The following is a 57276-nucleotide window of genomic DNA, read 5'->3' on the forward strand; positions in this document are numbered from 1 at the left end:
GGCCGCCTACAAGGATGGCCAGCCAACGAAGGCCGCCGAAGGCTTTGCTCGCTCCTGCGGCGTTGCGGTCTCCGACCTGATACATATTGAAACCGAAAAGGGCACCTGGCTCGGCTACCGCGAACTGCAGCGCGGAGAGGCGACCACCCGCCTGCTTCCCGCCATCGTCGAGAAGGCGGTCGCCGGCCTGCCCGTCCCCAAGAACATGCGCTGGGGTTCATCCCGTATCGAATTCTCTCGGCCGGTACATTGGCTGGTCATGCTGTATGGCGCGGACGTGGTCGAGGCATCAGTCCTTGGCCTGACGGCCGGCCGTACGACTCGTGGCCACCGTTTCCACGCGCCAGAGCCCATCGAGCTGGCTCGTGCCGACGATTACCTTTCGGCTCTGGAAGGCGCCTGGGTATTGGCCGACCGCCATCGCCGCCGTGAAAGCATCCGCGAACAGGTACTGGCCGAAGCCGAGGTCCAGGGAGCGACAGCCGTCATCGACGAAGAGCTGTTGACCGAGGTCAGCGGCCTGGTCGAGTGGCCGGTCGCCTTGACCGGCAGCTTCGATGAACGGTTCCTGGAAGTGCCCGCCGAATGCCTGATCTCCTCGATGAAGGCCAACCAGAAATATTTCCACCTGCTGGACGATGCCGGCACGCTCAAGCCTCTCTTCATCACCATCGCCAATATCGACAGCCAGGACCCCCAGCAGGTCATCGAAGGCAACGAGAAGGTCATCCGGCCGCGCCTGGCCGATGCGTCCTTCTTCTACGACACCGACCGCAAGCTGCCCCTGGCCAGCCGCATCGATGGACTGGCCAGCGTTCTGTTCCAGAAGCAGTTGGGAACCCTGGCCGACAAGGCCCACCGCACGGCCGCCGTGGCGGCCTTCATCGCTGGGCGTATCGGAGGCGATGTCGCCCATGCGAGACGTGCCGCCGAACTCGCCAAGTGCGACCTGGTTACCGAGATGGTACTGGAGTTCCCCGAGCTACAGGGCATCATGGGGCGCTACTACGCGAGTCAGGACGGCGAACCGGAAGATGTGGCTCAGGCACTGGAGGAGCAATACCTGCCCCGCTTCGCCTCTGATGCCATTCCGACGACACGCACCGGCCTGGCACTGGCGCTGGCAGACCGGCTCGACACCCTGACCGGCATCTTTGGCATTGGGGCGCGCCCCAGCGGTACCAAGGACCCTTTCGCGCTCCGCCGCTCGGCGATCGGCGTGCTGAACATCATGGTCAAGGGCGAGCTGGACCTGGACCTGCGCGAATTGCTGGAACTGGCTTGCGCCCAGCATCAGGAATTGCCCTACGCCGAGAATCTGGCAGGCGACGTGTTGGGCTACATGCTCGATCGTTTTCGGGCCTGGACCAATGAAGAGGGTATCGAAGCGGAAGTCTATCTCGCGGTACGCGCTCGCCCCGTCACGCGTCCGCTCGACTTCGCCCGTCGCCTGCGCGCGGTTCATGCCTTTGCTCAGCGTGAAGAAGCTGCTGCCCTGGCCGCCGCCAACAAGCGTGTCTCCAATATCCTGGCCAAGCAGCAGGGGGGCGATGCCCGGGCAGTCGTCGATCCCGGCCTGTTCCAGGAATCAGCCGAGGAAGCTCTCTACGCGGCCCTAGAAGCCCAGCATGAAGCCGTCATGCCACTGTTTGCCGACGGGCGCTACCACGAGGCCCTGGACGCCTTGGCGAGTCTCCGCGAGCCAGTCGACGCCTTCTTCGATCAGGTCATGGTAATGGCTGAGGACGAGACGATACGAGACAATCGCCTGGCGCTGCTGGCAAGGCTTCAGCAGTTGTTCCTTGAAGTCGCCGATATTGCATTACTGCAGCAGTAACGGGCTATGGCTCGACATGAATATGAGAGACCGGCGACAAAGTCGCCGGTTTTTTTATACCCTGTCCGACGACCTCCACCGCAGCAATGTTCCACGTGAAACATCGGGCAGAACCTGAGTGCTAGAATGATGTTCCACGTGAAACATCGCCTGTCACCATTCACTCATACATAGCGGCGCCCTTATGCCAAGCTCACCCAAGCTCGTCATTCTCGATCGTGACGGCGTGATCAATCGCGATTCGGACCAGTACATCAAATCCCTGGATGAGTGGATCCCCTACCCCGCCGCCATCGATGCCATTGCCCGCCTGTCACAGGCGGGATGGACGGTGGCCATTGCCACAAACCAGTCGGGCATTGCCCGTGGCTACTTCGACGTCACCACGCTAGATGCCATGCATGATGAACTTGACCGCCTTGTCACGCAGGCTGGAGGGCACATCGCGCTTATCGTCTATTGCCCTCACGGGCCGGAGGATGGTTGCGATTGTCGCAAGCCGAAACCCGGTCTACTTGAACAGATCCGTACCGAGCTTCGGTTGGAAAGCCTGGCTGGAAGCTGGATGGTCGGTGATAGCCTGCGCGACCTTCAGGCGGGAAAGGCAGTGGGTTGCCAATCCGCCCTCGTCAGGTCAGGAAAGGGAAAGCGCACGGAGCTTGCGGGCACAGGTCTCGAGAATACACTGATCGTTGATGATCTGGCGGCCTTCGTGGATTGGCTGCTGGATCAGGAGGCCAACCCCTGACGAGCCCCACCCTTCTTTCCCTGGTGGTGCACTGTGTAGGCCACACTATTGAAAAAGGCCGGCATAAGCCGGCCCTTTCTCAAGAAAGTCAGTGAGTTAGAAATCAATCCGTTCACCGACCAGAGTGTTCCACGTGAAACACTCACTTTTACCAAAAGATTATACGTCGAGATTCGCAACCAGTGCATTGTGTTCGATGAAAGCCCGCCGCGGCTCGACCTCATCCCCCATGAGAGTGTTGAACATCATGTCGGCTGCAACGGCATCCTCGATAGTGACACGCAGCAAGCGGCGCGTATCGGGGTCCATCGTGGTTTCCCAGAGCTGGTCGGGGTTCATCTCGCCCAGCCCCTTATAGCGCTGCACTGCCAAGCCGCGCTGTGCCTCCGCCATCAACCACTCGAGGGCCTGGTAGAACGTTTCCACCGCCTTCTTCCGCTCGCCGCGAGCGATATAGGCGCCCTCTTCCAGCAGCCCATCAAGGGTTTCACCCAGAGCCGCCATGGCACGGTAGTCGGCACTGGTGAAGAAATCGATTCCCCACACATAGTCCGTGCTCACGCCATGAGCGGTCAGGGTGACGGCAGGCAGGAAAAGTTCACGCTCGGTATCTTCTTCAAGACGGAAGGTATAGCGCGGCCCACCTTCGTAAGCGACAAGCGCGTCCATTTCATCTTGCAGATAGGCAATCCAGTTCTGCATGGTAACGCGATCCTTCAGGCTGACCTCACCTTCCAGTGTCGCGGCGTGAACGACTTTTCTCAGCACTGCATTGGGGTAGACGCGAGAAAGACGATCGATTCGTTTCATGACATCGCGGTACTGCTTGACCAGCGATTCGAGCTGACCGCCCGTAATGGCCGGGGCATCAGCGTTGACGTGGAGACGCGCCCCATCCATTGCGGTACTGGTCAGGTAATCAGTCAGCGCCTGCTCATCCTTCAGGTAGGTTTCCTGCTTGCCCCGCTTGATCTTGTAGAGAGGCGGCTGGGCAATGAAAACGTGGCCGCGCTCGATCAGTTGACCCATCTGACGGAAAAAGAACGTCAATAGCAGGGTGCGGATATGCGAGCCGTCCACATCGGCATCGGTCATGATGATAATGGAGTGATAGCGTAACTTGTCAGGGTTGAACTCCTCCCTGCCAATGCCGCAGCCCAGAGCCGTGATCAAGGTACCGACTTCGGCTGATGACAGCATCTTGTCGAAGCGTGCCTTCTCGACGTTCAGGATCTTGCCTTTCAGCGGCAGAATGGCCTGAGTGCGACGAGCTCGCCCCTGCTTGGCGCTTCCGCCTGCCGAGTCGCCCTCTACCAGGAACAGCTCGGAGAGGCTCGGGTCCTTCTCCTGGCAGTCAGCCAGTTTGCCCGGCAGGCCGGCAATATCAAGCGCGCCTTTGCGGCGAGTCATGTCCCGTGCCTTGCGCGCCGCTTCACGTGCTCGTGCTGCATCCAGCATCTTGTTGACGATGGCTTTCGCTTCGTTGGGCTTCTCGATCAGATAGTCGGCAAAGAGCCGGCCCATTTCCTGTTCCACCGCCGTCTTCACCTCGGAAGAAACCAGTTTCTCCTTGGTCTGGGATGAGAACTTGGGATCGGGCACCTTGACGGAAATGATGGCCGTCAAGCCTTCACGAGCATCATCCCCGGCCGTATTGACCTTGGATTTCTTCAGCAGGCCTTCTGCTTCGATATAATTATTCATGGTACGCGTCAGCGCCGCGCGGAAGCCAGCCAGGTGGGTACCACCATCCCGCTGAGGGATGTTATTGGTATAGCAGAAGATATTTTCAGTGAAGGAGTCGCTCCACTGCATGGCGACTTCCACTTCAACCCCGTCGTCACGCACGGCGTTGAAGTGGAAGACCGGGTTAAGCACGGTCTTGTTGGTGTTGAGGTGATCGACGAAAGCTTTCAGCCCGCCCTCGTAGTGAAACAGCTCTTCCTTGCCAGAGCGCTCGTCAATCAGGCGAATCGCAACGCCAGAATTGAGAAACGAGAGTTCACGTAACCGTTTTGCCAGAATATCGTAGTGAAACTCGATATTGTGGAAGGTATTCGATGATGGCTTGAAGTGGACTCGGGTGCCGGTCTTCTCCGTCTTTCCCACTATCGCGAGCGGGGCCTGGGGAACGCCATGCTGATAGATCTGCTCATGCACCTGACCGGCCCGCCAGATGGTGAGCTTCAGTTCCTCCGACAGCGCATTGACAACGGAAACGCCGACGCCATGCAACCCGCCGGACACCTTGTATGAATTGTCATCAAACTTTCCGCCGGCATGCAATACCGTCATGATGACTTCGGCAGCCGATACGCCCTCACCTTCGTGTATATCAGTGGGAACGCCGCGGCCGTTGTCGCTGACCGTGACTGATTCGTCGGGGTGAATCACCACGCGAATTTCGCTGCAGTGTCCGGCCAAGGCTTCATCGATGGAGTTGTCCACCAGCTCGAACACCATGTGGTGAAGGCCTGTGCCGTCATCGGTATCACCGATATACATGCCAGGCCGCTTGCGCACGGCATCCAGGCCTTTCAGAACCTTGATGCTCGTTGAGTCGTAAGCCTGCTCGCTCATTGACTACTCCGTCATGAAGTCTATCTGTCCCTGTGGGACCAGCTGTCCCGCTCCGTCACTACGATGTTTCACGTGAAACATCGAAAGCGACGTCTGGGACTGCCATGGCCCTGTCAGGGCATCGTGTTCGACACTTGTGATGAACGCCTGGCAACGCATCGACTCCAGCAGCCGACAGAAAACACGGCGATGCTGGGAATCGAGTTCGGCCGGTAGATCATCGACCAGGTAGAGGCAGGTCTGACCGGTCATTTGTTCCAGCAGCCTTCCTTGCGCCAACTTGAGGGCACTCACGACCAGTTTCTGCTGGCCTCTCGAGAGCACTTCAACCGCCGGATGCCGGCCCAGACGAATACGCAGGTCGGCACGCTGAGGGCCTTGTTGAGTAAATCCCATCTGCTGATCCGACCTGCGCCCTTGCTCCAGAACCTCCCGTAGGGAGCGCTGCCTGTCCCACCCCCGGGTATAGCGCAAGGTCAAATCCGGAAGGGCCAGCAGGCTGGCTAGCGTTTCATCGAATACCGGCAAGAATGCCGCTATCCAGTCACTGCGCAGGGTATCGATCCGCTCACCCCAATGAGCCAGTTCCAGCTCCCAGGCCGACAGAGAGTTGACATCCATTCTACCATGCCTGAGCAACGCATTCCGATGTTTGAGGGCACGCCTGGCACGCCGCCACGCATCGAAAAACTCATGTTTCACGTGAAACACACCCCAGTCGAGAAACTCCCTGCGTCCAGTAGGGGGGCCCTCGAGAAGACGGAACGCATCGGGGTTGACCAACTGTAGCGGCATGGCCTCGATCAACTGTGACAACCTTCCAATTCGTTCACCACTCATGCGCATCTCAAGCTCCTGCGCGTCTCTGGCGCGCCGGACCCCAACCGGAAGCGCTGGATCACCCTCGAGTCGAGCGAAAAGCGTCATGGCCTGCGCATTGTGAGCGATGGCATTCTTGAGCTGTCGTGTGCGAAAGGAGCGCCCCATTCCGAGGATATGGATTCCTTCCAGCAAACTGGTCTTGCCACTCCCGTTAGCACCTATGATGAGATTGATGCCTGGTCCAGGCGCGAAATCGATCGCGGCGAGATTCCTCAACCCATTGAAAGATAAGTGCTTTATGGACATTTTTTAGAATTGACCAAGTTGCACTCACCCTTCCCGGGTAGCTTGGAAACCCCACCATGGCACGAGACGGTTCTCACGAAACGCTCAAAGCCGCATCGGCATGACAACATAAAGCGCATCGCCACCACCCGGCTCTTCCAGCAGAGCACTGCTGCTGGAATCCACGAAGGTCATCTGAACCCTGTCTTCATCCAGCACGTTCAGCACATCGATGAGATAACCAACGTTGAAGCCAATCTCGAGCGCATCACCACCGTATTCGACAGACACATACTCCTCGGCTTCTTCCTGCTCCGGATTGTTGGCCATCACCTGAAGGTTACCCTCCTTGAGATGCAGACGAACGCCACGGTACTTCTCATTGGACAGAATCGACGTGCGCGACAGCACTTGGCGAAGTTCGGCACGCTCGGCAATGAATACCTTGTCCCCGCCCCGGGGCACCACGCGCTCGTAATCGGGGAACTTGCCATCCACGAGCTTGGACGTGAAGGTGAAGTCGCCGGTATGGGCACGAACATGGCTGCTGCTGAGCGTGAGCGTGACAGGCTCATCACTGTCATCGAGCAGCTTGACCAGTTCCAGTACGCCCTTGCGTGGAACGATCAGCTTGCGGGCCGGTTCGACCTGCATTTCGACAGGACGAGAGCAGACTGCCAGGCGGTGGCCGTCGGTAGCGACGGTTCGCACGAGATTGGACCGCAGCTCCAACAGCATGCCATTGAGGTAATAGCGTACATCCTGCTGGGCCATGGCGAAGGAAGTCGCATCGATAAGATGCTTGAGCGTGCCACGCGGCAGGCTCAATTCGACATCACCCTGGGTGTCCTCGATATTCGGGAATTCGGCGACGGGTAAGGTCGACAGCGTGAAGCGGGAGCGTCCACTGCGCAGGACGGCCCGGCCATCCTCCAGGCTGAATTGAAGTTCAGCCTGGTCCGGCAGGGACTTGCAGATGTCCATGAGCTTTCGGGCCGGAACGGTTACGGCCCCGGGCTCCTCAACCAACGAAGCCGCGGTGCGCCCGATCAGCTCGACTTCCAGGTCGGTACCGGTGAGTGCCACCTGCTCGTGGTCGACCTGGATCAGCACGTTGGACAATACCGGCAGGGTCTGGCGGCGCTCTACCACACCGGCAACCAGTGCCAGTGGGCGAAGTAGGGCTTCGCGGGAAATGGAAAATCTCATGTCAGCTCCACGTCTAGTCCTGAAGAAGGGTGTAGGGCGTTGGCATCTTATCGCCGGCAAACCGTACATCTTAGCTGGTCAACAGCCTCAGCAGGTTCTTGTAATCCTCGCGGATATCCGCGTTCTCTTCCTTTAATGCCTTAACCTTGCGGCAGGCATGCAGCACCGTAGTGTGGTCACGCCCCCCAAAGGCATCGCCGATTTCCGGCAAGCTATGGTTCGTCAGTTCCTTCGCCAAGGCCATGGCAACCTGCCGAGGCCGAGCTACCGAGCGCGAGCGCCGCTTAGACAACAGGTCGGACAGCTTGATCTTGTAGTACTCGGCAACGGTCCGCTGAATGTTATCGACCCCGACCTGCTTGTCCTGAAGCGCCAACAGGTCCTTGAGGGACTCGCGGATGAAATCCTGGGTAATCGGCTTGCCCATGAAATGGGAGTCGGCAATTACCTTTTTCAATGCACCTTCCAGCTCGCGAACGTTGGAGCGGATCTTCTGGGCGATAAAGAAGGCTGCATCATGCGGCAGGTCCACCTTTGCCTGGTCGGCCTTTTTCATCAGAATAGCGACGCGGGTTTCAAGTTCCGGTGGCTCGATGGCCACGGTGAGACCCCAGCCAAAGCGCGACTTGAGGCGCTCCTCGACACCACTGATCTCCTTGGGATAGCGATCGGAAGTGAGGATCATCTGCTGGCCACCCTCAAGGAGTGCGTTGAAGGTGTGAAAGAACTCTTCCTGAGAACGCTCCTTGCCGGCAAAGAACTGGATGTCATCGATGAGCAGCGCATCGACACTGCGATAGAATCGCTTGAAATCATTGATGGCATTGAGCTGCAGTGCCTTGACCATGTCGGCAACGAAACGCTCGGAATGCAGATAGACGACCGTGGCGTTTTCTCGCCGCGTGGCGAGAGCATTACCGACGGCATGCATCAGGTGAGTCTTGCCCAGGCCGACGCCGCCGTAGAGAAACAGGGGATTGTAGGCGCCGCCGGGGTTCTCGGACACCTGCCGTGACGCCGCTCTGGCCAGCTGGTTCGACTTGCCCTCGACGAAGGTTTCGAAGGTGAAATTGGGATTGAGGCCGCTATTGTGCTTGAGACTGCCTTCGACCTGCACTGCACGCTCCCCTCCACCACGACGCGTCGAGCCGCCCTCATCACGAAGCCGATCGATTTCCCGTTCGTCGCCAATATCACCTCTGGGTGGGGTGTGAACCGCAGGGCCAAGCGGTGAACGGGGGCTGGCCGAGACAGGTGCTCCCAGGTCCCGGGGCTTGGGTGCCGTTGCCGTTCGCCGACTACCGACGGTCAATATGACCCTGGGGGGCTTGGCGGGCGCCAGGTCCCGCAGAAGCTCATTGATTCGCTTGGCATACTTGTCTCCCACCCAATCTCGCACGAAACGGTTGGGCGCCAGGAGACGCAGCTCGTTGGACTCCCCCTCCTCCGCCTGTAACGGACGGATCCAGGTATTGAACTGCTGGGCGTTCAGTTCGTCCTGCAGGTAATCCAAACACTGTTGCCATAGAGCAAGCGACACTCGACCTCACCATCCGGTTGATGCATGACCGGCCATTGTATCCTTCACCCGCAGGGTTATCCACACGCACGAGATGCTCCGCCAGCCTGTGGAAAAGTGGCATCGAAACAGGAGGATACCCGTGGGATCAGCATGGGACCGGGGCTGAGGCCTGGATAAAGCCGACATTTCTTCACAGGATGAACACAGTTCAGACACTGGATCCGAAAGGCTTTTCCACAGATGATGTCGCAATGCAACATTCTGATAAAGCTATGAATTTAATACTTATCAACAAATTGCGTCCCCAGTATTGATAACAGCAGTATCAGGATACCTTTTGGTAATGAAAGGCAGCTTACCTCACACCCGGCAAAAATGGATGCCAGGAAGAATTGCGTCGGGCTGCCGAAGTCACTACAATTTCCGGTCTTGAACCGAATCTCCCCGGGCACCATCAGGTGCCTGGGCGTTATCTGGAAGACGTTCCGTCCAAACACACCACGTGGGAATCAAGAGTTATGAAACGCACCTTTCAACCCAGCGTTCTCAAGCGCAAGCGTGTGCACGGCTTCCGTGCTCGCATGGCCACCAAGAATGGTCGTGCCGTACTGGCACGTCGTCGCGCCAAGGGCCGCAAGCGTCTGAGCGCCTGATCGCGGATTGCGCGTGTCCGGTCATGAGTTTCCCCCGCAGCTGCGCTTGCTGACTGCCGGGGACTATCGATGCGTCTTTGATCGCGCTGCATTCAAGGTACATGGCAAGGGGCTGTTGGCCCTGGCATGCCCCAACGGGCTAGGCCACCCCCGCCTCGGCCTGGTCTTCAGCAAGAGAAACGTCCGTAGAGCCGTCGATCGCAATCGCCTGAAACGGCTTACTCGCGAATCCATCCGTCTTCAGCAGCATCAGCTGCCCGCCGTCGATATCGTAGTATTGGCCCGGCGGGGCGCAAACGAGCTGGACAACGCGACACTGCATCGTCAGCTTCTTGGCATGTGGCGTCGCCTGGAAAAAGACGTACGCAAGTCGATGGCATCCTGACCGGATGCGATGCCTGTCGCCGCCACGATAGCCTGCCTTGGGCAGGCTTTCGCATATATCACTCTGGCAGCGCATACCGTTAACGGCATGTTCACTACCCACCGGGCAGAACCCTCATGGACGTAAAACGACTCCTATTGCTGATTCCACTGGCAGTGCTGGCCTATTTGCTGGTCATTCAGTGGAACCAGGACTACGGCCAGGTTGCTCCTGAGCCGGAAGCACCCACCTTCACGGCGCCCGCTCCCGGCGAGGAAACGGCGGCCCCCGATGATGACGACCTGGCTGTCCCCGCCGCTCCGCGGGCCGAGGACGCCACGACGGGTGACATGCCCGGCGAGCCCGAGCGCCCGACCGGTACACGTGACCTGATCGCCGTCGTTACTGACGTACTGGACGTGCGCATCGACCCGCAGGGTGGTGACATCGTCTATGCCGCGCTGCCACAGCACCGCATGACACTGGATTCCGATCGTCCCTATGTGCTGCTGTCCGATAGCGAGACCCGCAGCTATGTGGCCCGATCGGGCCTTCAGCTCGACGGACACCAGGGTCGTATCGGCTTCACTCCGGAGAGCACCAGTTATCGCATGAGCGATAACGACAATCGCCTCGAAGTCGACCTCACCGCCGAGGTCAATGGCATCGATGTGGTCAAGCGCTTCGCCTTCGAGCGAGGCAGCTACGCGGTAGAGGTCAACTATTACCTGGCCAACAACACCGAGGAGCCGGTGACCGCCCGCTTCATTGGGCAGTTGGCGCGGGACAACAGCCCCGATCCCTCCAGCGGCGTCGCATTGGGCATGAGCTCCTATCTTGGCGCGGCCTATTCCTCACCGGATAACCGCTACGAGAAGGTCGATTTCGACGACATCCAGCGCGGACGTTTCAACAACCGTGACGTCCAGGGCGGCTGGGTGGCCATCCTCCAGCACTACTTCGTCTCTGCCTGGGTACCGGCCCAGAACCAGCAGAACCTGCAGTATGGCACTACCGATTCCCGCAACCGCAACGTGGCAGCGTTTGCCGGCCCGGTGAGCACCGTGGCTGCCGAGAGCGAAGCCCGCCTGGGCGCGACCCTCTACATGGGGCCCAAGGTTCAGAGCTACCTGGAGGAAGTGGCACCCAACCTGCGCCTGACCGTCGATTTCGGCTGGCTGTGGTTCATTGCCAACCCCCTGTTCTGGCTGCTGGACCAGATCCACAGCCTGATCGGTAACTGGGGCTGGTCGATCGTGTTCCTGACCGTCCTGGTCAAGCTGGCCATGTGGCCACTCTCCGCCAAGGCCTACAAGTCCATGGCCCGCATGCGCAAGCTGGGCCCGGAAATGCAGCGGCTCAAGGAGCAGTACGGCGACGACCGCCAGAAGATGTCCCAGGAGATGATGAAGTTCTACCAGAAGGAGAAGATCAATCCTCTGGGTGGCTGCCTGCCGATCCTGGTGCAGATGCCGGTCTTCATCGCACTGTACTGGATGTTGCTCGAGTCGGTGGAACTGCGCCACGCGCCGTTCATGTTCTGGATCCAGGATCTGTCGATGAGGGATCCGTTCTTCATTCTGCCGATTCTGATGGGCGCCTCCATGTTCGTCCAGCAGTTGCTCAACCCGACACCGCCGGACCCCATGCAGGCGAAAATCATGAAGATGCTGCCGATCGTCTTCACGTTCTTCTTCCTGTGGTTCCCGGCCGGCCTGGTCATCTACTGGGTGGTCAACAACCTCATCTCGATCGCACAGCAATACGTGATCACGCGCAGGATCGAAAACGATCCCAGCGTCGGAAAGGGAATGAAGACCAAGTAACCAGCGCCTTCATCCCGTCGCAACCAGACCCCTGCCCAGGCAGGGGTCTGGCGTTTATGGGCCCCGAAACGGAGAATGGCACTCGAGCCAGGCCACGACAGGCCAAGAGGAGCACAAGATGGGCAAGACCCTCTATGACCAGGACACCATCGCTGCCTTGGCAACGTCGCCAGGACGCGGAGGCGTGGGCATCATTCGGGTCTCCGGACCCGCCAGCGCAACGATTGCCCATGAGGTGGTGGGGCGATGCCCCCCAGCCCGCCATGCCCACTACGGCCCCTTCCAGGGCGAACACAGCGCACTCGATGAAGGCATCGCCCTCTTCTTCCCCGGCCCTCACTCCTTCACCGGCGAGGACGTCCTGGAACTGCAAGGTCATGGCGGGCCGGTCATCATGGACCTGCTGCTGGAACGCTGTGTTCAGCTGGGAGCGCGCCTGGCCCGACCGGGAGAGTTTTCCGAGCGCGCCTTCCTCAACGACAAACTGGACCTGGCGCAGGCCGAGGCCATCGCCGACCTGATCGAGGCCAGCTCTCGAACGGCCGCCGAGAATGCCCTGCGATCGCTTCAGGGGGAGTTCTCGCGCCGGGTAGCGGCACTGGTGCAGCGGTTGATCGAGCTTCGTATCTATGTGGAGGCGGCCATCGACTTTCCGGAGGAGGAAATCGATTTCCTCGCCGACGGCAGGGTCGCCGAAATGCTGGCCGGAGTGATGGCGGAACTGGCCGAGGTGCGTGCCGCAGCCGGCCAGGGCGCGCTGATGCGGGAAGGGATGAACGTCGTGATCGCCGGACGCCCCAATGCCGGCAAATCAAGCCTGCTCAACGCCCTCACGGAGCGGGAGACCGCCATCGTCACCGAGATCGAAGGCACCACGCGCGACGTGCTTCGCGAGCATATCCACATCGATGGCATGCCATTGCACGTCATCGACACCGCCGGTCTTCGGGATACCCCCGACGCCGTGGAGCGGATCGGCGTGCAGCGAGCCTGGAGCGAGATCGAAAAGGCCGACCGCGTGCTGCTGCTGGTCGACGCCACCACCACCGACGCCACGGAGCCCATGGCCATCTGGCCCGAATTCGTCGAGCGGTTGCCCGACCCATCGCGGCTCACCCTGGTGCGCAACAAGATCGACACCAGCCATGAACAGCCCGGCCTTGACTTATCCACCGCCACTCCCGTCGTGCGACTTTCCGCCAGGACCGGTCAGGGTGTGGATAACTTGAAGGCCCATCTCAAGGAGATCATGGGCTATGCCACCACGACGGAAGGCCGTTTTTCCGCCCGACGGCGACATCTCGACGCGCTGGACCGGGCCAGGCAAGCACTCGCCAATGGGGAAACGCAGCTAACTGGCTACGGGGCGGGTGAACTCCTGGCAGAAGACCTGCGCGATGCCCAGCAGGCCCTTGGCGAGATCACCGGCGAGTTCAGCGCCGACGACCTGCTGGGGGAGATATTCGGGAGTTTCTGCATCGGGAAGTGACCTTGGTGATGTCCGCTCTCTTTCGATCCTGGATTCATAGAATAACCGCAGCACTTTGGGCCACATGGTAGAAGAAGGAGAGCCAGCGAGAGGTGTCCCGGGCGGTGGACTTCTACAACCTCGACACCATCATTTCCGTCGGCTACCAGAACAAACTGCATTACGCCATCCATGGCCATACCGCTGCGGAGTTGATTCGCAATCGGATGGCAGCAATCTGTTCATAGGTCGTCGAACGCGCCTTTGGCAATCATCACCTTGTTGCGTTTGCGCAAGCGCCGCACCTTGGGGTCATGATTGCGCAGAACCTCCGCGTGCTGATCTTCGATGAAGTCGGCAAGCGTCGCTTTTTCTTCATCGATCGCCCGATGCAGTTCGCTGGCGTCCCTGCACATTGCACGGCAGTCGCGCATGAAGGTATGGAAGCGCACGCGAGACAGCGCTTCCTTGTCGGTGAAAACCAGGTGCAGGTTGGGCTCGCCGTCGTGGGATTCATCGAGGAGGTAGACACCGTTCAAGCCGCATGCATCCCAGCTTTCGTGCAGTGCCTCGTGGCGGGTTTGCGTATGTGTCCACAAGCGCTCGCGCAGTTCCTCCAGCACGCCTTCCTGCCCATCCGCACTGATGCGCATGTCCCACCGTGTGTTGTCGCCGACTCGTTCGCCGTGATGTGGTCCGGGAACGTATTGGTGCGGAATCCGCTGTTTGAGCAAGTCTGCGCCATGCTCTTCGATGACCGAATTCAGATAGCCCGCCGCCATGGACAGGGTGGCATAGGTGAATCTCCCGTCGACGAACAATCGCGCCCAGCCCAGATACAGGTAGCCGCGATACGGTTTGGCGACGTAGTCGGCTTGCTCCTTCTGGCGATGCTCCTCCTGCCAGCGGTACTCGCTCTCATCGTATTCGCGGAGCGTTTGATAATGGAGGAGGGAGTCGCCTTCACGAAAATGTTCGTTGAGGAAAAAGTGATCCTCGCCGATGCCTGTCAACGGCAAGACGGTTTCGTTCCAGAGGTTCAGTTCTTCAAAGGAGAGCCTTTCATCCTGTTCCGCTGCCTCCTTCGTGTGTCCGAACAGCTCCTGCATCAGCGCGATGTCCAGTCGCTTCCGGTCATCGGCGGGAATCGCAACGCCATAGTGTTCCTGCTGCTCCTGCGGCCAGGAAAAATACTCAGGCCGAACCTTCATCAATGCCCGGCGCAATTCAGGTTTCCAGCCGTGTAGCGGTTCTTTCGCCATTGGAGAAATGCCCTGTCCTGTGCATCGGCGTCGGCCGGCCTGGCCTGGCCTGAGACTGCCCCATTGGTAGTGGTTGGTCGTTTTCGTCGATTCCGCGCCAACTGAAATCGACCCTCTGGTTCTGCCTCCGATGATCGATCTCTCCCCTCACCGGGCCGAATTGGTAAAAGCTGCCATCGAAGTTCACCGGCGGCGAATTCGTGGTCTCTCACCAGGGCCAGACGCTGCGAGCACGCGGTTCGGCCAGCCGGCTCGGACTACTGGCGTTCTATGCCGATTGCCACCACGAAGTTCGCCCGGTGAAACAGGGCTACAGGGCGGTACTGACCTACAACCTGATCGCACACGGCGGCGCACCGGCAACCGACGTGCCAGATCGGGAGATCGCCAGCCTGGCCGATGCCGTACAGACCTGCTGGCACTGATCCGCGCCAGCCGCGATGCCCGCCGCCCGGACCTGCAACAATCCGTCATCGACACCCTGCTGTCCGCCACATTGCCCTGGCAGGTGCCGCTTGGCGTGCTTCGCGCCGCCGCTGAAGGCTTGACGGACCTGACCGATCTTGGCCTGGCGGCCGTTCATGCGCACTGCCGGGAACTGCTCGACGCGCGATTGGCGCAACCCGAGCGTGCCCGAGACGACTGGTCGATCCCGCTACCGGCCGCGCTGGACGGCGAACTGGGCGATCCCCTGACGCGCTTCCTCGAATCGCCGTCGCAGCAGCGTCTGGAGTGGCCACTGGCCCAAGCCAAGCGCCAGGTCATCCACCAGTTCATCGATCGCCACGAACTACCCATGCGGCATGAAACCCGGCGCAGCGGCCGGCCTTTCACACTGGTGCTGGAAAAAACCCGGGCACTGTTCGAACGCGAAGCCGCCGAACGCCGCCAGTGGGAGGAGGAACTGGCCTGGCTGCGGCGGACACAGGACAGGTTCACCCCGCCGGACCCACTGCCGCCGAGAGTCGGCGTGTTGCCGTGTCGGATCCCCACCAACAGCCGTTTTTGGGTAAGGTGTTATCTATGAATAAAAGCAAAATCCACTCGCTTTCATAGGGTCCTTTCATAGCTATGACCCCCAAGCTCCCCATCAACCTCGATTCCCTACTCCACCAACGCACGGTGGAAAGCGAGCGTATCGAGTACAAGGCGGGCTGGAACCCGGAATCCATCCTGCACAGCATCTGTGCCTTCGCCAACGACTTTCACAATCTGGGCGGCGGCTATGTGGTGGTGGGTGTGGAGGAACGCAATGGTCAGCCCCAACTTTCTGCGAAAGAGCCGCCAGTGGGGCTGTTGCCAAAGCAGATCGATGCCATCCAGAAGGAGCTGCTGAACCTGGGCAACTCGGCCCTTCAGCCGCCCTATCACCCGCTGACGGCAACCTATGAGGTGCAGGACTTGCAGGCGGGCCGCGCCGTCAGCCGTCAGCCGTCAGCCGTCGCTACCGTAACCGCCGCATTGGCGAGTTTCTGAAGGAGCTGGATCTGACCGAGGGCCGCTCCACGGGCGTGCCCAAGATTCTGCGGGTGATGCGGCGCAACGGCTCTCCGGCACCGATATTCGAAACCGATGACGATCACAGCTATTTCCTGGTTCGCCTACCAATCCACGAGGGATTTGCCGAAGCGGTCACCGGGGAAGTCACCGGGGAAGTCCAGAGGCTGATGAGCGTGATGCAGGGCGAGATGAAGCGTACGGATATCCAGGCCGCACTGGGGTTGAAGCATGAAGATCACTTCCGCGAAGCCTACCTGCGCCCGGCGCTGGATGACGGTTACGTTGAAACGACCATCCCCGACAAGCCGCGCAGCCGTTTGCAAAAATACCGTTTAACCGGGCAAGGCAAGCGATGGCTTGCCCGGTCAAACGGTAAGGACCGCCCATGAAGTTCGAAACTGATGGGCGATCTGGAGCTGTTCTAGCATAACGAACGGATCAATGTGCCGGAGCTGATCCGCGTTGCCATCAGCCACTACCAGTTTGAAACCATTCACCCCTTTCTCGACGGCAATGGCCGTATCGGCCGGCTGATGATCGCCCTGTACCTGGTGGTCGGCGAGATCGACGGCGAGGGTGCGGTATCACCCAATGATGCCTTGGTGGCACCGCCATCCGATACGGTGGACTACGTGCTTGCCAACCCACCGTTCGGCAAGAAAAGCGCCATGAGTTTCACTAACGACGAAGGCGAGCAGGCAAGCGATGACCTGACCTACAACCGTCAGGATTTCTGGGCCACGACCTCCAACAAGCAGCTCAACTTCGTGCAGCACATCCGTGCCATGCTGGCAAAGCGGCGGTAGTGGTACCGGACAACGTGCTGTTTTTCGATAACCACGAAGCCAGCCCCAAACCTTGGACCAGACCTGGCGGCTTTCCTGCTGCGGCTGAGGAACCACCACGAAGAGCACTACTGGCGCATCGTCAAGGCCATTCGCCTGGTGGCACCCTTTTTCGGCGACGACGGCCTTTGCCTGGCTGCTCTTCGGCCTGCTCTACTTCGGCCGCATGATACCGGATCGAGGGCGCGGCAGGTGGAATCCATCCGGGTCTGGCTGAATCACTCCTCCACCCACCAGTCGGCCTGGTGGCGACTTGCCGAGCCCAGCAGGGGTACAACCGAGGCCATGGCCGTCGCCAGCCGCTCGTCGAGCCCCCATGGCGGGTTGATGACCAGCATGCCGCTGCCGTACATTCCCCGCTCGTCAACGGCGGGTTCGCGTAGCGACAGCTCGCTGCGCCAGATCTTGCGCAGGCCACCCTCTCGCAGTTCATCCAACAGCACCTGGTGCCTGCCAGCCGGCAACAGCGGGTACCAAACCAGCATCACACCATGACGGGTCTTTCGCATGGCTTCCAGCAGGGTGTCTGCTACCTCGAGGTATTCGGCCTTGCGCTCGTAGCTGGGGTCGATCAGCGCGCAAAGCCGGGGGGTCGATGGCGGCAGTTGCCGTATCAGCCCCTTCAGTCCATCGCCATGGATTCGCTGCGCATTCTTCGGCAGCGCCTGATTCGCCAAGTGGTCATGCTCGCCCGGGTGCAGTTCGAACATCACCTGCCTGTCCTGTGTACGCAACCGTCGGGCCAGCCACCACGGCGAGCCGGGGTAATGATCCAGGGTATCGGAAGCCTCCTGAACGTCACCCAGTATCGACAGCCAGGCATGGAGCAGCGGCTCCGCTGCGAGCGTCTTCCTGGCTCGCCAGAGAGGCTCGATCCCCTGGCGATACTCCTGCAGCTTCAGCGTCTCATGGGATGCCAGGGGGTACAGGCCCCGGCCAGCATGGGTATCGATATACGTAATGGCAGAATCTTTACGTAAAAGAAGGTCGACAACGGCAAAAAGGATCGAATGCTTGTGTACGTCGGCGAAGTTGCCGGCGTGATAGGCATGCTGATAGGAAAGCATGAAATAAATCCTTGAAAACCCGCCACTGGATTCAGCGGCGGGTCGCTCCCACGGTACAGGCGTGCCTTACTGCTGGAACTGGCTTTCGATGGGGCTGAGGGTGATCTCGACGCGACGATTCTGTGCCCGTCCCTCTTCGTTGGCATTACTGGCAACGGGCTGGGTCATGCCATAGCCGGTCATGTAGAGGCGGTTACGCGATACACCCGACTGCGTCAGGTAGTTGCCTACGGCTTCCGCCCGACGCTCGGAAAGCCGCTGGTTGTAACCGGCATCCCCGGTGCTGTCCGTATGGCCATCGATATTGACACGAGTGTCGGTGTACTGATTCAACACCGACGACACATCGTTCAGCGCATTGCGGGCGCTTGTGGTCAAGTCGCTGGAGTCGAAGCCGAACGTCACGCCGCTCGGCATGTTGAGCACGATATCGTCGCCGCGACGTTCGACATCAACCCCGGTGCCGCGCATGCTCTCGCGTAACTGCTGCTCCTGGCGATCCATGTAGGCACCGACACCGGCCCCCGCGGCAGCGCCTACCGCGGCACCGATCAGAGCCCGGTCACGCCGGCTGGTGCTCCCACTTCCCGATAGCGCACCGGCGGCGGCCCCAACGGCAGCGCCGACTCCGGTACCGGTGATGGTGCTGGAACGCTGGGTCTGGCCGGAATAAGGGTCCGTCGTGGCACAGCCCACCAGCAGGATGGCAGCGGCAACCGGCACGACAAGACGAAATGGCTTGAACATGGATATCTCCTGGATGTCAGGGTAGCGAGATCAATCAGAACTGGCCGCTTTCTCGCCGATCAGGGCCAGCAGTTCATTCAAGAATAATAGCCCCCGGGGAGATGCCTGCAGCCGCTGCACATCTTCCACAAGAAGTCCTTTTTCACGCGCGTCCACGAGGCGCGCTTCCAGCCTCTGCAGCGGAAGCCCGGTATGTGAAGGCCAGTCAGTCATCGGGACTCCCTGCACCAGGCGCAGCGCGTTCATGGCAAACTCCAGGGGCAGCTCATCTTCCGTCACAACGGTGCCGCCGGCAACAAAGCCTCGCGGATCACTCGCTCTGCGCAGGTAGGATGCGGGCTGGCGCGTTTTCCAGCGTCTTTCGATATGCAGCTTCCCATCGCTGCCCGAAACACTCAGCTTGCCATGCGCCCCGGCACCGATACCCAGGTAATCGCCGAAACGCCAATAGTTGAGATTATGGCGAGATCGACGGCCATGTCGCGCATAGGCGGAGATCTCATATCGGGCCAGCCCAGCGGCCTCTAGCCGCTCATGACCCAGATCCTGGATATCCCAGAGAATCTCTTCATCGGGAAGCTCAGGGGGGTGCGAATGAAATTCGGTATTGGGCTCCAGCGTCAGCTGATACCACGAAAGGTGCTCCGGCGACAGTGCCAGGGCACGTTCGAGATCGGCAAGTGCCAGCTCGGGAGTCTGGCCCGGCAGGCCATGCATCAGGTCGAGATTGATATTGTCGAAGCCGGCACGGCGGGCTTCCGCCACCGCCGAATGGGCATCGTCACCGCTATGGATGCGGCCAAGAACCTTCAGTTGTGCGTCCTGAAAGCTCTGCACCCCCAGGGAAAGCCGATTGATGCCGGCACTGCGATAAGCCGAAAAGCGACCATGCTCCAGCGTGCCGGGGTTGGCTTCCAGGGTGATTTCGATATCTGGCGCAAGCGCTAACCGATCGGATAATGCCTCGAACAGGTTCGAGTAGAAGTCGGCTGACATCAGGCTCGGTGTTCCGCCCCCGATGAAGAGGCTGACCAGCTCCCGCTCGCCGGCCAGGGCGAGATCCGCATCGAGGTCGGAGATAAGGGCGCTCAGATACTCCGCCTCGGGCAGTTCGGCCCCATGCCCTACACCATGGGAGTTGAAATCGCAGTAAGGACACTTGCGTACACACCATGGTACATGCACGTAGAGCGCCAGGGGCGGCAGCGGAACATCAGCGCCAGGCAACGATGAGGGCATCAACCTTCCCCGGTCTCGCCGAGCGCCGCCACCAGGGCCGCGAGCGCCCTTCCCCTGTGGCTCAACCGGTTCTTCTCTTCGGCGGCCAGTTCGGCAACGCTTCTGCCCAGAGAAGGCAACCAGAACAGGGGGTCGTAGCCGAACCCTGCCTCTCCGCGAGGCTGGGTGAGTATCTCGCCTTCCCAACTGCGCTGGACGATCAACGGCACCGGATCCTCGGCATGACGCAAGTAGACCAGCACGCACCAGTAGCGGCCGGTTCGCTGGCCCGCTGGTACGTCGGCAAGGGCCGAAAGCAGCTTCTCGTTGTTGCGCGCATCGCTCTTTGGCTCACCCGCGTAGCGGGCGGAATAGATACCCGGCTGGCCAAGCAGCGCGTCCGCCTCAAGACCGGAATCGTCGGCCAACGCCGGCAGGCCACTGATTCGGCTCGCCTCCCTAGCCTTCAGGAGAGCATTCTCCACGAAAGTCAGCCCTGTCTCCTCGACCTCGGGCACGCCGAATTCCGCCTGCGGGCAAACTTCCAGCCCCAAGCTGCCTAGCAACTGATTGAACTCTTTGATTTTCCCATCATTGCTGCTGGCCAGAACCAGCGTAGCAGACTCACTCATTTCGTGGCTCCAGAAACGCATCGTCAGGGACGCGCGAATTGTACCCGGAAAAGTACGTTCGTCGCAGTAGCGGCCAAGTTCCAGCCTGAAGACAATCATGCCTGTAACATGAAAAAAATTCACGGCACCTGAATGTCGATACAGAAAGATTCAAACAAGAAAGAATGAACATCCTAACTTGTTGTAATTAAGGCTAAAAACAAAGCACTAGAAATTTAATACTCCAGGTAACTATGAAATACATCTAGTAACATAACTTTACGAAATCCCTCCCATGGTTAAAGCTTACCTCTGCTTAGGGACAACAGGTTGATGTGGCCATTGACAAGAATTCTTCTACGGGAGCTACAGCATGGGCGTACGAAAAGGACTGATATTATTGGTGACTGACCACAATCCTCAGTCGCAACTCTTCGTCGATTACATACAACAACAGGTCGATTGCCCTGTCTCGATTGCGCCTCCTAACGAGGATTCCTGCTACGAGGACGAGACAGGGGTTGTCGTGCTCATGGATGCCGACCACGTGGATGAAAGCGCCATGCAGCTCTGGCAGAGCAAGACCGCCAACAATCCCAAGGTCTTTTTGACCGCCTTCAACCTCAAGGACGAGGAGCATGCGGCAGAGCTATTGACCTTCATGCACATCAAGGGGGTTTTCTACCGGAATGACTCCCTCGAGCTGATCTGCAAGGGCATCGCAACCCTATTCGATGGAGACCTCTGGATGTCGAGATCGCTGATGACTCGCTTGATCGAATTCTTTCGTCGTCAACAGCTCAACTCCTACCGGCCAGCCTGCGGCCTGACTCAGCGTGAGCTGGAAATAATCGGCCTGCTGGGGTCCGGGGCATCGAATATCGAGATCGCCGAACGGCTTTTTGTCAGCGAACACACCGTCAAATCTCATCTTTACAATATTTTCAGGAAAATAAATGTGCACAACCGCATCCAGGCCGTGAACTGGGCCAGACAAAATCTTGGTGCGCCACCCCCGTTGACGCCATTGCGGCACAATAAATTATACGACATACGGTAGATGGACGGGCAGCCATGAAATACCAACTCATCATCTTTTTTCTCGATCCCTTTTCAGGCTGCTCATTTACAGCCACCAAGCCCCCCTGCCCCCAGAGGAGGATTTCGAGGACAGCGAGGTTCTGCACTCCCGTAAGATGGTGACGCGCTATATCTGGGAAGACGCCAAGGAGCGAGTCGACAGCCACCGGCTGGAGCTGGTGGGGAAACGCCTCTACGAGCGGCGCAAGGAGACGGTGGAGCGCACTTCGCGAATTCCATACCGAGCGACGAGCAAAAGTATAGAGACACGAAACCCCGCATTTTTGCGGGGTTTGTCAGCAGTCTGAGGTCCCCATCTTGGTAGGGCCTGATTTTTAACGCCATAGGGTCGAGTGCAGGCAGTTTTCATACAAGAGCCCTAGCGGACGTTGATTCGCATCTCGCTGCCTTGCCCTCCCGTGCTCGAGCGGCTGATATTGCCCCCCTTGCTCACCTCCAGTATCAGGTGCCCGACCCTGCTGGTCTGCGTTACCACGGCTTCCAGCCCGTCCCCTCGGAATTCGTGGCTCTCCGGGACACGGCCCGAGACCTCAAGTGTCTCGCTCTCGCCCTCCCGATGGATGATCCACGTGGCCGTATAGTGCGTATCGGTATCACCGCTGATACGGACCGAAATGATATCGCCTCCCTCGAGCCCGCTCGTCTCACTGACCTGCTGCATCGTCATCAAGCCTCCTGCTAATGCGGTGTTTGACACCATGATTCCAGCCATCACCCATCCATGGAGGCGTTTCATGATTTAGCCCTCATGAAATACGACCGGCTAGCCATTGAGTTTTTCATGAAATAGTCCGAGTCCATTTGTCATGCGGTCTACTTGAGCCGCACATGTTCCTGAATCATCACGGCAAGGGCTTCGGTGGCATTGTCGGCGGTGGTGTCCAAATGGACCAGGTGATGTCGCTCTTCGTCATCGAAGTCCTCGAAAGTGGCCTGCTGATGGCGTAGCACTTCGAGGCTGGCCTGCGGCATGACACCCTGCCGGTGCGCGCGCTTGGTAATGCGTGCTTTCAGCGTGTCGTCATCGGCTTCGAAACTGACGATGAGTACCGGCAGGCCGCGGGCTTCGGCCTGCTGGCAAAGCAGCTTTCTCTGGCCACGTGTCAGGCAGGTGGCATCCACGCAGGTGGCAAAGCCCGCCTCGAGAAGGGTGCCCGCCAGACTGGCCAACCGACGATAGGTCCGCACTGTGGCGTCAGGAGAAAAGATATCCACAGCCGGATCGGCGTCAACCGCCTGTGGATCCATTCCATAAAGCCTGCGACGTTCGGCATCCGAACAAAGCCTTATTGCACCCAGCCGCTCGACCATGCCGGCGGTAAATCGACTCTTGCCGCTGCCCGACACCCCCACACCGATGATCAGCGGTGGAAAACGAAACTCGGATATCTGGTCGGCCAAGGCTAGGTAGCGCCGATACTCCCCCTTCACATCAGCCAGGCAGGCAGGCTGTCCCCCGTCGCCGATCTCGGGCGGACGCTGCAACGCCCGTCGTGCGCCACTCAGGGAACGACAGACTCGAAAAACCGACAGCAGTCGCATCAGCGAATAATCGCCAGAGAGACGAAGGTAGCGGTCCAGGGCACGGTTCGCCAACCGGGTTTCCCCTCGAATCGCCAGACCCACGAGTAGCGCCGCCACGTCAAAGCCGGTATCGAGAGCACGACCTGCAATTGGATCGTCCGGTTCCAGATCCAGCGCATTGACCATCACCAGGCGTTGCTCATCGCATAGCGCTGCCGCTGGGCGAGTCGAAACCCAGCTGGGCCTGGGTTCACCACGCTCCGCAAAGTAGGGTCCAAGCCGAACCAGCTCCTGCTCCAGCCACTGGCCCAGGCAGGCAAGGCGGGATCGATCCTCCTCCCCCTCCAAACGAGCCATCAAGAAGGACAGCTCGTCGTCGATCAGGGCCCGAGTCGCGGCCAGGCTTGTTGAAGGCCCGCCATAGGGCACCTCATCCGCCGGGGCGCGGTGTGCTGCAACCAGCGAGTCGACCAACTCATCCGGACAGAGTCCCCCGGGGGGAATATTGGTTGGCTTCACTGGTGTGGCGTCCATGTTGACTCCTGGCGATGGTCGAATCAGGGTCTCTCAGGGCTGACGTACGTACTCGAAAGCCTTTACTGCAGCATCCAGGGTCTGCTGAATGTCTTCCGGAGTATGGGCGCTGGACATGAAGCCTGCCTCATAGGCCGATGGCGCCAGATAGACCCCCTGGTCCAGCATAGCCGAGAAGAAACGGCGGAAGGCCTCGGCGTCACACGCCGTTGCCTGTGCAAAATTGTCGACCCGTGACTGGCCAGTGAAGAACAGCCCGAACATACCCCCCGCTCGTTGGGTAAGCATGTCGACACCCGCTGCATCGGCTCGTTCCTGAAGCCCATGGCAGAGTGTCTCTACCCGCTGGGCCAGGGCATCGTGGAAGCCAGGCTCCTGAAGCTTGGTCAGCAGGGCGATACCGGCTGCCATGGCGAGTGGATTACCGGACAGGGTGCCTGCCTGATACACCGGCCCCAAGGGCGATATCTGCTCCATGACCTCACGCTTGCCGCCGAAGGCACCCACCGGCATGCCGCCGCCGATGATCTTGCCCAAGCACGTCAGGTCCGGGGTGATGCCGTAATGCGCCTGGGCACCGCCCATGGCCACCCTGAAACCCGTCATGACTTCATCGAAGATCAGCACACTGCCGTTTTCCGTGCAGACCCGACGCAGGGTCTCGAGAAAGCCCGGTCGAGGCGGGATGCAGTTCATGTTGCCGGCCACCGGCTCGACGATGATGCAGGCGATCTCGCTGCCCATCTCCTCGAAGCAGGTTTCCACCTCGTCGGAATCATTGTAGGAGAGGGTGATGGTGTGCTCTGCCAGCGAGGCGGGCACCCCCGGAGAGCTGGGCTCGCCATGGGTAAGGGCACCGGAACCGGCCTTGACCAGCAGCGAGTCGGAATGGCCATGATAATTGCCCTCGAACTTGACGATCTTGTCGCGGCCGGTGAACCCGCGCGCCAGGCGAATGGCCGACATGGTGGCCTCGGTACCGGAATTGACCATTCGCACCATTTCGATCGACGGGATCATATGACAGATCAGGTCGGCCATGGTGGTCTCGATCGCCGTGGGAGTACCGAAGGAGAGGCCCTTGTCGAGACGCTCACGCACCGCACCGAGTACATCCGGATCGGCATGGCCGGTGATCATCGGCCCCCAGGATCCTACGTAATCGACGTAGCGCTTGCCCTCCACGTCGAACAGGTAGGCTCCCTGGGCCCGCTCCATGAACACCGGTGGCCGATGCAGGCCCTTGAAGGCTCGAACCGGAGAATTGACGCCACCAGGGATATGACGGCTGGCCTGTTCGAAGAGCTGAGCGGATGTGGTCATGAAAACCTCATTACAGTCGCGGACACTTGGGTTGAAAAGGATCTCGCCGGAACCATCCAGGCTGTGGATAGAATACTGGATAACCTTGGCACTAGCGGTGAAGATCCGGTTATCTTCGGTTAACTCGCCAGGCTTGCTCGCGCCCCCTTCCATTCTGTGGTCAGAGAGCGGACTTGACCAGCCCGTGCGCCGGCCAAGAGAGGGTCTCTTGCTGCCGGATAAATCGAAAGTGGGCCCCAGTCGATGTCCGACTCGCCGCGGTAGCGACTGGTGCTCTCCCGGCTGCCAGCCATCCACCAATGCCTGCCAGGTGAAGACCTGGGCCTGTTCACAGGCCACGGCCAGCGACTCACCCTGAGCCAGGCGCGCCGCCAGCGCTGCGGCCAGGGTACAACCCGAGCCGTGAAAATGGCCAGGCAGCCTCGCCCAACGCCAGTGGCACGAGCCCTCTCGGCTGAACAGCACATGCTGCACCTGGTCGGTGGGAACCTGCTCCCCGGGGTCATCGGTTCCGGTCACCAGCAGGGCCCGACAGCCAAGCGTCATCAACCACTGGGCACGACCGGCATCGGTGCTGGCCGCGCTGCCTGCAAGGCGGGCCAGCTCCAACCGATTGGGCGTCAGAATATCCACCAGGGGCAGCAATCGGGTGCGGAAAGCATCCTCCATCAAGGTTGTGGATAACTCGGTTCCACCACCGGCTTTCAAGACCGGATCCACCACCACAGGCACCCCGGGGTGCTGCTTCACGATATCGACGACCGCCTCGAGGACTTCGGGGCTCGCCAGCAGGCCCACCTTGATGGCGGCAATGGAGAACTCGTCCAGGGCATTGGCCATGTCACGGAACAGGCGTGCCTCGACGGGTACCACGGAGTTCACATCTCGGCAGCTCTGCACCGTCAATGCCGTGGGTATGGTGACGGCCCAACCCCCGCACGCTGCAATGGCCTCGCTATCCGCCACCAGGCCGGCGCCTCCCGTCGGATCGTGGCCAGCCATTACCAGGACGACTGGCGGCTTCGATTCGTGATGAATGGCCATGTCAGAAAGGCTTGAGCACGGCAAGAATCACGATGGCCAGCAGGGCGATGACGGGCAATTCATTGAACCAGCGGAAGAAGACATGACTCCTGGTACAGCGACCCGCAGCGAACTGCTTCAGATAGATCAGGCAGACATGGTGATAGCCCACCAGCAACGCCACCAGCAGCAACTTGACATGCACCCATCCCATGCTGAGCCAGTGAGGCATCAGAAACAGCATCCAGATGCCCAGCCCCACCACCAAGATCATCGAGGGGATCATGATACCCCGGTAGAGCTTGCGCTCCATGACGAGAAAATAGTCGATGGCCTGCTGCTCGCCCTTGTCACGGGCCATGGCGTGATAGACATACAGGCGCGGCAGATAGAACAGCGCAGCGAACCAGGCCACCACGGCCACGATATGCAACGCCTTGATCCACAAGTACATGGGGTCTCCTCAGTGGTAACGAATGGCACAAGACCAAACACCTGGACGGTAGTATCGCTCGATGGTATCGCGGGTAAAGACGCGGCACGGCAATGTTCCTGCGCAGCCGGTTTTACCGGGCGGTTGGGCCGCCACCCTATCTCTTGTGTATCATAACCGGAAGGAGTGGTCCCAGCGCCGGGCACTTGCTCGGATCAGTCCCTCATCGTCCACACGGCCACAAGCGGGCCCAGGCCGCAAGCGGGCCCAGGCCGCAAGAAGGAGTCCATCGTGATCAAGGTTGGAATCGTTGGCGGCACCGGCTATACCGGTGTCGAGCTGCTCAGGTTGCTGGCTCAGCACCCAAGGGTCGAGGTCGAAGCCATCACCTCGCGCTCCGAGTCAGGCATGCGTGTCAGCGAGATGTACCCCAACCTGCGCGGTCACTATGACGACCTGGCCTTCAGCGAGCCTGATGCCGAGCGGCTGGGCGCCTGCGATGCGGTCTTCTTCGCCACCCCCCATGGCGTGGCCCATGCACTGGCCGGTGAACTGCTGGCCAAGGGCACCCGTGTCATCGATCTGTCAGCCGACTTCAGGTTGCGTGACGCCGACGAGTGGTCCAGCTGGTACGGCCAGCCCCATGGCGCTCCGGAATTGCTCGACGAAGCGATCTACGGCCTGCCGGAGATGCATCGCGAGAAGATCCGCAACGCACGGCTGATCGCCGTCCCGGGCTGTTACCCCACCGCAGTGCAACTGGGCCTGTTGCCACTGCTAGAGGCGGGCCTGATCGATGCCGACCATATCATCGCCGACTGCAAGTCCGGCGTGACCGGTGCCGGAAGAGGCGCCAAGGTGCCTTCGCTGCTGGCCGAAGCCAGTGAATCGATGAAGGCGTATGGCGCCGCGGGACATCGCCACCTGCCCGAGATCCGCCAAGGGCTCGGTGACGCCGCCAGGGGCCCGGTGGGCCTCACCTTCGTGCCACACCTGACACCGATGATTCGTGGCATCCATGCGACTCTCTATGGCAGGCTGACCCGTGATCCCGGCGATCTGCAGACCCTCTTCGAATGCCGCTTCGCCGCCGAGCCCTTCGTCGATGTCATGCCCGCCGGCAGCCATCCCGAGACCCGCAGCGTCAAGGGCGCCAACGTCTGCCGCCTGGCGGTGCATCGCCCTGGAGACGGTGATACGGTCGTAGTGCTCTCGGTCATCGATAATCTGGTCAAGGGGGCTTCGGGGCAGGCGATCCAGAATCTCAACCTGATGTTCGGGTTCGACGAGAACGCAGGACTCGCGGCTCCCGCGTTGATGCCATGATGAACACGGATGACGGGCAGGCGATAGCAAACGCATATCCCGACAATAGTTGACCCTTTTGCTAGGGATTGTGGATAATCGCGTGTTACCCATTTCACTCAAGCTCAGGGGAGGACGCCCATGAGCGGCGCAGAATCTTTCGTGCCTACTCCCATGATGCTCTCCGACAGTGCCAGAAAACGGCTGCAGGCGCTCATCGAGGAGGAAGGCAAACCAGGGCTCAAGCTGCGGGTCTATGTGACTGGCGGCGGCTGTTCGGGCTTCCAATATGGTTTCGACTTTGCCGATGACATCGGTGACGACGATGCCCTGATCGAGTTCGGTGAAGTGGCCCTGGTGGTCGACGAACTCTCCTATCAGTATCTGGTGGGCTCCACTGTGGATTATGAAGAAGGCCTCGCCGGGGCTCGCTTCCTGGTCCAGAACCCCAATGCCACCACCACTTGCGGCTGTGGTGCTTCCTTCATGGTCTAGGCCATACCGGCATCTTTCTACCTCCCTGACTTGACGCTTTTCGGGATTCTAACCATGTTGAATGGGGTGAATCCCATGAAAAACATCCTATAACGGGGAGCCCAATGAAACATTCTTGCTTCACTTCATCTCGATTCAAGCAAACCATTCTGGTCTCTGCCCTGGCGCTCGGCATTGGCCTTTCCGGCGTCGCCCTGGCCGACAGACCTTCCGTCAACGTGGTCACCGACCCCAGCTTCGTGCCCTTCGAGATGATGGACCCGGATACCGGCGAGATGATCGGTTTCGACATGGACATCATCAACGAAGTCGCCGAGCGTGCCGGCTTCGAGGTCGACCTGACCACCATGGAGTTCGCCGGCATCATCCCGGCGGTTCAGACCGGCAGCCAGGAAATCGCCATCGCCGGTGTCACCATTACCGAGGAACGCGCCCAGATCGTCGACTTCTCGGACCCCTACTACGATTCCGGCCTGCAGATCATCGTGCGCGCCGACAACGACAGTGTCGAGACCATCGAGGATCTCGAAGGCCTTTCCATCGCCACTCGTATCGGCTCGACCAGCTATGACTTCCTTCAGGAAACTCTGGGCGACAGTGCCGACATCACCCCCTACCCGGGCAACAGCGACATGTACATGGCGCTGCTGGGTCGCAACGTGGACGCCGCCTTCTATGACGCCCCCAACGTCTCCTACTTCTCCCAGACCCGCGGGGAGGGCCGTACCAAGGTGGTAGGCCCTTTGTACGAAGGCCAGCAGTACGGCATCGTCTTCCACAAGGGCAGCGAGTGGGTCGAGCCGGTGAACGAGGCCCTCGCCGAGATGCAGGAGGACGGCACCTACGACGAGATCTACGAGAAGTGGTTCGGCGAAACCCCGAATGACGAGTGACCCCCAGGGCTGATCGGCCCAATCAGCGGGGCCGGGTGGCAAGTCCCCCGGCCCCGCCTGCGTCTACGTTTCAGTCTCTGAGATTGTGGAGTGACACACGTGGAAGTGACCTTTCAGTTCGATTGGGCGGCTGCGTTCCGTTCGATTCCCCACCTGCTGCCTGGCATCCCCTGGACACTGCTGATTTCCTTCGGCGGCCTCGCCATCGGCTTCTTCATCGGCATCTTCTTCGGCTTGCTGCGCATCAGTCCGATACGCTGGCTGCGTTGGCCCGCCATCCTCTATATCGAAGTCTTTCGCGGTACTCCCATCCTGGTGCAGGTTCTGTTCATCTTCTATGGCCTGCCCCAACTGCTGGGCGGCCCCATCAATGCCCTGACCGCCGGTATCGCCGCCATCGCCATCAATTCCGGCGCCTATATCTCGGAGGTGGTGCGCGGTGGCGTACAGTCGATCGAGCGCGGCCAGCGGGAAGCCGGCCTGTCTCTCGGTCTGTCACGCAGCCAGGCATTCCGTTACATCATCTGGCCCCAGGCATTTCGGCGCATGATTCCACCGCTGGGCAACCAGGGAATCATCAGCATCAAGGATACCTCGCTGTTCTCGGTGATCGGCGTCGGTGAGCTGGTGCGTCAGGGGCAGATCTACATCGCCACGACGTTCACCGCGCTGGAGGTCTACTTCATGGTGGCCCTGATGTATCTGGCCATTACCTGGAGTCTTTCCATCGCCTTGCGCCTGCTCGAGCGCAAGGGCCTCGTTGGCCAGTAAAGGGGCAGGAAAAGGGGAACCACCGCATGACAGAGTCCGTATCCAATCCCATTGTGCGCATGGCAAAGGTCAACAAGCACTTCGGCAGCCTGCATGTCCTCAAGGATATCGACCTGCAGGTAAAACCCGGTGAAGTGGTCGTCGTCATCGGCGCCAGCGGCTCGGGAAAATCCACCCTGATCCGCTGTATCAACGGCCTGGAGGAGTTCCAGGAGGGTCATATCGAGGTCGACGGCAACGAGCTGCTCCCCGACGGCAGAAGCAGCAAGGCACTCCAGCGGATCCGCACCGAGGTCGGCATGGTCTTCCAGCAGTTCAACCTGTTCCCGCATTTGAGCGTACTCGACAACGTGACGCTGGCGCCGATGAAGGTACGCGGCTGGAACCGTGCCGATGCCGTGAAGACAGGGGAGCGGCTGCTCGACCGTGTCGGCATCAGCGATCAGGCCATCAAGTATCCCAGCCAGCTATCGGGCGGCCAGCAGCAGCGTGTTGCCCTGGCCCGGGCGCTGGCCATGGAACCGCGCCTCATGCTGTTCGATGAGCCCACTTCGGCTCTCGACCCCGAGATGATTGGCGAAGTACTCGATGCCATGCGCGAACTGGCCCGGGAAGGCATGACCATGATCATCGTGACCCACGAAATGGGCTTTGCCCGGGAGGTCGCTGACAGGGTGATCTTCATTCATCAGGGGCAGATCCTTGAGGAAGCTCCCCCCGCCGACCTGTTCGACAACCCGCGTCACGAACGCACTCAAAGCTTCCTGTCTCGGGTACTGAAGCACTGAAATACCTCCCCCGCGCACCCGAAAAAGGCCTTGTCGGTAGTGACAGGGCCTTTTTTTGGCTGTGGACAACTTTTTTCTCACCTGCCGACATTCCGGTCCTACCCGGCGTCATAGCGGCCTTTGCTCACTTCCATGACATTGTTCACAGCTACGGTGACAAGCCAGGTAGCCGCCGGTGGACAAGCGGTGCAGAATCGCACCTGTGTGCAACTCGGCATTTCATCCACAGGCTCCGCACCAGTCGCCCTCAGCTACATAGCGCTTTCCCCTGTCGTTCATCAACAATTCAATTGCATGAAAAATAACGGAAAAATAAGGTTATCCACGGATTCTGTCCACACTAGTAGTAACAACAACAACAGAACTTCCTTTAAATCATTCTATTTTATTTATGTAAAACCGAGAGACCCCTCCGGTTGGTTGACCCCATGTGGAAAACCCCTGACGCTTACCCACAGGAGGTTTATACTGCCAGGCTGATTTTTCACCCCGACGCAATATCCGCGCACAAGCGCAATGAGGTGCATCTTGGATTACCCCGACCGCTTTGACGTCATCGTCATCGGCGGCGGCCATGCGGGAACCGAAGCCGCCTTGGCCTCCGCCCGCATGGGCTGTCAGACCCTGCTGCTGACCCACAACATCGAGACCCTGGGCCAGATGTCCTGCAATCCCGCCATCGGCGGGATCGGCAAGAGCCATCTGGTCAAGGAGATCGATGCCCTGGGCGGCGCCATGGGCCTGGCCACCGACATGGGTGGCATCCAGTTTCGCGTGCTGAATGCCCGCAAGGGGCCGGCAGTACGAGCGACCCGGGCTCAGGCCGATCGGGTTCGTTACAAGGCCGCCATTCGGGGAATGCTGGAGAGTCAGCCCAATCTGACGTTGTTCCAGCAGGCGGCAGGCGATCTGATTGTCGAGAACGATACGGTCCGTGGCGTCGTGACCGAGACGGGCATCCACTTTCACGGGAGTAGCGTGGTGCTGTGTACCGGGACCTTCCTGGGCGGTGTGATACACATCGGCCTCGACCAGAGTCGGGGGGGGCGTGCAGGCGATCCGCCTTCCAATGCCCTGGCGGAACGCCTGCGGGCACTGCCGTTCCGGGTCGATCGGCTCAAGACCGGTACCCCTCCGCGGCTCGACGCCAAGAGCATCGATTTTTCCGTGCTCGAGGAGCAGCCCGGCGATACCCCGACCCCGGTCATGTCCTACCTGGGGCGTCGCGAGATGCACCCACGGCAGGTGAGCTGTCACATCGCGCATACCAACGAGCGCACCCATGAGATCATCCTGTCCAACCTGGATCGTTCGCCGATGTACTCCGGTGTGATCGAAGGCGTCGGGCCCCGCTATTGCCCGTCCATCGAGGACAAGGTGCACCGGTTCGCCGACAAGTCGAGCCACCAGATTTTCATCGAACCGGAAGGGCTGGATACCCGCGAGCTCTACCCCAACGGGATCTCCACCTCGCTGCCTTTCGACGTCCAGCTGCGGGTGGTTCGCTCGGTCAAGGGCCTGGAGAACGCGCACATCACCCGGCCTGGCTATGCCATCGAGTACGATTTCTTCGACCCGAGGGATCTCAAGCACTCGCTGGAGACGAAATTTATCCACAACCTGTTTTTCGCCGGCCAGATCAACGGCACCACCGGCTACGAGGAAGCCGGTGCCCAGGGCCTGCTGGCAGGGCTCAACGCCGCCCGCCGGGCCAGGGACCTGGAAGCCTGGTGGCCCCGTCGTGACGAAGCCTACCTGGGCGTGCTGGTGGATGACCTGATCTCCATGGGAACGAAAGAGCCCTACCGCATGTTCACCTCGCGGGCCGAATATCGCCTGCTGCTGCGTGAGGACAATGCCGATCTCCGCCTTACCGAGTCCGGCCGCGAGCTGGGCCTGGTCAACGATGGCCGCTGGGAAGCCTTTGCCACCAAGCGCGAGGCCATCGAACTCGAGAGCGCCAGGTTGAAGGCGACATGGGTACAACCCGGCAGCGCCGCCGCCGATGGCGTTGCCGCCAAGACCGGCAAGCCGCTGTCCCGTGAGTACAGCCTGATGGATCTGCTCAAGCGCCCGGAACTGGGCTATGCGGACATCGCTTCCCTGGACGGCGAGCCGGTAGGCGACGAGACCGTGGCCGAGCAGGTACAGATCCAGGCCAAGTATCAGGGTTACATCGAACGCCAGCAGGACGAGATCGACCGCCTCAAGCGCCACGAGGCCACACCGCTGCCCGCCGAGCTGGATTACGACCGGGTCGAGGGGCTCTCCCACGAGATCCGCCAGAAACTCGGCGAGGCACGCCCGGCCACCCTGGCCCAGGCCTCTCGCATTTCCGGCGTGACGCCGGCGGCGGTCTCCATTCTGTTGATTCATCTCAAGAAGCGTCGTCTGCTCGATGATAGTCGGGTGGCCAACGGATGAGTGATGCCGTAACGTCGACTGTCGAGAGACGCCTTGATGAAGGAGTGTCGGAACTGGGTATCGTGGTCGATCGGCTCCAGCGCGAGCGCTTGCTGGGCCTGGTGGAATTGTTGCACAAGTGGAATCGCGCCTATAACCTCACCGCGATACGCTCACCCGATGAAATGGTGCCCAAGCATCTGCTGGACAGCGCTGCCGTACTGCCCTTCGTGAGCAACGGGCCGCTGCTCGACGTGGGAGCGGGGCCGGGTCTTCCGGGACTGGTACTGGCGATCCTGAAGCCCCGGCTTGCGGTCACGCTGCTCGACAGCAACGGCAAGAAGGTTCGCTTCCAGCGACAGGCGGTAATGGAGCTCGGGTTGACCAACGTGACGTCGGTGCAGGCCCGGGTGGAGGCCTTCGAGCCGCCCGAGAACGGCTATGCCCAGGTGATTTCCCGGGCCTTCGCCAGCCTGGGCGACTTCTTGCGTCTGACCGGGCACCTGCCTTGTCCCGGCGGGTGCTGGCTGGCCATGAAGGGGCCCGGCGCCGACGATGAGCTGGCCGGGTTGCCTGAAGGCGTCTCGATTCGTGAGCGTCATGGCTTGACGGTGCCCTTCACGACGGGAAGCCGTCAGTTGTTGATTGTCGAGCGAACCGATTTCAACCCAGGCCGCCGGTGAGCGTGCCATTGACGCAAGGAAGTCGCCCGTGACCCAGATAATCGCCTTGACCAATCAGAAGGGTGGCGTGGGCAAGACCACCACCGCCGTCAACCTGGCCGCCAGCCTGGCGGCACTGGATCGTCGCGTGCTGCTGGTCGATCTGGACCCACAGGGCCATGCCACCATGGGCAGTGGCATCGACAAGCATGATCTGGATGGCAGCGTGCTTGACATGCTGCTGGGCGAGAAAACCGCGCTGGAGGTCATGCTCGACTGCCCGGCGGCCGGCTATGCGCTGCTGCCTGGCAATGGCGACCTGACGGCCGCCGAAGTGGAACTGCTGGATCGGCCCGAGGGGCGTGAACGTTGCCTGGTCGAAGCCTTGAACACCGTGTCCGGCGAGTACGACGTGGTGCTGATCGACTGTCCGCCATCGCTCAACATGCTCACCGTCAACGCCCTGACCGCCGCCGATGGCGTCTTGATTCCCCTGCAGTGCGAGTTCTATGCCCTGGAAGGCCTCTCGGCACTGCTCGATACGGTGGAACAGATCAAGGATAGGGTGAACCCGGGGTTGGCGGTATATGGCATCCTGCGCACCATGTTCGATTCTCGCAATAGCCTTACCCGGGATGTCAGCAAGCAGCTTCGGGACTATTTCGGCGAAGCGCTGCTCAAGACCACCATCCCGCGCAACGTCCGGGTCGCCGAAGCGCCAAGCCACGGGTTGCCGGTCACCAAGTACGCGCGCTTCTCACGGGGCAGCCAGGCCCATCGAGTACTGGCCAAGGAGCTGATTCGTCGGCTGTCGCTCTAGTCCGGTCGTGATGTGCCGCCTGCCGTAACTCGCTCGTTGTGATGAGGGAAAAGTAGATGACGCGAAAACGCGCCCTGGGTCGCGGCCTGGATGCCCTGATCGGTGCCGGTGCCCGCCGCCGCGAAAGCCTCGAGCTGCCCGAGGTCGAGATGCATCCCGCCGAAGGGGAGACGCCACCCTCCGATACGGTGGCTGATGAACGCCTCGAGCGCCTGCCGCTGGGGCAACTGATTCGCGGCAAGTACCAGCCCCGTCGCGATATCCAGCCAGAGGCGCTGGAGGAGCTGGCCGATTCGATACGCGCCCAAGGGGTCATGCAGCCCATCGTGGTGCGCCCCATCGGAGAGCACCGCTATGAGATCATTGCCGGCGAGCGGCGCTGGCGGGCCGCCCAGTTGGCGGAACTCGACACCATCCCGGCGGTGATCCGCGAAGTCAGCGACGAAGTCGCCCTGGCGCTGGCGTTGATCGAAAACATCCAGCGTGAGGATCTCAATCCGGTCGAGGAAGCCATGGCGCTCAAGCGTCTGCTCGATGAATTCGAGCTGACCCAGCAGCAGGTGGCGGACGCTGTCGGCAGGTCACGCGCCCAGGTTGCCAACCTGCTGCGCCTGCTGTCCCTGGACCCAGAGGTGCAAACGCTGCTCGAGCGCGGCGACCTGGACATGGGGCATGCGCGGGCGCTGCTGGCGCTTTCCGGTGCCAGGCAGCGCAAGGCGGCCCACGAGGTGGTCAACAAGGACCTCACCGTTCGCGATACCGAAGCGCTGGTCAAGCGGCTGGTGAACGGCGAACCGAGAAAGGCGGAGGCAGCCGCGACCAGCCCTGACGTGGCGCGTCTCGAGACCCGCCTTGGCGAAGTGCTCGGTGCACCGGTCAAGATCCAGCACGGTCGAGGCGGCAAGGGGCGTGTCACGATCCGCTATTCGAGCCTGGACGAACTGGACGGCATTCTGGAACACATCCGCTAGGCGTTCGTGGTGCAAGGTGTCGACAATCCTTGCACCTTTGGTCGCAAAGTCGCACCATTCGGCACCAAAAGAGCGTCGTTCGGTTGAAGGCCCAGAGGCGCTTCCCTATAATCCGCCGTTGTTTGCCTGAGTGTCACGCTCGGTTCAGCCGGCACCCGGACCCTGCATCGGCAGGGCAGGAAACGTCGACAGGATGCACAGACACGTTGCCATGAGGCGCCGGCGCCTGGACTTCACCCGCCTGTTCCTGGCTCAGGGTCTGGCCACCCTGATCGTAGCGTTGCTGGCCGGCCTGCGGCACGGCCACGAGGGGGCGTTGTCTGCCCTGCTCGGCGGGATGGTCAGCCTGGTGCCCACGCTCTATTTCGTCTGGCGTGGCCTGCGTGCCCGGGATGGACGTCGCCCCCGGGTCAGCGTGCTGAACCTGTATCAGGCAGCAATGGGAAAGTTCGGTTTGACGGTAGCACTGTTCGTGATCGTCTTCGTCACAGTGCCCCCTTCAAACCCGGCTTTTTTCTTTGTCGCATATGTGGCGGCTCAATTCATGCACTGGCTGACTCCCTGGCTCTTGCGTGACCGGCCGACCCACCGAACCTGAGGTAAGCAGCGTATGGCAGCAGATAATGAAATATCCGCCATCTATTACATACAGCACCACCTCCAGAATCTGACCTTCGGCAGGCATCCCGAGAACGGCTGGTCGCTTGCCAGCTCGTCCACCGAAGCCACCGAGATGGGTTTCTGGGCCGTCCACCTGGATACCATGGGCTGGTCCATCGCCATGGGCGTGCTGTTCCTGGGGCTGTTCCGCAAGGCGGGCCGCATGGCCACCACCGGCGTGCCGGGCGGGCTGCAGAACGCTGTCGAGATGGTCATCGAGTTCATCGAGAACCTGACCCGCTCCACCTTCCACGGCAAGAATCCGCACATCGCGCCGATAGCGCTGACGCTGTTCATGTGGATCCTGCTGATGAACACGCTGAAGATCATACCGGTCGACTACTTCCCGGAGCTGTTCGGTCGCCTGGGCCTCGAGTACATGAAGATCGTGCCCACCACCGACGTCAATGCCACCCTGGGCATGGCGCTGGGCGTGTTCTGCCTGATCGTCTTCTACAGCATCAAGGTCAAGGGTGCCGGCGGGTTCGTCAAGGAGCTCTCGCTGACGCCGTTCAACCACTGGCTGCTGATCCCCTTCAACCTGATCCTCGAAATCGTCGGCCTGATCGTGAAGCCGATCAGCCTGGCACTGCGTCTGTTCGGCAACATGTTCGCGGGTGAGGTGATCTTCATCCTGATCGCGCTGCTGCCGTTCTGGGCGATCTGGCTGCTGGATGTGCCCTGGGCCATCTTCCATATCCTGGTGGTGTCACTGCAGGCGTTCATCTTCACGACGCTGTCGATCGTGTACCTGAGTGCCGCTCACGAACACCACTGAGCCAAGCAACCTTTGCAAACGCGGTAACTTGAAACCTGACCTCAACGTAAAACTAGGAGCAACATCATGGAAATCGTCTACCTTGCTGCGGCCATCATCATCAGCGTCAGCGCCCTGGCCACCGGCATTGGCTTCGCCATGCTGGGCGGCAAACTGCTCGAGTCCACCGCGCGTCAGCCTGAGCTTGGCGACCAGCTGCAGACCCGTACCTTCATCATGGCGGGCCTGCTCGACGCCGTGCCGATGATCGGTGTTGGTATCGCGATGTACCTGATCTTCGTCGTTGCCGGTTAATGACAGCACCGAGCGCTGAGGCGCTCGGTCCGCTTCTATCCGGTCGCCACGAACCCGTCAGAGGTACATACCCGTGAATATCAACATGACGCTTATCGGACAAACGATCGCCTTTGCGATCTTTGTCTGGTTCTGCATCAAGTACGTGTGGCCACCGATCAGCTCCGCGCTCCATGAGCGCCAGAAGAAGATCGCCGATGGCCTCGACGCGGCCAGCCGGGCGTCCCGCGACCTCGAGCTTGCTCAGGAGCAGGCAGCCCAGACGCTGCGCGAGAGCAAGGAGCAGGCCTCCCAGATTCTCGACCAGGCTCACAAGCGCTCCACTCAGATGATCGAGGAAGCCCGCGAGCAGGCCCGTGCCGAAGGCGAGCGCCTGGTGGCCAGTGCCCGTGCCGAGATCGACCAGGAAATCCATCGCGCCAAGGAAGAGCTTCGCGCCCAGGTGGCTGGACTGGCCATCGTCGGTGCCGAGCGTGTTCTGGAAGCCTCCATCGACGAGAAGGCACACCGCAAGCTGCTAGACAAGCTTGCTGCCGAACTGTGAAGGAGGTGACCCATGGCGGAAACGTCTACTGTCGCACGACCCTACGCCAAGGCCGCGTTCGACTACGCGCGTGACAACGAGGCGCTGGAAAGCTGGTCCGACATGCTGGCCAAACTGGGCCAGGTCGTCGCGGAGCGTGATGCTCAGAAATTGATCGCGAGTCCCAAGCTTGCCGCCGACCGCAAGGTCGATCTGGTGATCGAGCTGGCCGACATCAGCGTGGATGACGCTGTCCGTCGCTTTCTCGAAACCCTGGGTGAGAAGGGGAGACTGACGGCCCTGGGTGCGATCGCCGAGCAGTTCGAGCGCCTGCGCGCCGATCATGAACAGCGCGTCGACGTCACCGTGGTCTCGGCTTTCGCGCTCGACGACAAGCAGCAGAACAAGCTCGCCGGCGCGCTCAAGAAGCGGCTGAATCGCGAAATCTCCATTACCACTCAGGTGGATCCGAAGCTTCTCGGAGGCGTCATCCTGCGCGCCGGCGATACCGTCATCGACGGATCGGTGCGCGGTCGACTGAATCGCCTCTCCGAAGCCCTTACCGCCTGAGTCTGAGGGACATGGCATGCAGCAACTGAATCCTTCCGAGATCAGCGACATCATCAAGCAGCGTATCGAAAAGCTGGATGTCGCATCCGAAGCCCGTAATCAGGGCACCATCGTCAGCGTCTCCGACGGCATCGTGAAAATTCACGGCCTCGAGGATGCGATGTTCGGCGAAATGATCGAATTCCCCGGCAGTATCTACGGCATGGTACTCAACCTGGAGCGCGACTCCGTGGGTGCCGTGGTACTTGGCGACTACCTGCAGCTCGAAGAGGGCATGACCGCCAGCTGTACCGGTCGCATCCTCGAGGTGCCGGTCGGCCCCGAACTGATTGGCCGCGTCGTCGATCCGCTGGGCAACCCCATCGACGGCAAGGGCGATATCAGCGCCAAGATGACGGACGCGGTGGAAAAGGTCGCCCCGGGCGTCATCACTCGTCAGTCGGTCGATGAGCCGATCCAGACCGGCCTCAAGTCGATCGACGCCATGGTGCCGATCGGCCGCGGCCAGCGTGAGCTGATCATCGGCGACCGCCAGATCGGTAAGTCGGCGATCGCCGTCGACGCCATCATCAACCAGAAGGGCAAGGGCGTCACCTGTATCTACGTCGCCATCGGTCAGAAGCAGTCGACCATTGCCAACGTGGTGCGCAAGCTCGAAGAACATGGCGCCATGGATCACACCATCGTGGTTGCCGCCGGCGCTGCCGATCCGGCCCCGATGCAGTTCCTGGCTCCCTATGCCGGCTGCACCATGGGAGAGTACTTCCGCGACCGTGGCGAAGACGCCCTGATCGTCTATGACGATCTGACCAAGCAGGCGTGGGCCTACCGTCAGGTCTCCCTGCTGCTGCGTCGTCCGCCGGGCCGCGAAGCCTATCCGGGCGACGTCTTCTATCTCCACTCGCGCCTGCTCGAGCGTGCCGCTCGCGTCAATCCCGAGTACGTCGAGAAGTTCACCAACGGTGAAGTGAAGGGAAAGACCGGCTCGCTGACCGCGCTGCCGATCATCGAGACCCAGGGCGGCGACGTCTCGGCGTTCGTTCCGACCAACGTGATCTCGATCACCGACGGTCAGATCTTCCTCGAGACCGACCTGTTCAACTCGGGTGTCCGCCCGGCCATCAATGCCGGTCTCTCGGTATCGCGGGTGGGGGGGGCGGCCCAGACCAAGATCATCAAGAAGCTGGGCGGCGGTGTGCGTCTGGCACTGGCCCAGTACCGCGAGCTGGCAGCCTTCTCGCAGTTCGCTTCCGACCTGGACGAAGCGACCCGCAAGCAGCTGGAGCACGGCCAGCGTGTCACCGAGCTGATGAAGCAGAAGCAGTATTCGCCGCTCTCCGTGGCCGAGATGGGGGTGTCCCTGTATGCCGCCAACGAAGGCTTCCTGGATGATGTCGATGTCAGCAAGGTCCTGGACTTCGAGCGTGCCCTGCACGACTACATGAAGTCCGAACATGCCGAGCTGCTCGACCAGATCAACCAGACTGGCGACTACAGCAAGGAGATCCAGGAAGGCTTGAAGTCGGGTCTCGAGAAGTTCAAGGCCACTCAGAGCTGGTAAATGCCGCCGGCCCACCCCCTGGAGGGTGGGCCCTGGACATCTTCTGAGGGTCAAGAACGAGGTAGATCGCTATGGCAGCTGCAAAAGAGATACGCACCCAGATCGGGAGCATCAAGAATACGCAGAAGATCACCAGCGCCATGGAAATGGTCGCTGCATCGAAGATGCGTAAGGCACAAGATCTGATGAGGGCCAGCCAGCCTTACGCCCGTCAGATCCGCAACGTCGTGAGCCATATTGCCGACGCCAACCCCGAGTACCGCCACGACTACATGATCGAACGCGACGTACAACGGGTCGGCTATATCGTGGTCTCCACCGACCGCGGCCTGTGCGGCGGCCTGAACGTCAACCTGTTCAAGGTCGTTCTCAGGGATGCCAAGGCATGGCGCGACAAGGGCGCGGAGCTCGATTTCTGCGCCCTGGGCAGCAAGGCCAGCGGCTTCTTCCGCAGCTACGGGGGCAACCTGGTGGCGGCGAAGAGCGGGCTGGGTGAGTCGCCCGAGGTCGAGGATCTGATCGGTAGCGTCAAGGTCATGCTGGATGCGTATGACGAGGGGCGCCTGGATCGGCTGTTCGTGGTGTACAACGAGTTCGTCAACACCATGACGCAGAAGCCGGTGGTCAGGCAGGTACTGCCCCTGTCTCCCGATATGGGAGCGGATACGCATGATGAAGACAACAAGCGTCCCGGAAGCTGGGACTACCTGTATGAGCCGGATGCCAAGGCGCTGCTCGATAGCCTGCTGGTTCGTTTCATCGAATCGCAGGTCTATCAGTCGGTGGTCGAGAATGGCGCCTGCGAACAGGCAGCGCGGATGATCGCGATGAAGAGCGCCACTGACAATGCCGGCGGTCTGATCGACGACCTGGAGATGGTGTACAACAAGGCCCGTCAGGCCGCCATCACCCAGGAAATCTCCGAGATCGTCGGTGGCGCCGCCGCCGTATAGCGCCAGGGGAGGGTTCGCCCTCCCGGCATGCAGGTTTCATTTTCAGGTATTTGAGAGGAACCAAGATGAGCGGACGTATCGTACAAATCATCGGCGCGGTGATTGACGTAGAGTTTCCGCGGGACGATGTTCCCAAGGTCTACGACGCGCTGAAGGTCTCGACTGCCGAGACAGTGCTCGAAACCCAGCAGCAGCTGGGCGACGGCGTGGTGCGCACCATCGCCATGGGCTCCACCGAGGGGCTCAAGCGTGGTATGGAGGTCACCAACACCGGTGCCGCCATTTCCGTGCCCGTGGGCAAGGAAACACTGGGTCGCATCATGAACGTGCTCGGCGAGCCGATCGATGAAGCGGGTGACATTGGTGAACAGGAGCGCATGCCGATCCACCGCAAGCCACCGACCTATGCCGAGCAGGCCGCTTCCAACGAGCTGCTCGAGACCGGCATCAAGGTCATCGATCTGGTCTGCCCGTTCGCCAAGGGCGGCAAGGTCGGCCTGTTCGGCGGCGCCGGCGTGGGCAAGACGGTCAACATGATGGAGTTGATCCGTAACATCGCCACCGAGCACAGCGGTTACTCCGTGTTCGCCGGTGTCGGTGAGCGTACCCGTGAGGGTAACGACTTCTTTCACGAGATGACCGAATCCAACGTTATCGACAAGGTATCGCTGGTCTACGGTCAGATGAACGAGCCGCCGGGCAACCGTCTGCGCGTGGCCCTGACCGGCCTGACCATCGCCGAGAAGTTCCGCGATGAAGGTCGTGACGTGCTGCTGTTCGTCGACAACATCTACCGCTATACCCTGGCCGGTACCGAAGTGTCCGCACTGCTGGGCCGCATGCCTTCCGCGGTAGGCTACCAGCCGACCCTGGCCGAGGAGATGGGGGTCCTTCAGGAGCGCATCACCTCCACCAAGACTGGCTCGATCACGTCCGTACAGGCGGTATACGTACCGGCGGATGACCTGACCGACCCGTCGCCGGCGACCACCTTCTCGCACCTGGACGCGACAGTGGTACTGGCGCGCTCCATCGCCGAGCTGGGTATCTACCCGGCCATCGATCCGCTGGACTCCACCTCGCGTCAGTTGGATCCGCTGGTCGTCGGTGAAGAGCACTACGACACCGCTCGCGGTGTGCAGAACGTGCTGCAGCGCTACAAGGAGCTCAAGGACATCATCGCGATCCTGGGCATGGACGAGCTGTCCGACGAGGACAAGCTGGCCGTATCCCGGGCGCGGAAGATCCAGCGCTTCCTGTCGCAGCCGTTCTTCGTTGCCGAGGTGTTCACCGGCTCCCCGGGCAAGTACGTGTCGCTGAAGGACACCATTCGTGGTTTCCAGGGTATTCTTGGTGGCGAATACGACGATCTGCCGGAGCAGGCCTTCTACATGGTGGGCAGCATTGACGAGGCCGTCGAGAAAGCCAACCAGATGAAGTAAGGCCGTCCACCAGGGGGACTTCGCTATGGCGAACAGCTTCAAGTGCAACATCGTCAGCGCCGAAGAGGCGATCTTCTCGGGTGAAATCGAGCAGCTCGTCGCTTCCGGCATGATGGGCGACCTGGGCATCCTGCCCGGGCACGCCCCGCTGCTGACCGAGCTTCAGCCAGGTCCGATTCGGGTGATCCACGACGGTGGCGCGGAAGAGAACTTCTACGTCTCCGGCGGCTTCCTGGAAGTGCAGCCGGACGTGGTCACCATCCTGGCCGATGCGGCTTCTCGGGCCGGCGACCTCGACGAGGCCGCCGCCGAGGAGGCCCGTCAGCAGGCGCTGAAGGCATTCAATGACAAGTCCGCGGAGCTGGATTACACCCGTGCCGCCGCCGAGCTTGCCGAAGCCGTGGCCCAGCTGCGTACGATACAACAGCTGCGCAAGAAGGGCGGTAAGGGCTGATTCTGGTCCTTGCCGTGTAAAACGCCCCTCGAACACTGTTCGAGGGGCGTTTTCGTCTCTGGTATGATGCGCCCATGGCGCCGGGTCGCTCCCGAACCGCCCTCATACGCCCCGTGATAGTCATCGTCTTTCGTGGCGGCGCCAGGAGATGCCCATGTCACTGAATGAAACTCTGCAGGATCAGAAGGACACTCTGCTGGAGGCGCTCCACAATGAGGAGAATGAGCGCCTCGACGAGTTGCTGCCGGAACTGCGTGCCGCCGATCTGGCGGAAATACTCGAGGAAATTGTCGAGGAGGAAGCCAATATCCCCCTCGTGCTGAGGCTGCTGGACTGCCTCCCCATCGAGCGTCGTGCCAATGTTCTCGGCTACCTGCCGGGGGATGAGCAGCTGGAGATCGCCGAGGCCATCTCCGACGACATGCTGCTTTCGATACTCGAGGAAATGGGGTCGGATGAGCGGGCCGACCTGTTCAATCTGCTGGGTGAAGACAGACGCGAAACCTTGTTGCGTCGCATGGCACGTCAGGAACGGGAGGATCTCAAGCGCCTGGCGAGCTACGAGGAGGGCACCGCCGGGGCGATCATGACCTCGGACTACGTGGCGATTCCCAGCGGCATGACGGTATCCCAGGCGATGATGCGGGTGCGCCAGACCGCTCCGGACGCCGAGACCGTCTATCAGCTTTATATCATCGATTCGGATGGTCGACTGGCGGGCACCATGTCGCTGCGTCAACTGATGGTGGCAAGGCCCGGGGCACAGGTCGATGATTTGATGATCAAGGACGTGATCAGCACCCAGGTGGACGAGGAGCAGGAAGAGGTCGCCCGACTGATATCCCGTTATGACCTGCTGGCCATGCCGGTCACCGACCACGATGAGCGGCTGGTGGGCATAGTGACACACGATGATGCCATGGACGTGGCGGAATCCGAGGCGACCGAGGATTTCCACAAGGGGATGTCCATCGGCCAGCTGGAGGATGGGGTCAGCCGGGTCCCGATCTGGAGTCTCTATCGCAAGCGGGTGACCTGGCTGGTACTACTGGTTTTTGCCAACCTCTTTTCCGGTGCCGGCATCGCCTATTTCGAGGACACCATCGCTGCCCAGGTGGCGCTGGTGTTCTTCCTGCCGTTGTTGATTGGCAGTGGTGGCAATGCCGGAGCTCAGGCCGCCACCCTGATGGTGCGTGGTATGGCCACCGGCGACGTGGGGGTAAAGGACTGGAGCAAGCTGCTCGGTCGTGAGCTCCTGGTGGCGGGAGCCCTGGGACTGACCATGGCGCTGGCCGTGGCACCCATCGGTGTGATGCGTGGCGGTGAGGCGGTCGCCATGGTGGTGGCCATGAGCATGGTGACGATCGTACTGTTCGGCAGTCTGCTGGGAATGTGCCTGCCGTTCGTGCTCAACCGGGTGGGCTGGGACCCGGCTACTGCCTCGGCGCCGCTGGTGACGACCGTCATCGATGCCTGCGGCGTGGTGATCTATTTCAGCATCGCAACGGCGATACTGACGGGACTTTGATCGCTCTTTGGCTGTCGGACCCTGGAAAGCGTTACGGTTCGCCCTGGTACGGTGCCGGTTGTCACTTCCTGTCCTTGAGCCATGAGCGAATCACCACAACCAGGATGACCGACAGCAGAATGGAGAAGGGAATGGCGATGAGCAGGACGGCAGGCTTGATCATCTCTGCGGCCATGGGGTCTCCTTCGAAAGTGACTGGCGGGGGAAGCATACCCTCCGGGATCGATGCCAGGGTGTCAACTGCTGGGGCTACCAGCCGGATCAACCCAGGGCTTTCTCCGCTTCGACCCCGCCCAGCCAGGGCAGGTCGCTCGCCCGTTCAGCAAGACGTTCGGGAAGCCGGGCTGCCACCGACGTCTCCAGCGCTTCGTCGACGAATACCACCACGGTAATCTTCCCGTCCAGGTAGTGAAGCCGATAACCCACGACGTGTGGCCAGCAGGCCAGCGGCGACCAGCGCTCTGCCAGAGCCTGTTCCACTTCGGGACGCAGCGGCAGGCCGGGGAAACGGCTGGGGTCGCCTTCGCCCTCATCGTTCTCCGGGTCGATATGGAAGGTGACGTCGCTGAGAGCGGGGTAGCTTCGGCGCAGGCGTCGACTGACCTCATTGCCGATCTCATGGGCCTCCGACACGCTGATTCGCGATGCCACCACGACATGCAGGTCGACCATTGCCCGGCCGGCGGATTGACGGGTACGCAGGTCATGCACCCCTTCTACGCCGGGCACGCTGCAGGCCATCTCGTGCATCTGCTGCTGCGCGTCTTTCGGCAGGGCGGTATCGACCAGTTCCCGTGCCGACTCCCAGAGCAGATCCCAACCCACCTTGCCGACCAGCAGGCCGACGATGACCGCGGCAACGGCATCCAGCCAGCCGGCACCGAACTGGGCACCAAGCAGCGCAACCAGCACCACGGCGGTGGAAAGCACGTCAGAACGGGAATGCCAGGCATTGGCCTCGAGCAGGCGAGATTGCACCCGTTTGGCCACTCGCATGGTGTAGCGGAACAGGGCTTCCTTGATGAGCAGGGCGGCCAGGGCCAGCAGCATGGCCCAGATGCCGGGCGCCGGGATCTGGGTGCCGGTGAGCAGGCGTTGCAGGCTGGACCAGGCGATGGCCCCGGCCACGAAGATCAGCACGCTGCCCAGCAGCAGAGTGGCCAGGGTCTCGATGCGTCCATGGCCATAGTGGTGATCGTGGTCCGGTCCCTGGCGACCGTAATGGGTGGCGGCCAGCACGAAACCATCGGTAATGAGGTCCGAGAAGGAGTGAACACCATCGGCTACCAGCGCCGCGGAACCGACCAGCGAGCCCATGATGACCTTGGCGAAGCCCAGCATCCCATCCAACCAGACGGCGATATAGGTCGCCCGCTTGGCCTGCCGGGTCTGGTCGTTGACGGACATCGTGTTCACGGGTTGCTCCATCTTGTCTGCAGAGCCGGGAGGTGAAATATATCGCAACAAGCTGTGAGCCTCATGACAGCATCGAAGAAACCGTCCCCTCATGGAGTTTCGCACTCCCGCTACGTCAGGTGAAGCCACCTGACGGATAGACACTGCTTGACCGGGCCCAGGTAGAGAATCCGGTCTATCTCCGGTAGTGACTGAAACTGACATCGTAACGCAGCGGACAAGTCACATCCGGGCGTGTATCCTTTTCGCGTCCGCCGATATGCATCGTTGTCAATCGACCGTTACCGACACGGCAGTGCTCTTCGCTGTCAGAGGATCGCCACAATGGATTGGCTACAGATCGTTTTTCTCTCCCTCATCCAGGGTCTGACCGAATTCCTGCCGGTTTCAAGCTCGGCGCACCTGATTCTGGTGCCGGTGTTCACCGGCTGGAACGATCAGGGTCTGGTGTTCGATGTCGCGGTACACCTCGGTAGCCTGCTGGCGGTCATCCTCTATTTTCGCCATGAACTGGTTCGGATGAGCATCAGTTGGGCCGGTTCCTGGAGGGCTGGCTCCCTGATCGGAGCGCTCAGTGACCCGGACGCCCGGCTGGCCTGGTGGGTATTGCTGGCGACCATTCCGGTGTGTGTCATCGGCTTCATCTTCCACGATGCGATTGAATCGGGCATGCGTTCGCCAATCATCATCGGCCTGGGGTTGATCGGTTTCGGCTTGTTGCTGAGCTATGCTGACTGGCGCCGCCGTTCCGGCCGAAGTGAGTACCAGCTTACCTTGAAGGACGCATTACTGATCGGCGGGGCCCAGGCGCTGGCCTTGATTCCCGGCACCTCACGCTCTGGTATCACCATCACGGCGGCGCTGCTGATGGGAATGAGCCGCGAGGGGGCGGCACGCTTCTCCTTCCTGTTATCGATACCGGTCATCTCCCTGGCCGCCGGCCTGGAAATCGTTGGCCTGGTCAGCGAACCAGCCGCCATCGATTGGGCGGCACTGTCCGCTGGGGTATTGTTGTCCGGCGTTAGTGCCTATCTCTGCATTCATTACTTTCTGGCGTTCATAAAACGGATCGGAATGCAGCCCTTCGTGGTCTATCGCATCATTCTGGGTCTGTGGCTACTGTGGGTCTTCTGGTAGCCGTGACGTTGCCTTATGGGAGTTTCCTTTGTCATGAACCTGTTCTTTCGGCCTGCAGTGCTGGGCTCTTTGCTTCTGGGCATGCTGATGTCCGGCTGTTCGGAGAGTGAACGCCCTCTGGACTCACCGGTTCGCCTGGACGGTGCGATCTTCGGTTCCTTCTATCAGATCACCATTGTCGATCCGCTTACCCAGAGTGAAGCCAACCGGCTCGAAGAAGGCGTTATCGAAGTGCTCGAGGACGTTGACGCTGCCATGTCGATCTACCGCGACGATTCGGAGCTGGTGGCCTTCAACCAGTCTCCGGTAGACGATTGGCAACCACTTTCCGATGAGTTGATCGAGGTCTTGGCCATCAGCCAGTCGGTGGCCGATGCCAGCGATGGCGCCTTCGATGTCACGATTGGCAGTCTGGTCAACCTGTGGAGTTTCGGCTCCGAGGCGCAGCCCCGCGAAACGCCGAATGAGAATGTGCTGGCCGAGCGCCTGGCCGAGGTGGGCCCGGACAGCATCGAACTGGATGAGAACGAACTCCAGGCCCGGAGGCTGCGGGATGTCTTCGTCGACCTGGGTGGCGTGGCCAAGGGGCATGCTACGGACCGAGTGGCAGCCTATCTCACCGGTGAGGGCATCGAGCACTACATGGTCAACCTGGGCGGCGACCTGATCGTTCGAGGTTACCGTGACCGCGAGGGCCAGCCCTGGCGCATCGGTATCGAGGCACCCCTGGATGATCGCCAGGAAGCGACCCATATCCTGCCGTTGCACGATATTTCGGTGGCTTCTTCCGGTGACTACCGCAACTATTTCGAAGTGGATGGCCAGCGCTACTCGCATACCATCGACCCGCGTACCGGTCGACCTATCGAACACCGCCTGGCTTCCGTGACCGTGGCCCATCCCTCCAACGCCTGGGCGGACGCCTGGGCCACGGCGATGATGGTGCTGGGTGATGAAGCAGGCCTGGCCCTGGCCCGACGGCAGGACCTCAAGGTGTTGATACTGATACGCGAGGATACGGGGTGGACAAGCGTGGTCTCGCCCGCCTTTGCCGACCACTTCGGTGAATCGGTGATGGAAGAGCTCGGGCTCGAGGTCCAGTGAGATGTAATGAGTGAAATCCAGTCTCGGCTCGGGCTGACGAACCTATTAGACTGTAACGACAAGCGAAAAAAGACCAAGGACAAAAGGAGTCATGATGTCCCTCGATGTGGTGATTCTGGCCGCCGGGCAAGGAACGCGGATGCGCTCGGACCTGCCCAAGGTGTTGCACCGCCTGGCCGGCAAGTCGATGGTGCGCCATGTGCTCGATACGGCCCAGGGGCTCGAGGCAGACAGATTGCATGTGGTGGTGGGCCACGGGGCGGACCGTGTAAGGGAAGCGCTGGGTGATTATCCGGTGCGCTTTGCCCTGCAGGCCGAGCAGAAGGGCACCGGACACGCTGTTGCGCAAACCCTCGATTCACTGGGCCGGGGCAAGGTCCTGGTGCTCTATGGCGATGTGCCATTGATCCGTCGCGAAACCTTGTCCAAGCTGCTGGCAGAGGTCAGCGAGTCACGCATGGCGCTGCTCACCGTGACCCTGGACGATCCCGGCGGATATGGCCGAATTCTGCGTGATGACGATGGCGATGTGGTGGCCATCGTCGAGCAGAAGGACGCCAGCGAAAGCGAACTCGGCATTGACGAATGCAACACCGGCATCATGGCCATGACGGCTTCGCAACTGCAGCGCTGGTTGCCTCGGCTGTCCGCGGACAATGCCCAGGGCGAGTACTACCTGACCGATGTGATCGCCATGGCTGCCGGCGAGGGTGTGGCGATCGCTACCGCCCACCCCTCTCACGCCCTGGAAGTGGAGGGGATCAACGACCGTGTGCAGATGGCCAGGCTCGAACGCGCCCACCAGGCAAGAATCGCCGAGCAATTGATGGCCCGGGGTGTCGCGCTGCTCGACCCGGCACGCTTCGACGTCCGCGGCAACCTGACCTGTGGCCACGACGTCGAGATCGATGTGGGCTGCGTCTTCGAAGGTGACGTCGAGCTGGGCGTGGGAGTGCGCATCGGCGCCCACTGCGTGATCCGTGACAGCCATATCGGTGCCGGTTCGGTGATCGAGCCCCACAGCATGATCGACGGTGCCGTGGCGGCAGGGCGAAATCGCATCGGACCCTTTGCCCGGCTGCGGCCGGGCTCGCGGCTGGCGGTGGGGGCCAAGGTGGGCAATTTCGTCGAGACCAAGAACGTCGAGGTGGGAGAGGGCAGCAAGATCAATCACCTCAGCTACGTGGGCGATGCCCGCCTGGGGCGTGACGTGAACGTGGGCGCCGGTACCATTACCTGTAACTATGACGGTGCCAACAAGCACTGTACCGAGATCGGCGATAACGCCTTCATCGGTTCCAACACTGCCCTGGTGGCACCGGTCAGTATCGGTAGCGGTGCTACCGTGGGGGCTGGGTCGACGATCAACAAGGATGTGGCCGACAACGCACTGGCCGTTTCCCGGGGGCGGCAGATCAACAAGACCGACTGGTCTCGACCGAACAAGAAAACCGACCATTGAGCCGAGATTACTGAGGGAATCGTCCATGTGTGGAATCGTTGGCGCCGTTGCCCAGCGCAATGTGCAAGGCATCCTGCTCGAGGGACTCAAACGCCTGGAATATCGGGGCTATGATTCGGCCGGCATGGCTGTGCTCTCGTCGGGGAGACTGCAGCGATGCCGAGCCCTGGGCAAGGTGGCCGCTCTCGAGGCGCGGCTCGAGAGCGAACCGCTTGAGGGAAGCTGCGGCATCGCCCACACCCGCTGGGCCACCCATGGCAAGCCCAGTGAAGCCAATGCACACCCTCATCATTCGGGTGAGCGGCTGGCCGTGGTGCACAACGGTATCATCGAGAATCACGAGACACTTCGCGACGACCTCCGCGATATCGGCTACGAGTTCGAGTCACAAACCGATACCGAAGTCGTCGCACACCTCATGGACCGGGAATACCGAAAGGGCGATGGACTGCTGGTCGCGGCCCGGCGGGTGCTGGCTAAACTGGAAGGCGCCTATGCCCTGGCCGTGATGCATGCCGATGAGCCCGATGTGATCATCGGAGCCCGCAAGGGGAGCCCGCTGGTGGTGGGAGTGGGGATCGACGAGGCCTTCCTGGGCTCTGACCCCCTTGCATTGCTGCAGGTCACCGATCGCTTCATCTATCTGCAGGAAGGCGACGTGGTGCGTCTTTCCAAGGGTGGTGTCATCGAGGTGTTCGACGACAATGGCCAGCCCGTCGAGTACACCGTCCATACGTTCGAGCACGGCGACGGGGTGGCCAGCAAGGGCGACTACCGCCACTTCATGCTCAAGGAGATCTTCGAGCAGCCAGCGGTCATCGCCGCGGCCCTGGAGGGGCGGCTGGGTGAACATAGCGTACTGGTGGAAAGCTTCGGTCCCGAGGCCGAAGCCCTGTTCGCACGCGTACAGCAGATCCATATCGTGGCTTGTGGTACCAGTTTTCATGCCGGCATGGTGGCGCGCTATTGGCTGGAGCGCTACGCCGGCGTTCCGGTGCAGGTGGAGGTGGCGTCGGAGTATCGCTACCGGGCGGTGGTGGTACCTGAAAACACCCTGTTCGTGACGCTTTCCCAGTCCGGCGAGACTGCCGATACTCTAGCGGCGTTACGCTTTGCTCACGAACAGGGCTATCTGGGCAGCCTGGCGATCTGCAACGTTCCGGGCAGCTCGCTGGTGCGTGAATCCGACCTGACCCTGATGACCCAGGCTGGCCCCGAGATCGGTGTTGCCTCGACCAAGGCTTTTACCACGCAACTGGTCGGCCTGATGCTGCTGACCCTGGCGCTGGGCCGAGTCAGGGGGCTATCGAACGACACCCAGACGGAACTGGTTTCTGCGCTGCGTGGGCTGCCGCGTCTGGTCAGCCAGGTCCTGGCACTGGATGGTGGGATCGAAGCGCTGTCGATGGCGTTTGCCGAGAAGCAGCATGCCCTGTTCCTGGGTCGTGGGGCGCATTTTCCCATTGCACTCGAGGGTGCACTGAAATTGAAGGAAATTTCCTATATCCATGCCGAAGCCTACCCGGCGGGTGAGTTGAAGCACGGCCCGCTGGCACTGGTGGACAGTGACATGCCGGTCATTTCAGTGGCGCCAAACAACGAATTGCTCGGCAAGTTGAAATCCAATCTGCAGGAAGTGCGGGCACGTGGTGGTGAATTGTTCGTTTTCGCCGATGAAAGTGTCGGCCTGGACGAGGAAGAGGGCGTCCGGGTGCTTCGGCTGCCGCATATTCATGACGCGCTGGCCCCGATTCTCTACACCATACCGCTACAACTGCTTAGCTATCACGTGGCTGTGCTCAAGGGAACCGACGTGGATCAGCCCCGTAACCTGGCCAAATCGGTTACCGTCGAGTGAGATCCGGGTCGGCATGGCGCATGGCTCGTCGCGTCGTATTCTCCCTGGACAGTTCGCTGAGCCCCGGCAGGGCTCAGCGCTGCACCCAGCCGCGTGCAATCAGCGGTGCAAACAGCAGATGGTAGAGTCGCCTGGCAACGCGATGGTAGAAGGGAAGTACCAGCCAATTGCGGTTGGCGCCGACGGCCAACGCCATTGAGGCGGCCAGCAGGGCAGCGCCCAGCATATCCTGTGGGAAATGCACGCCAAGGAAGACCCGTGCCCAGGCCACCGGTAGCGCCAGCAACAGCAGATAGCGTCCGATGCGACGGGTGCCCTCATGCAGCCAGAGACTGAAGGCCATGGTCAGCATGATGGTCATGTGATTACTGGGAAAGGCAGATGTCGGGGCGTGTTCGAGGAAGTGCTGGCCTACCGGCACCATGAACGGACGCGGCATCGGCCAGAACATGCCGATCAGCCAGCTCACCGCCAAGGCGAGCAGGGTGGCCATAAAGGCCTCGAGCAGGGGTTGTTTCAACCGGTCACTGCCGCGTAGCCATCCGGCCACCAGGAGCGCCGGGATCATCCAGATCAGATAGACGGCACAGAATTCCGCCACCAGCAGCCATCCGGTTCCGATATCGGGTGCAGCGTTGATACGCTCGAACAGGGTCAGATTCAGGGTCATCTCCATGCAGTCGCTCGGCGTCGGGATGACGCTTCCTTTCTATTTCGGCAGGCGTGAAAGGCGCTATGCTGCCACTCGCTGATCGGCACTACCTATTCTTTTTGTCATGGAAGTGTAGCAAAAATGTCAAAAATGTATCTGGGCTTGCCTATGTGGGCCAATACCGAGTGGCGCGGTTCCCTGTACCCCCCTCACGCAGGACATGAGGGGTGGCTACCCGACTATGCGCGTGTCTTTTCCGCGGTGGAAGGCAACACCACCTTCTACAGTGGCGCGCCGCGGCAGGAAACGGTCGCGGCCTGGGCACGCCAGGCGCCCCCCGACTTCCGGTTCTGCTTCAAGCTGCCTTCTGCGCTGACCCATGAGCGACGACTTTCCGGTATCGAATCCGCCTTCGATGCCTTCCTTGACGCCCTGGCGCCAGTTCAGGACAGACTGGGCCCGTTGATGGTGCAATTACCACGGGATTTCGGGTCCGATGAGCTGCCACAGTTGGAAACGCTGCTATCGCGCTGGCCTGCCGGTGTTCCCTGTGGGGTTGAGGTGCGTCACCGGGAATTTTTCCACAAGGGAGCGGCGGAAGTCGCTTTGAACCGTCTGTTGATAACTCATGGTGCCAACCGGATCATGCTGGATGTGCGCCCGCTCTTCTCGACCCCGGCAAATGGCTCCCCTGGACTGGCACAGGCACAGAGTGAAAAGCCAAGACGCCCGTTACACGTGATTTCCACGGGAAACCAGCCCCTGGTACGGTTCATCGGTCATCTCGACGAAGACATCAATTCACACTACTTCACACCATGGATAGAGCGGCTCGGCCTGTGGATAAAACAGGGGAAAACCCCTTTTTTGTTTGTGCATACCGCTGATAACCGACGGGCGCCACAATTCGCACGCACCCTCTATGACCGGGTTGCCAGCAGCCATGCGTTGTCCCCTCTGGGAGCCTTTCCGGGCGAGCGTCAGGCCTGCCTTTTCTAACGCGCACACTTGATCGATCGGGATAGAGCCACGCTTTGACAGGGCGTCACTAGCCACGGAGCATATGATCGGATAGATTTGCCGTCATCCTTGCGAAAATCCACCGTATCTACTGCGATTTTCGTCATGAGGCATATCAACAACCGCATATACGACAACAGGTGATTCATGTCGAAACTCGTCCATGCACAATGGTCGTCGAAAATGGGCTTCGTGCTCGCGGCCACTGGATCGGCGGTGGGGTTGGGGAACATCTGGCGCTTTTCCTATCTGGTTGGCGACAATGGGGGTGCCGCCTTCGTGCTGGTCTACCTGGCCTGTGTGGCCGTGGTCGGCCTCCCCGTGCTGGTCGCCGAATGGCTGATTGGCAGGCGTGGCCAGAAGAATCCCATCAACGCCATGTCGGAGCTGGCCAGCAAGAACGGCCATCCCAAGGCGTGGGCCCTGGTCGGCGCCAGCGGTGTCGTTGCCGCTTTCCTGATCCTTTCCTTCTATAGTGTCATCGGCGGCTGGTCGCTCTCCTACACGCTGGGCTCGGTCATCGGCACCTTCACCGGCCAGGATGCCGATGGCGTCGCCGCCACCTTCGATGGGCTGCTGGGTAATCCGGGCCTGCTGTTGCTGTGGCATACCGCCTTCATGGTTCTGGTGGTATGGATCGTGGCGCGTGGGGTAACCAAGGGTCTGGAAAGCGCGGCCCGCATCATGATGCCGGCGCTGGTGGTATTGCTGCTGGTGCTGGTCGGCTACGGCATGACCACCGGGTATTTCGGCGAGACGCTTGCCTTCATGTTCCGCCCCGACTGGAGCGCGCTATCCGGTGATGTGGTGCTGGCGGCCATGGGCCAGGCCTTCTTCACCCTGTCGCTGGGCATGGGTATCATGATGGCCTATGGCTCCTACCTCGGCGAGGACGTCAAGCTGCTGGGCACCGCCCGCACGGTGATCATCCTCGATACCGGCATCGCGCTGCTGGCCGGCCTGGCGATCTTCCCCATTGTCTTCGCCAATGGCCTGAGCGCCAGCGAGGGGCCAGGGCTGATCTTCGTCACCCTGCCGCTGGCCTTCGGCAACATGACCGGCGGTGCATTGCTGGGGCTGACGTTCTTCCTGCTGCTGACCTTCGCCGCTCTGACCTCTGCCATTTCGCTGCTCGAGCCGGTGGTGGAGTTCGTCGAGGAGCGCACGCCGTTCTCCCGCGTGATGGCGACCCTGGCTGGTGGTATGGCGGTCTGGGTATTGGGCATTGCAGCGCTGATGTCGTTCAACATCTGGCCTGTCCCGATCATGTTCGGGCTCAATGTGTTCGATTTCCTGGACACCTTTACCAGCAGGATTCTGCTTCCCTTGACCGGTCTGGGTGCGATCGTCTTCGTGGCCTGGTGCCTGGACCGCAGGAGCGTGGCAGACGAGTTGAACCTGTCGGGAGGCTCGGAGCAGCTGTGGCACATCGTGGGTCGCTATGTGGCGCCACTGGGCGTGTTGCTGGTATTCATCAACAGTCTGATGGGATAACGGCACCCGGCGAGCCCTGTCGATCAGGGCTCGCTGCTGCGTCGAAGTCTGACGTGGTCGACGTCAATGCCTCTCGTCATCGGCCAGGTCGGCAATATCGCGCTCGAGCTGCTTGAACTCGTTGTGCAACTCGATCCCACGGCGGGCGCGCAAGTTGCGCTGGGCAGCGGTGCGGGAACGTCTTTCGTGTTCGGCAACGTTCATGCTCATGAAGATGTCGAGAAGTTCACTCTTGACGAAGGTTACTCGTTCGACCTTACTCATGATCGACTCTCCCCTTGTTCTTCTTTCGCAGTAGCTTTCTTGCGGTGACTATTCCTGCAGCAGCCTTCCGGCAATGGATTCTTTGGTGCTTCCTTCCTTCATGCCCTTGGCTTTGCCTGTAGAAGTGCTGCGCGACATGACAAATCGTATTATACCTCACTTGACAGAATGGTGACGAAGTGGGTCATTCCACGCACCATGGCCGAAACTCCCACCAAGCACTCGTGATGGGGCATACTGTCGTCATGACCGATAGCCAGCCCTCTGCGAGCCAACCAAGGAGTTCAGCGTGAGCCGCGCCCTGTTCGATGAGATGAGACGCCGCATGGAGCACTTTCGTCGCTCCGAGCAGAAGGTGGCGCGCTACGTGCTGCGTAATCCCGATGAAGTGATCCACATGCGCATCGTCGACCTGGCCACCGAGGCCAAGGTCAGTGAACCTACCGTGGTGCGTTTCTGTCGCGCACTGGGCTGCAACGGGTTCCAGGATTTCAAGCTCAAGCTGGCACAGATGCTGGCGTCGGGTAGCCAGTTCGCCCAGTTCTCGATGAATGACGACGACTCGGTTACCGAGTTCTCCCAGAGTATCTTCGACTCCACGGTGGGCACCCTGCTGTCGGTGCGCGACCGGCTGGACAACGAGGCGCTGAGCCGGGCGATCAACGTGCTGGCCATGGCCAATCGGGTGGAGTTCTACGGCTTTGGCGCCTCGGGTGCCGTGGCCTACGACGCCCAGCACAAGTTCTTTCGCCTGCAGATATCCACAGCCGCCTACGCCGACCCGCACATGCAGAACATGTCGGCGGTGACCCTGAAAGAGGGCGACGTGGTCGTGGCCATTTCCCAGACCGGCCGGACCCGCGCGCTGGTGGCCAGCGTCCGCCTGGCCCGTGAGGCGGGCGCTACGGTAATCGGCCTCTGTCCCAGTGGATCTCCGCTCTCCGAGGAGGTCACCCTGCCGCTCCATATCGACGTGCACGAGGACACCGAGATCTATACCCCGATGAGCTCGCGCATCGCCCACCTGGTGCTGGTCGATGTACTGGCAGTAGGGGTGGCCAAGACCCGGGGGCCCAAACTCGCCGAGCAGCTAAAGGCGGTGAAGAAGAGCCTGACGCCGCTTAGGTTCCCCGAACAGGAAGGCAAACCATAGCAGTTGGAACACGCGGCTTTTCCGGCGCCACTCATGCGCGTCGTGAGTCGACCGCCCGCCAGCGGCAGGTCTGGCAGGATTCGATATGCTAAGCTAGGCGTCCATTTTCGAACCGGCAGTTCCCCTGCGATATGGACGATGTCACGGCGATTCTCGATCAGTTGAACCCCGCCCAGCACGAGGCGGTCAGCGCTCCCCAGGGCAACATGCTGGTGCTGGCCGGCGCCGGCTCCGGCAAGACCCGAGTGCTGGTGCATCGCATTGCCTGGCTGATGCAGGTCGAGGGCCTCTCGCCCTATGCGGTGCTCGCCGTGACCTTCACCAACAAGGCGGCCCGCGAGATGCGGACCCGCCTGGAGGCTCTGCTGGGTCTATCGCTGCGCCATGTCTGGGTGGGCACCTTCCACTCCATCGCCCATCGTCTGCTGCGCACCCATTGGCAGGACGCCCGGTTGCCCCAGCATTTCCAGATCATCGACAGCGACGACCAGCTGCGGCTGGTCAAGCGGCTGCTCAAGGAGTATCGGGTCGATGACGAGCGCTACCCGCCGCGACAGGTGCAGTCCTTCATCTCCGGCTGCAAGGAGGAGGGGCTGCGCCCCCATCAGGTCGATGCCCATGGTGATGCCTACCTGGCGCAAATGGTGGAGCTCTACGAGCGTTACCAGCTGACCTGCGAGCGTGGCGGCCTGGTCGACTTCGGTGAACTGTTGCTGCGAAGCCTGGAGCTCTTGCGCGACACCCCGGCGCTGCTGGCCCACTATCAGGAGCGCTTCGGCCATGTGCTGGTCGACGAGTTCCAGGACACCAACACCCTGCAGTACGCCTGGCTCAAGCTGCTGACCGGTATGAAGACCCCGATGACGGTGGTGGGTGACGACGACCAGTCGATCTATGGTTGGCGAGGGGCCCGGGTGGAGAATATTCGCCGCTTCGAGCAGGAATTCAGCAATACGCGCACTGTCCGCCTGGAGCAGAACTACCGTTCCACCAGCGCCATCCTCGAGGCCGCCAACGCACTCATCAGCCACAACGCCGAGCGCATGGGCAAGGAGCTGTGGACGGCTGGCAGCCGGGGTGAACCGATTTCGATCTACGCCGGGTTCAACGACCTGGATGAAGCGCGCTTCATCGTCGATACCATCAAGGAGAAGGTCGACGAGGGCTACAATCGCCGCGAGATCGCCATTCTCTACCGCTCCAACGCCCAGTCGAGGGTGCTCGAGGAGACACTGATTCGCCAGGGCATGCCCTATCGTATCTATGGCGGCCATCGCTTCTACGAGCGCCTCGAGATCCGTAATGCCCTGGCCTACCTGCGGCTGCTGCTCAATCGCGATGAC

At 60.9% G+C, this 57276-nt stretch carries 56 protein-coding genes and 1 pseudogene (2 of these 57 cut by a window edge); 40 read left to right on the top strand and 17 right to left on the bottom strand.

Annotated elements, in window-relative coordinates; translation table 11 throughout:
- Positions 1 to 1837, top strand: partial view of a glycine--tRNA ligase subunit beta gene (gene glyS, locus C1H69_RS12580; protein ID WP_102653862.1) — the 3' portion only. Its footprint begins 233 nt before the window's first position; 1837 of the gene's 2070 nt are visible here — the last part of the coding sequence; its start codon lies beyond the left edge, outside the window; the stop codon is at positions 1835 to 1837.
- 184 nt (positions 1838 to 2021) lie between these two features.
- Positions 2022 to 2585, top strand: coding sequence for a D-glycero-beta-D-manno-heptose 1,7-bisphosphate 7-phosphatase (gene gmhB, locus C1H69_RS12585; protein ID WP_102653754.1), 564 nt, complete (start codon positions 2022 to 2024; stop codon positions 2583 to 2585).
- Between the two features lie 159 nt (positions 2586 to 2744).
- Here the strand turns inward: gmhB and gyrB are convergent, their stop codons facing one another.
- The 4 genes from gyrB to dnaA all read right to left on the bottom strand — a co-directional run bounded on the left by gyrB (position 2745) and on the right by dnaA (position 9021).
- A complete protein-coding gene (gene gyrB, locus C1H69_RS12590; RefSeq protein WP_102653755.1) occupies positions 2745 to 5165 on the bottom strand; it encodes a DNA topoisomerase (ATP-hydrolyzing) subunit B in 2421 nt (806 codons plus the stop codon).
- Positions 5166 to 5168: 3 nt separating this feature from the next.
- The gene (recF, locus tag C1H69_RS12595) at positions 5169 to 6293 is read right to left on the bottom strand and encodes a DNA replication/repair protein RecF (RefSeq protein ID WP_102653756.1); all 1125 of its coding nucleotides are present in this window, start codon (positions 6291 to 6293) and stop codon (positions 5169 to 5171) included.
- Between the two features lie 84 nt (positions 6294 to 6377).
- Positions 6378 to 7481, bottom strand: coding sequence for a DNA polymerase III subunit beta (gene dnaN, locus C1H69_RS12600; RefSeq protein ID WP_102653757.1), 1104 nt, complete (start codon positions 7479 to 7481; stop codon positions 6378 to 6380).
- 70 nt (positions 7482 to 7551) lie between these two features.
- Positions 7552 to 9021 carry a chromosomal replication initiator protein DnaA gene (gene dnaA / locus C1H69_RS12605; protein WP_102653758.1) on the bottom strand — a complete coding sequence of 490 codons (1470 nt, stop codon included), beginning with the start codon at positions 9019 to 9021 and terminating at the stop codon, positions 7552 to 7554.
- 500 nt (positions 9022 to 9521) lie between these two features.
- Between dnaA and rpmH the strand changes: the two genes are divergently transcribed.
- The 5 genes from rpmH (at position 9522) to C1H69_RS23840 (ending at position 13562) form a co-directional block, all read left to right on the top strand.
- Positions 9522 to 9656 carry a 50S ribosomal protein L34 gene (gene rpmH, locus C1H69_RS12610; protein ID WP_010626003.1) on the top strand — a complete coding sequence of 45 codons (135 nt, stop codon included), beginning with the start codon at positions 9522 to 9524 and terminating at the stop codon, positions 9654 to 9656.
- 13 nt (positions 9657 to 9669) lie between these two features.
- Positions 9670 to 10041 carry a ribonuclease P protein component gene (gene rnpA / locus C1H69_RS12615; RefSeq protein WP_102653759.1) on the top strand — a complete coding sequence of 124 codons (372 nt, stop codon included), beginning with the start codon at positions 9670 to 9672 and terminating at the stop codon, positions 10039 to 10041.
- A 116-nt stretch (positions 10042 to 10157) separates the two neighbouring features.
- The gene (gene yidC / locus C1H69_RS12620; protein ID WP_102653760.1) at positions 10158 to 11846 is read left to right on the top strand and encodes a membrane protein insertase YidC; all 1689 of its coding nucleotides are present in this window, start codon (positions 10158 to 10160) and stop codon (positions 11844 to 11846) included.
- A 118-nt stretch (positions 11847 to 11964) separates the two neighbouring features.
- Positions 11965 to 13335, top strand: a complete 1371-nt coding sequence (mnmE, locus tag C1H69_RS12625; RefSeq protein ID WP_102653761.1) for a tRNA uridine-5-carboxymethylaminomethyl(34) synthesis GTPase MnmE — start codon at positions 11965 to 11967, stop codon at positions 13333 to 13335.
- A gap of 92 nt (positions 13336 to 13427) precedes the next feature.
- Complete coding sequence (locus tag C1H69_RS23840) at positions 13428 to 13562, top strand: virulence RhuM family protein (RefSeq protein ID WP_205738478.1); 135 nt, start codon at positions 13428 to 13430, stop codon at positions 13560 to 13562.
- On the opposite strand, the gene C1H69_RS12630 is transcribed toward C1H69_RS23840, so the two are convergent.
- Positions 13557 to 14576, bottom strand: a complete 1020-nt coding sequence (locus tag C1H69_RS12630; RefSeq protein ID WP_133154972.1) for a hypothetical protein — start codon at positions 14574 to 14576, stop codon at positions 13557 to 13559. The genes C1H69_RS23840 and C1H69_RS12630 overlap by 6 nt on opposite strands.
- A 200-nt stretch (positions 14577 to 14776) precedes the next feature.
- Between C1H69_RS12630 and C1H69_RS23580 the strand changes: the two genes are divergently transcribed.
- The 5 genes from C1H69_RS23580 (at position 14777) to C1H69_RS12655 (ending at position 16882) form a co-directional block, all read left to right on the top strand.
- Positions 14777 to 15001, top strand: coding sequence for a hypothetical protein (locus C1H69_RS23580; protein WP_165789468.1), 225 nt, complete (start codon positions 14777 to 14779; stop codon positions 14999 to 15001).
- Positions 15002 to 15096: 95 nt separating this feature from the next.
- Positions 15097 to 15603 (top strand): hypothetical protein, encoded by a 507-nt coding sequence (locus C1H69_RS12635; RefSeq protein WP_205738479.1) that lies wholly within the window; start codon positions 15097 to 15099, stop codon positions 15601 to 15603.
- 44 nt (positions 15604 to 15647) lie between these two features.
- Positions 15648 to 16052: an AlbA family DNA-binding domain-containing protein gene (locus C1H69_RS12640; RefSeq protein WP_102653763.1), complete on the top strand. Its 405-nt coding sequence runs from the start codon at positions 15648 to 15650 to the stop codon at positions 16050 to 16052.
- Between the two features lie 11 nt (positions 16053 to 16063).
- Positions 16064 to 16465 (top strand): Fic family protein, encoded by a 402-nt coding sequence (locus C1H69_RS12645; RefSeq protein WP_240609935.1) that lies wholly within the window; start codon positions 16064 to 16066, stop codon positions 16463 to 16465.
- 54 nt (positions 16466 to 16519) lie between these two features.
- The gene (locus C1H69_RS12655; RefSeq protein WP_240609931.1) at positions 16520 to 16882 is read left to right on the top strand and encodes a Fic family protein; all 363 of its coding nucleotides are present in this window, start codon (positions 16520 to 16522) and stop codon (positions 16880 to 16882) included.
- Between the two features lie 257 nt (positions 16883 to 17139).
- Here the strand turns inward: C1H69_RS12655 and C1H69_RS12660 are convergent, their stop codons facing one another.
- From C1H69_RS12660 to rdgB, 4 genes are all read right to left on the bottom strand, one after another.
- Positions 17140 to 17988, bottom strand: coding sequence for a 23S rRNA (adenine(2030)-N(6))-methyltransferase RlmJ (locus C1H69_RS12660; RefSeq protein ID WP_102653765.1), 849 nt, complete (start codon positions 17986 to 17988; stop codon positions 17140 to 17142).
- Positions 17989 to 18054: 66 nt separating this feature from the next.
- A complete protein-coding gene (locus C1H69_RS12665) occupies positions 18055 to 18735 on the bottom strand; it encodes a YiaD family glycine zipper/OmpA-like lipoprotein (RefSeq protein ID WP_102653766.1) in 681 nt (226 codons plus the stop codon).
- Between the two features lie 30 nt (positions 18736 to 18765).
- Positions 18766 to 19974 (bottom strand): radical SAM family heme chaperone HemW, encoded by a 1209-nt coding sequence (gene hemW / locus C1H69_RS12670; protein WP_102653767.1) that lies wholly within the window; start codon positions 19972 to 19974, stop codon positions 18766 to 18768.
- Positions 19974 to 20585 carry an RdgB/HAM1 family non-canonical purine NTP pyrophosphatase gene (gene rdgB, locus C1H69_RS12675; protein ID WP_102653863.1) on the bottom strand — a complete coding sequence of 204 codons (612 nt, stop codon included), beginning with the start codon at positions 20583 to 20585 and terminating at the stop codon, positions 19974 to 19976. The genes hemW and rdgB overlap by 1 nt, the downstream gene beginning before the upstream one ends.
- A gap of 352 nt (positions 20586 to 20937) precedes the next feature.
- On the opposite strand from rdgB, the gene C1H69_RS12680 reads away from it, so the two are divergent.
- Positions 20938 to 21624, top strand: coding sequence for a LuxR C-terminal-related transcriptional regulator (locus tag C1H69_RS12680; RefSeq protein ID WP_102653768.1), 687 nt, complete (start codon positions 20938 to 20940; stop codon positions 21622 to 21624).
- Positions 21625 to 22023: 399 nt separating this feature from the next.
- Here C1H69_RS12680 and C1H69_RS12685 read toward each other — a convergent pair whose 3' ends face one another.
- From C1H69_RS12685 to hemJ, 5 genes and pseudogenes are all read right to left on the bottom strand, one after another.
- A complete protein-coding gene (locus C1H69_RS12685) occupies positions 22024 to 22332 on the bottom strand; it encodes a hypothetical protein (RefSeq protein ID WP_102653769.1) in 309 nt (102 codons plus the stop codon).
- A gap of 146 nt (positions 22333 to 22478) precedes the next feature.
- The gene (locus tag C1H69_RS12690) at positions 22479 to 23723 is read right to left on the bottom strand and encodes a P-loop nucleotide/nucleoside kinase family protein (protein WP_102653770.1); all 1245 of its coding nucleotides are present in this window, start codon (positions 23721 to 23723) and stop codon (positions 22479 to 22481) included.
- A 33-nt stretch (positions 23724 to 23756) separates the two neighbouring features.
- Complete coding sequence (gene hemL / locus C1H69_RS23585; protein WP_165789479.1) at positions 23757 to 25046, bottom strand: glutamate-1-semialdehyde 2,1-aminomutase; 1290 nt, start codon at positions 25044 to 25046, stop codon at positions 23757 to 23759.
- Between the two features lie 252 nt (positions 25047 to 25298).
- Positions 25299 to 26090: pseudogene (thiD, locus tag C1H69_RS23590) on the bottom strand (bifunctional hydroxymethylpyrimidine kinase/phosphomethylpyrimidine kinase); the annotation flags it as partial.
- Between the two features lies 1 nt (position 26091).
- Positions 26092 to 26523, bottom strand: a complete 432-nt coding sequence (hemJ, locus tag C1H69_RS12700) for a protoporphyrinogen oxidase HemJ (protein ID WP_102653772.1) — start codon at positions 26521 to 26523, stop codon at positions 26092 to 26094.
- Positions 26524 to 26793: 270 nt separating this feature from the next.
- Here hemJ and argC point away from each other — a divergent pair, with 270 nt between their 5' ends.
- The 19 genes from argC to mgtE all read left to right on the top strand — a co-directional run bounded on the left by argC (position 26794) and on the right by mgtE (position 44373).
- Positions 26794 to 27828, top strand: a complete 1035-nt coding sequence (gene argC / locus C1H69_RS12705) for an N-acetyl-gamma-glutamyl-phosphate reductase (protein WP_102653773.1) — start codon at positions 26794 to 26796, stop codon at positions 27826 to 27828.
- Between the two features lie 120 nt (positions 27829 to 27948).
- Complete coding sequence (gene erpA, locus C1H69_RS12710) at positions 27949 to 28302, top strand: iron-sulfur cluster insertion protein ErpA (protein WP_102653774.1); 354 nt, start codon at positions 27949 to 27951, stop codon at positions 28300 to 28302.
- Positions 28303 to 28406: 104 nt separating this feature from the next.
- Positions 28407 to 29195, top strand: coding sequence for a transporter substrate-binding domain-containing protein (locus C1H69_RS12715; protein WP_102653775.1), 789 nt, complete (start codon positions 28407 to 28409; stop codon positions 29193 to 29195).
- 99 nt (positions 29196 to 29294) lie between these two features.
- The gene (locus C1H69_RS12720) at positions 29295 to 29966 is read left to right on the top strand and encodes an amino acid ABC transporter permease (RefSeq protein ID WP_102653776.1); all 672 of its coding nucleotides are present in this window, start codon (positions 29295 to 29297) and stop codon (positions 29964 to 29966) included.
- Between the two features lie 26 nt (positions 29967 to 29992).
- Positions 29993 to 30754 (top strand): amino acid ABC transporter ATP-binding protein, encoded by a 762-nt coding sequence (locus tag C1H69_RS12725; protein ID WP_102653777.1) that lies wholly within the window; start codon positions 29993 to 29995, stop codon positions 30752 to 30754.
- 528 nt (positions 30755 to 31282) lie between these two features.
- Positions 31283 to 33178: a tRNA uridine-5-carboxymethylaminomethyl(34) synthesis enzyme MnmG gene (mnmG, locus tag C1H69_RS12730; RefSeq protein ID WP_102653778.1), complete on the top strand. Its 1896-nt coding sequence runs from the start codon at positions 31283 to 31285 to the stop codon at positions 33176 to 33178.
- A complete protein-coding gene (gene rsmG, locus C1H69_RS12735) occupies positions 33175 to 33840 on the top strand; it encodes a 16S rRNA (guanine(527)-N(7))-methyltransferase RsmG (protein WP_102653779.1) in 666 nt (221 codons plus the stop codon). The genes mnmG and rsmG overlap by 4 nt, the downstream gene beginning before the upstream one ends.
- A 28-nt stretch (positions 33841 to 33868) precedes the next feature.
- Complete coding sequence (locus C1H69_RS12740) at positions 33869 to 34639, top strand: ParA family protein (RefSeq protein WP_102653780.1); 771 nt, start codon at positions 33869 to 33871, stop codon at positions 34637 to 34639.
- A 56-nt stretch (positions 34640 to 34695) separates the two neighbouring features.
- A complete protein-coding gene (locus C1H69_RS12745; protein ID WP_102653781.1) occupies positions 34696 to 35610 on the top strand; it encodes a ParB/RepB/Spo0J family partition protein in 915 nt (304 codons plus the stop codon).
- A 193-nt stretch (positions 35611 to 35803) separates the two neighbouring features.
- Entirely contained in the window at positions 35804 to 36208 is a 405-nt protein-coding gene (locus C1H69_RS12750) for an ATP synthase subunit I (protein ID WP_102653782.1), read from the top strand.
- 12 nt (positions 36209 to 36220) lie between these two features.
- Positions 36221 to 37048 (top strand): F0F1 ATP synthase subunit A, encoded by an 828-nt coding sequence (atpB, locus tag C1H69_RS12755; protein WP_102653783.1) that lies wholly within the window; start codon positions 36221 to 36223, stop codon positions 37046 to 37048.
- Positions 37049 to 37114: 66 nt separating this feature from the next.
- Positions 37115 to 37342, top strand: a complete 228-nt coding sequence (atpE, locus tag C1H69_RS12760) for a F0F1 ATP synthase subunit C (protein WP_010625958.1) — start codon at positions 37115 to 37117, stop codon at positions 37340 to 37342.
- Between the two features lie 73 nt (positions 37343 to 37415).
- On the top strand, positions 37416 to 37886 hold the full coding sequence (locus tag C1H69_RS12765; RefSeq protein WP_102653784.1) for a F0F1 ATP synthase subunit B: 471 nt from the start codon (positions 37416 to 37418) through the stop codon (positions 37884 to 37886).
- A 12-nt stretch (positions 37887 to 37898) separates the two neighbouring features.
- A complete protein-coding gene (locus C1H69_RS12770; protein ID WP_102653785.1) occupies positions 37899 to 38435 on the top strand; it encodes a F0F1 ATP synthase subunit delta in 537 nt (178 codons plus the stop codon).
- Between the two features lie 16 nt (positions 38436 to 38451).
- The gene (atpA, locus tag C1H69_RS12775) at positions 38452 to 39996 is read left to right on the top strand and encodes a F0F1 ATP synthase subunit alpha (protein ID WP_102653786.1); all 1545 of its coding nucleotides are present in this window, start codon (positions 38452 to 38454) and stop codon (positions 39994 to 39996) included.
- Between the two features lie 71 nt (positions 39997 to 40067).
- Positions 40068 to 40949: a F0F1 ATP synthase subunit gamma gene (atpG, locus tag C1H69_RS12780; protein ID WP_102653787.1), complete on the top strand. Its 882-nt coding sequence runs from the start codon at positions 40068 to 40070 to the stop codon at positions 40947 to 40949.
- Positions 40950 to 41014: 65 nt separating this feature from the next.
- Positions 41015 to 42391 carry a F0F1 ATP synthase subunit beta gene (gene atpD, locus C1H69_RS12785; RefSeq protein WP_102653788.1) on the top strand — a complete coding sequence of 459 codons (1377 nt, stop codon included), beginning with the start codon at positions 41015 to 41017 and terminating at the stop codon, positions 42389 to 42391.
- 25 nt (positions 42392 to 42416) lie between these two features.
- The gene (locus C1H69_RS12790; protein WP_102653789.1) at positions 42417 to 42845 is read left to right on the top strand and encodes a F0F1 ATP synthase subunit epsilon; all 429 of its coding nucleotides are present in this window, start codon (positions 42417 to 42419) and stop codon (positions 42843 to 42845) included.
- A 154-nt stretch (positions 42846 to 42999) separates the two neighbouring features.
- Entirely contained in the window at positions 43000 to 44373 is a 1374-nt protein-coding gene (gene mgtE, locus C1H69_RS12795; RefSeq protein ID WP_102653790.1) for a magnesium transporter, read from the top strand.
- Positions 44374 to 44634: 261 nt separating this feature from the next.
- Here the strand turns inward: mgtE and C1H69_RS12800 are convergent, their stop codons facing one another.
- On the bottom strand, positions 44635 to 45801 hold the full coding sequence (locus tag C1H69_RS12800; RefSeq protein WP_102653791.1) for a cation diffusion facilitator family transporter: 1167 nt from the start codon (positions 45799 to 45801) through the stop codon (positions 44635 to 44637).
- Between the two features lie 312 nt (positions 45802 to 46113).
- Between C1H69_RS12800 and C1H69_RS12805 the strand changes: the two genes are divergently transcribed.
- The 4 genes from C1H69_RS12805 (at position 46114) to glmS (ending at position 51350) form a co-directional block, all read left to right on the top strand.
- Positions 46114 to 46926, top strand: a complete 813-nt coding sequence (locus C1H69_RS12805) for an undecaprenyl-diphosphate phosphatase (protein WP_102653792.1) — start codon at positions 46114 to 46116, stop codon at positions 46924 to 46926.
- Between the two features lie 33 nt (positions 46927 to 46959).
- Positions 46960 to 48030 (top strand): FAD:protein FMN transferase, encoded by a 1071-nt coding sequence (locus C1H69_RS12810; RefSeq protein ID WP_102653793.1) that lies wholly within the window; start codon positions 46960 to 46962, stop codon positions 48028 to 48030.
- A gap of 91 nt (positions 48031 to 48121) precedes the next feature.
- Positions 48122 to 49492: a bifunctional UDP-N-acetylglucosamine diphosphorylase/glucosamine-1-phosphate N-acetyltransferase GlmU gene (gene glmU / locus C1H69_RS12815; protein WP_165789473.1), complete on the top strand. Its 1371-nt coding sequence runs from the start codon at positions 48122 to 48124 to the stop codon at positions 49490 to 49492.
- Between the two features lie 25 nt (positions 49493 to 49517).
- Positions 49518 to 51350: a glutamine--fructose-6-phosphate transaminase (isomerizing) gene (gene glmS, locus C1H69_RS12820; RefSeq protein ID WP_102653795.1), complete on the top strand. Its 1833-nt coding sequence runs from the start codon at positions 49518 to 49520 to the stop codon at positions 51348 to 51350.
- Between the two features lie 73 nt (positions 51351 to 51423).
- On the opposite strand, the gene C1H69_RS12825 is transcribed toward glmS, so the two are convergent.
- On the bottom strand, positions 51424 to 52026 hold the full coding sequence (locus C1H69_RS12825; RefSeq protein WP_102653796.1) for an undecaprenyl-diphosphatase: 603 nt from the start codon (positions 52024 to 52026) through the stop codon (positions 51424 to 51426).
- A 117-nt stretch (positions 52027 to 52143) separates the two neighbouring features.
- Here C1H69_RS12825 and C1H69_RS12830 point away from each other — a divergent pair, with 117 nt between their 5' ends.
- Together C1H69_RS12830 and C1H69_RS12835 are read left to right on the top strand one after the other, a co-directional pair.
- Complete coding sequence (locus C1H69_RS12830) at positions 52144 to 53001, top strand: DUF72 domain-containing protein (protein WP_102653797.1); 858 nt, start codon at positions 52144 to 52146, stop codon at positions 52999 to 53001.
- Positions 53002 to 53169: 168 nt separating this feature from the next.
- On the top strand, positions 53170 to 54516 hold the full coding sequence (locus C1H69_RS12835; protein WP_102653798.1) for a sodium-dependent transporter: 1347 nt from the start codon (positions 53170 to 53172) through the stop codon (positions 54514 to 54516).
- Positions 54517 to 54579: 63 nt separating this feature from the next.
- Here the strand turns inward: C1H69_RS12835 and C1H69_RS12840 are convergent, their stop codons facing one another.
- Positions 54580 to 54780 carry a PA3496 family putative envelope integrity protein gene (locus C1H69_RS12840; RefSeq protein ID WP_102653799.1) on the bottom strand — a complete coding sequence of 67 codons (201 nt, stop codon included), beginning with the start codon at positions 54778 to 54780 and terminating at the stop codon, positions 54580 to 54582.
- A gap of 289 nt (positions 54781 to 55069) precedes the next feature.
- Here C1H69_RS12840 and hexR point away from each other — a divergent pair, with 289 nt between their 5' ends.
- A complete protein-coding gene (hexR, locus tag C1H69_RS12845) occupies positions 55070 to 55933 on the top strand; it encodes a transcriptional regulator HexR (RefSeq protein WP_102653800.1) in 864 nt (287 codons plus the stop codon).
- A 131-nt stretch (positions 55934 to 56064) separates the two neighbouring features.
- On the top strand, positions 56065 to 57276 hold the 5' portion of the coding sequence (gene uvrD / locus C1H69_RS12850) for a DNA helicase II (RefSeq protein WP_102653801.1). 996 nt of this gene lie beyond the right edge of the window; the window shows 1212 of its 2208 coding nt (coding positions 1-1212); its start codon is at positions 56065 to 56067; its stop codon lies beyond the right edge, outside the window.

It is taken from the genome of Billgrantia endophytica (genome assembly GCF_002879615.1).
GTDB lineage: Bacteria > Pseudomonadota > Gammaproteobacteria > Pseudomonadales > Halomonadaceae > Halomonas > Halomonas endophytica.

Excerpts from the sequence above, each read along its gene's own strand:
- C1H69_RS12685 (WP_102653769.1), bottom strand. The coding sequence starts at position 22,332 with ATGACGATGCAGCAGGTCAGTGAGACGAGCGGGCTCGAGGGAGGCGAT.
- dnaN (WP_102653757.1), bottom strand. The coding sequence starts at position 7,481 with ATGAGATTTTCCATTTCCCGCGAAGCCCTACTTCGCCCACTGGCACTG.
- C1H69_RS12660 (WP_102653765.1), bottom strand. The coding sequence starts at position 17,988 with ATGCTTTCCTATCAGCATGCCTATCACGCCGGCAACTTCGCCGACGTA.
- C1H69_RS12835 (WP_102653798.1), top strand. The coding sequence starts at position 53,170 with ATGTCGAAACTCGTCCATGCACAATGGTCGTCGAAAATGGGCTTCGTG.
- C1H69_RS12745 (WP_102653781.1), top strand. The coding sequence starts at position 34,696 with ATGACGCGAAAACGCGCCCTGGGTCGCGGCCTGGATGCCCTGATCGGT.
- atpB (WP_102653783.1), top strand. The coding sequence starts at position 36,221 with ATGGCAGCAGATAATGAAATATCCGCCATCTATTACATACAGCACCAC.
- gmhB (WP_102653754.1), top strand. The coding sequence starts at position 2,022 with ATGCCAAGCTCACCCAAGCTCGTCATTCTCGATCGTGACGGCGTGATC.
- C1H69_RS12680 (WP_102653768.1), top strand. The coding sequence starts at position 20,938 with ATGGGCGTACGAAAAGGACTGATATTATTGGTGACTGACCACAATCCT.
- C1H69_RS12830 (WP_102653797.1), top strand. The coding sequence starts at position 52,144 with ATGTCAAAAATGTATCTGGGCTTGCCTATGTGGGCCAATACCGAGTGG.
- hemL (WP_165789479.1), bottom strand. The coding sequence starts at position 25,046 with ATGACCACATCCGCTCAGCTCTTCGAACAGGCCAGCCGTCATATCCCT.
- C1H69_RS12715 (WP_102653775.1), top strand. The coding sequence starts at position 28,407 with ATGAAACATTCTTGCTTCACTTCATCTCGATTCAAGCAAACCATTCTG.
- C1H69_RS12810 (WP_102653793.1), top strand. The coding sequence starts at position 46,960 with ATGAACCTGTTCTTTCGGCCTGCAGTGCTGGGCTCTTTGCTTCTGGGC.
- mgtE (WP_102653790.1), top strand. The coding sequence starts at position 43,000 with ATGTCACTGAATGAAACTCTGCAGGATCAGAAGGACACTCTGCTGGAG.
- atpD (WP_102653788.1), top strand. The coding sequence starts at position 41,015 with ATGAGCGGACGTATCGTACAAATCATCGGCGCGGTGATTGACGTAGAG.
- recF (WP_102653756.1), bottom strand. The coding sequence starts at position 6,293 with ATGTCCATAAAGCACTTATCTTTCAATGGGTTGAGGAATCTCGCCGCG.
- C1H69_RS12825 (WP_102653796.1), bottom strand. The coding sequence starts at position 52,026 with ATGGAGATGACCCTGAATCTGACCCTGTTCGAGCGTATCAACGCTGCA.
- rpmH (WP_010626003.1), top strand. The coding sequence starts at position 9,522 with ATGAAACGCACCTTTCAACCCAGCGTTCTCAAGCGCAAGCGTGTGCAC.
- C1H69_RS12665 (WP_102653766.1), bottom strand. The coding sequence starts at position 18,735 with ATGTTCAAGCCATTTCGTCTTGTCGTGCCGGTTGCCGCTGCCATCCTG.
- atpG (WP_102653787.1), top strand. The coding sequence starts at position 40,068 with ATGGCAGCTGCAAAAGAGATACGCACCCAGATCGGGAGCATCAAGAAT.
- rdgB (WP_102653863.1), bottom strand. The coding sequence starts at position 20,585 with ATGAGTGAGTCTGCTACGCTGGTTCTGGCCAGCAGCAATGATGGGAAA.
- C1H69_RS12640 (WP_102653763.1), top strand. The coding sequence starts at position 15,648 with ATGACCCCCAAGCTCCCCATCAACCTCGATTCCCTACTCCACCAACGC.
- C1H69_RS12725 (WP_102653777.1), top strand. The coding sequence starts at position 29,993 with ATGACAGAGTCCGTATCCAATCCCATTGTGCGCATGGCAAAGGTCAAC.
- glmS (WP_102653795.1), top strand. The coding sequence starts at position 49,518 with ATGTGTGGAATCGTTGGCGCCGTTGCCCAGCGCAATGTGCAAGGCATC.
- mnmE (WP_102653761.1), top strand. The coding sequence starts at position 11,965 with ATGGGCAAGACCCTCTATGACCAGGACACCATCGCTGCCTTGGCAACG.
- C1H69_RS12840 (WP_102653799.1), bottom strand. The coding sequence starts at position 54,780 with ATGAGTAAGGTCGAACGAGTAACCTTCGTCAAGAGTGAACTTCTCGAC.
- C1H69_RS12770 (WP_102653785.1), top strand. The coding sequence starts at position 37,899 with ATGGCGGAAACGTCTACTGTCGCACGACCCTACGCCAAGGCCGCGTTC.
- hemW (WP_102653767.1), bottom strand. The coding sequence starts at position 19,974 with ATGCCCTCATCGTTGCCTGGCGCTGATGTTCCGCTGCCGCCCCTGGCG.
- gyrB (WP_102653755.1), bottom strand. The coding sequence starts at position 5,165 with ATGAGCGAGCAGGCTTACGACTCAACGAGCATCAAGGTTCTGAAAGGC.
- C1H69_RS12805 (WP_102653792.1), top strand. The coding sequence starts at position 46,114 with ATGGATTGGCTACAGATCGTTTTTCTCTCCCTCATCCAGGGTCTGACC.
- C1H69_RS12800 (WP_102653791.1), bottom strand. The coding sequence starts at position 45,801 with ATGGAGCAACCCGTGAACACGATGTCCGTCAACGACCAGACCCGGCAG.
- rsmG (WP_102653779.1), top strand. The coding sequence starts at position 33,175 with ATGAGTGATGCCGTAACGTCGACTGTCGAGAGACGCCTTGATGAAGGA.
- glmU (WP_165789473.1), top strand. The coding sequence starts at position 48,122 with ATGATGTCCCTCGATGTGGTGATTCTGGCCGCCGGGCAAGGAACGCGG.
- erpA (WP_102653774.1), top strand. The coding sequence starts at position 27,949 with ATGAGCGGCGCAGAATCTTTCGTGCCTACTCCCATGATGCTCTCCGAC.
- atpA (WP_102653786.1), top strand. The coding sequence starts at position 38,452 with ATGCAGCAACTGAATCCTTCCGAGATCAGCGACATCATCAAGCAGCGT.
- atpE (WP_010625958.1), top strand. The coding sequence starts at position 37,115 with ATGGAAATCGTCTACCTTGCTGCGGCCATCATCATCAGCGTCAGCGCC.
- hemJ (WP_102653772.1), bottom strand. The coding sequence starts at position 26,523 with ATGTACTTGTGGATCAAGGCGTTGCATATCGTGGCCGTGGTGGCCTGG.
- C1H69_RS12750 (WP_102653782.1), top strand. The coding sequence starts at position 35,804 with ATGCACAGACACGTTGCCATGAGGCGCCGGCGCCTGGACTTCACCCGC.
- C1H69_RS12790 (WP_102653789.1), top strand. The coding sequence starts at position 42,417 with ATGGCGAACAGCTTCAAGTGCAACATCGTCAGCGCCGAAGAGGCGATC.
- C1H69_RS12630 (WP_133154972.1), bottom strand. The coding sequence starts at position 14,576 with ATGGCGAAAGAACCGCTACACGGCTGGAAACCTGAATTGCGCCGGGCA.
- yidC (WP_102653760.1), top strand. The coding sequence starts at position 10,158 with ATGGACGTAAAACGACTCCTATTGCTGATTCCACTGGCAGTGCTGGCC.
- C1H69_RS12690 (WP_102653770.1), bottom strand. The coding sequence starts at position 23,723 with ATGGACGCCACACCAGTGAAGCCAACCAATATTCCCCCCGGGGGACTC.